Origin of the sequence: Streptococcus sp. ST14 (genome assembly GCF_046098195.1) — a bacterium.
GTDB lineage: Bacteria > Bacillota > Bacilli > Lactobacillales > Streptococcaceae > Streptococcus.
The window spans coordinates 57,672-106,995 of the sequence record NZ_JBJUSF010000005.1 but is presented as its reverse complement, the minus strand read 5'-3'; the positions used below and the strand labels follow the sequence as shown (position 1 = coordinate 106,995).

Genomic DNA, 49,324 nt, shown 5'->3' with positions numbered 1-49,324 from the left:
ATCTCATTCAACGTCAATTTGAAGGCTCTAAAACAATGGAAAAGTGCTACACAGATGTGACAGAATTTGCCATTCCAGCAAGTACTCAAAAGCTTTACTTATCACCAGTTTTAGATGGCTTTAATAGCGAAATTATCGCCTATAATCTTTCAACTTCACCCAACTTAGAACAAGTAAAAACAATGTTGGAACAGGCATTCACAGAGAAACGCTACGAGAATACGATTCTCCATAGTGACCAAGGTTGGCAATACCAACACGATTCTTATCATCAGTTTCTTGAGGGTAAGGGAATTCAAGCATCCATGTCACGTAAGGGTAACAGCCCAGACAATGGTATGATGGAGTCCTTCTTTGGGATTTTGAAATCGGAAATGTTTTACGGTTATGAGAAGTCATTTCAGTCGCTTAAGCAATTGGAACAAGCCATTGTAGACTATATTGATTACTACAACAATAAACGAATTAAGGTAAAACTAAAAGGACTCAGTCCTGTGCAATACAGAACTAAATCCTTCGGATAAATTAATTGTCTAACTTTTTGGGGTCAGTACATTTCAAACTGGCGTTTTATTTTTTTGGATTTTGATGGGTTAGGTTCAATCCCCAAGGAACGAGATTTTCAGATTTATTTTTGATACGTGTGATATTATCCTTGTGACGAATGATAATCAAGCTAGCAAGTGCTAGGATAATCAAAATGAAGAGAGGGTCATAGCTGTTTAGGATAAAACCAAATAGTGGAAATAGGAGAACTCCGATAACGGCTGCGATAGAAGCAGTAACACTAGACAGTGAAATCATACTGCCTAGATAGAGGGTTCCAAAGAATACGATTGCTAGATAGAGACAGAAGACAGGCGCAAATCCGAAAATAACTCCAGCGCTTGTTGCGACAGCCTTGCCCCCTTTAAACCCTGCAAAGATAGGAAAGGTATGTCCAATTACGGCCAAAAGTCCAAAGACGAGAGGTGATACACCTTGTTGGTGGAAAAGAATAGGAAGTAGAGTAGCCAAGGTCCCTTTAAAGAAGTCAATCACAAAGGTTGCCATACCCGCTTTTTTACCTAAAATTCGGAAAGTATTGGTTGTTCCGGTGTTTCCAGAACCATGTTCACGCAGATTTGTTTGAAAGAAAACTTGTCCAATCCATAGACCAGACGGAATCGAACCTAGCAGATAAGCTAAAATTAATAATACAAATGTCATCATGTACCTATTATACCATGAAATGATATAGAAAGTCAGAGAATATCCTGTGAAATTGTGACAGCTGAATGGGAAAAACTTTGCAAAATCGCTAGAAAACCTGTAAAATAGAAAAGATGAACAAATAGGAGGTTCCTTGTGTCAAAAAAGGAAATCAATATTAATAACTACAATGATGACGCCATTCAGGTGCTAGAAGGGTTGGATGCGGTCCGTAAACGTCCAGGGATGTATATCGGATCGACCGACGGTGCTGGTCTCCATCACCTAGTCTGGGAAATTGTGGACAATGCTGTCGATGAAGCCTTGTCTGGATTTGGTGACCGCATTGATGTGACCATCAATAAAGACGGCAGTCTAACGGTTCAAGACCATGGTCGAGGGATGCCGACCGGGATGCACGCCATGGGAATTCCAACCGTTGAGGTTATCTTTACCATTCTCCATGCCGGAGGGAAATTCGGTCAAGGTGGCTATAAGACATCTGGAGGTCTCCACGGGGTGGGTTCTTCAGTCGTTAATGCCCTATCAAGCTGGTTAGAAGTTGAAATTACTCGTGACGGTACAGTCTACAAGCAACGTTTTGAAAATGGCGGGAAACCCGTCACAACCTTGAAGAAAATTGGTACAGCACCCAAGTCTAAGACAGGTACTAAAGTCACTTTCATGCCTGACGCGACGATTTTCTCTACGACTGACTTCAAATACAATACCATTTCAGAACGACTCAATGAGTCAGCCTTTCTCTTAAAAAATGTGACCTTGTCTCTGACAGACAAACGAACAGATGAAGCAATCGAATTTCATTATGAGAACGGGGTACAAGACTTTGTTTCTTACCTCAATGAAGACAAGGAAACCTTGACACCGGTTCTATACTTTGAAGGGGAAGAAAATGGTTTCCAAATAGAAGTAGCCCTCCAGTACAATGATGGATTTTCAGATAACATCTTGTCCTTTGTTAATAACGTTCGTACCAAGGATGGTGGAACGCACGAGACAGGACTCAAGTCCGCCATTACCAAGGTTATGAATGACTATGCGCGTAAGACGGGACTTCTCAAGGAAAAAGATAAAAACCTTGAAGGGTCGGACTACCGTGAGGGACTAGCAGCCGTTCTTTCTATTCTGGTTCCTGAAGAGCACCTTCAGTTTGAAGGACAGACTAAGGACAAACTAGGCAGTCCACTAGCTCGCCCGATTGTTGATAGCATTGTCGCAGAAAAATTAACTTTCTTCCTCATGGAAAATGGAGAACTAGCTTCCAATCTCATCCGCAAGGCTATCAAGGCTCGTGACGCTCGTGAAGCAGCACGTAAAGCGCGTGATGAGAGCCGAAATGGCAAAAAAAATAAAAAAGACAAGGGCTTGTTATCTGGAAAATTGACTCCAGCCCAGTCTAAAAACCCTGCCAAGAATGAACTCTACCTAGTTGAGGGGGACTCTGCGGGTGGTTCTGCCAAGCAAGGCCGTGACCGTAAGTTCCAGGCTATCTTGTCCCTTCGAGGTAAGGTTATTAATACAGCCAAGGCTAAGATGGCAGATATCCTCAAAAATGAAGAAATCAACACCATGATTTATACCATCGGTGCGGGAGTGGGTGCAGACTTCTCCCTTGAAGATGCCAACTATGACAAGATCATTATCATGACCGATGCCGATACCGACGGTGCCCATATTCAGACTCTTCTTTTAACATTCTTCTACCGTTACATGCGTCCGCTAGTTGAGGCAGGACATGTCTATATCGCCCTTCCGCCTCTTTACAAGATGTCCAAAGGCAAAGGCAAGAAAGAAGAAGTGGCCTACGCTTGGACGGACGGAGAGCTAGAAGAACTCCGTAAGCAGTTCGGTAAAGGGGCTACCCTCCAACGCTACAAAGGTCTTGGTGAGATGAATGCGGACCAACTTTGGGAAACAACTATGAATCCGGAAACTCGTACACTCATCCGTGTTACGATTGAAGACCTAGCCCGCGCAGAACGTCGCGTCAATGTCCTCATGGGTGACAAGGTTGAACCACGCCGTAAGTGGATTGAAGACAATGTCAAGTTTACGCTGGAGGAGAGTGGGGAGATGGTGTTTTAGGGGGAAGAATGTATGGATAAACAAAAATTGATATCTTTTTTCTTTGATTTTACTGGGATGGATTTGGACAAGCTTTTAGAGGGGCTGGGAATAGATGAAAAACTTGAAACCCAAAAAATTCAAAATGCAGTAAACGATTTTGAAAAATATATATTCAAGAGACATGCCGAAAATCCGAGTTATGATGGTATGGCCAAAGTCTGGAAGGAAAATCAAGTTTTTGAAGAGCTTATAAAAATTCGGTATACATTGAACAGTGAATATAAAGGTTATGAAGATTTCAAAAATCATCTCAAATCAATGTTTAGTAGTCAAGACTTTAATTCTGTTCTATTTTTTGAAGTGATGGATGAATTGAATAAACTCTTGATTGAAGAAGTTAAAAAAGCATCTAATTTTACAATAGCTGACATTGCTACTATGAATCATCTGATAGAAGCTAATCAAGTTGAGAATTCGAACTCTCAAAATAAAGAAGTAAGTGGAGGAGGAGAAAATCAAAATTTTGACAGTAAACAAGTAGAAGTTAATTCTAAAGATAAACCAATCCCCCATTTAGCTTCCTCAATTTTCTTTGAGAATAGATTTTATGAATCTTTTCCAGATTGTGATAATAAGAACTTTAAAGTATATAATGACCAAAAAGTAATAATTAATCGTTTAACCAATTTCTTTGAAGATTTCAATTATTTAGAAGTTTCACCTATCCGGAAGGTCAGAGGATCCTCTTATGAAGGTATATCTAGATTACAATTTGAAGACGGAAAAATACTTATGAGAATAGCTAATTCAACGTTATATTATGAAATAAAAATCAACAGATTGGTGGCTTTTAATTCTCCAGGGTATTGGAATAAGTTTATTATGATTGAGGTTGATGGAGATGTTCCAGCAAAGATAAGAGGGGATGCAGATGATTGCGAATCGAATAGTATTACTAAAGACTACGCTTATTCTGATGGTGATTATTATCCTATAACAAGTTATAATACTAAAAGATTTACTGAAAACGGTATGTTACAAACAATCGATGGAGAATTAAATGTAAGAACAAGATTTTTGAAGAAGCATAATTTTTTCATAGTGCCACGATTTCACCCATTAGCTTGTGACCAAGATTGTTATTATAAAGCTGAAGAAATTCTTGATGAGTTGCTTTCGTGTTGCGATGAAATGGCAGAACTGATTTTCTTAAAAGTTTCTAATTTATTGAAAACAACGAAAAGAACCAATAATGATTTCAGGGAAGATAGGTATGTATATTGTTATAGATAATGTCGTATAATGTGTTATCTTCTTCATGTGATTTTATTGTTCCTAATTTTTCTCATGTTTTTAATGACTAACAAGTTATTGTATCGAGAGAAAATATTTCTTTATGATTACTAACTTAGTAAATCAACTAATTGTTAGTGATTATTTAATATTTAGATCGGTTTATAGTACAAGGTGAAAAATTTTAATAGCTAGGTGAAAGAAAGTTATAAAGCTCATATCAAAAATAGGTTTAGAATTTGATAATGAAAGAACCTAGTAGATAGCCTACTTTATAGACATGTTTTTTCACAACACTCAAAAAAATAATAACTAATAAGGTATTAAAATGAGAACAGAAACAGAAATGCTCGATGTGATTTTACAGACTGCAAAAACTTTACAAGTTGAGGCTGTCGCCATGTCTGGTTCACGAACTGATACAAAAGCACCAAAAGATGAATTTCAGGATTACGACGTGGTTTATGTTGTGGATGACTTAGATACTCTAACAAGCAATCTTGCTTGGTTGGACCAGTTTGGCGCTCGTATCATTGAGCAGCATAATATCCTAGGCAACCGTCGTCTCTATCTCATGCTCTTTGAAGATGGCAACCGTATTGATTTGACTCTATGTCCTAAAGAGTATATCAAGGAGTGGGTAGAAAGCGAAGCGGATTTCACGGTGCTAGAGGACCCTAAGGGCTTATTTTCGCCTTATTCTCCAAATACTCAGCGTTACTGGACGAATCCAGCTAGTCAGACAGATTTCGAAAAAGCCTGCAATGAATTTTGGTGGGTATCAGCCTATGTGGTCAAGGGAATCTGTCGCGAGCAAGTCATTTATGCAACGGACCATCTTTACGGTATTTGCCAGCAAGAACTCTTGAAGGTCTTGGCTTGGCAGGTAGCAAGTGCTAGAGGAACTGTTGATATCGGCAAGAACTATAAATATCTCTTTAACTATCTACCTGCTGAGAAAGAGAAAGAATTCTCTGTTGTGCTTGATTTTTCAAGTATAGATAAAATCACTCAGTCTTTGTTTGCTACGATGCAACTTTTCCACCAAGAAGCTCATACTTTCTCTGTCAAGACTGGTTTTCCTTATGATAAAGAAACTGCAGAAAAAATGATTCGGTACGCTAAAGAGAGACTTAGACTCTAAATTTCGCTATGCAACTTTAGGTTCGCTGGTCTCATACACTATTTCAGCTAGCTATTACAAAAGAGAAAGGCAATCAGTCATGAAGCATAACAAACAGTCTATTACACTTCGTGAAGCACGCGAAAATGATAAAGAAATTTTTGTCGAACTGACATCTGCACTAAGCCGATTCAATAGGCAACACCATGATGAAAAATCAACATACGATGATTATTCGCAGGTTCTTGAAGCTATTAAAAGCCAGGCACTAAAAACATTTGAAAATAGAGATGATGGACGAACATACATTATTTTAGCTGAATATCATCAAGATATTGTAGGTTATGGCTTGGCAAGGGTATATGATGAAGACGCAACTGCGGATAATGGAACAGGTCAAATAGGACTGATTGATGAACTGTTTGTCAGCGCCTCTGTTAGAGGGAAAGGAATTGGGCATATGTTGTTGGACGACTGTATGGAGTGGCTGAAGAGAACTAATATCCAGCGTGTTAAACTTCATGCTTACTCGTGGAATGATAGTGCAAAGTGGATTTATGAGCGCAAGGGATTTAAAGCCTACGCTATTTCCTATGAAAAATGGCTAGAATAATAGATACAGTTAGTTATGAGAAACTAAAATCCCTAGACCTTTCATCTTTTCTCTATTTAAAACCTACTCTATATTCTTTGAAAGGAGTTGAACATGCTCTAGATACTGTGTAAAAAAATAAATTCTTTTGAGAGCTTACTTCAAGAATTTATCTTTACACTTGGTATTTTACGGGCTCTGTATCATATATGAGTAACATTCAAAACATGTCCCTTGAGGACATCATGGGAGAGCGATTTGGTCGCTACTCCAAGTACATTATTCAAGACCGGGCTTTGCCAGATATTCGTGATGGGTTGAAGCCGGTTCAGCGCCGTATTCTTTATTCTATGAATAAGGATAGCAATACTTTTGACAAGAGCTACCGTAAGTCGGCCAAGTCAGTCGGGAACATCATGGGGAATTTCCACCCACACGGGGATTTTTCTATCTATGATGCCATGGTTCGTATGTCACAGAACTGGAAAAATCGTGAGATTCTAGTTGAAATGCACGGTAATAACGGTTCTATGGACGGAGATCCTCCTGCGGCTATGCGTTATACTGAGGCACGTTTGTCTGAAATTGCAGGTTACCTTCTTCAGGATATCGAGAAAAATACAGTTCCTTTTGCATGGAACTTTGACGATACGGAGAAAGAACCAACGGTCTTGCCAGCAGCCTTTCCAAACCTCTTGGTCAATGGTTCGACTGGGATTTCGGCTGGTTATGCCACAGACATTCCTCCCCATAATTTAGCTGAGGTCATAGATGCTGCAGTTTACATGATTGACCACCCAACAGCCAAGGTGGACAAGCTCATGGAATTCTTGCCTGGACCAGATTTCCCGACAGGAGGGATTATTCAGGGTCGTGATGAAATTAAGAAGGCCTATGAAACTGGGAAAGGGCGTGTGGTCGTTCGATCTAAGACGAAGATTGAAAAGCTAAAAGGTGGTAAGGAACAAATCGTTATCACTGAAATTCCTTATGAAATCAATAAGGCTAATCTGGTCAAGAAAATCGATGATGTTCGTGTCAATAACAAGGTGGCTGGTATTGCTGAGGTTCGTGATGAGTCTGACCGTGACGGTCTTCGTATCGCTATTGAACTTAAGAAAGATGCAAATACCGAGCTCGTTCTTAACTATCTCTTCAAATACACCGACTTACAAATCAACTACAACTTTAACATGGTGGCGATTGACAATTTCACGCCTCGTCAGGTCGGGATTGTCCCAATCTTGTCTAGCTATATCGCCCACCGTCGTGAAGTGATTTTGGCGCGTTCTCGCTTTGACAAGGAAAAGGCTGAAAAACGTCTCCATATCGTGGAAGGTTTGATTCGCGTCATCTCTATTTTAGATGAAGTCATTGCCCTTATCCGTGCTTCTGAGAATAAGGCTGATGCCAAGGAAAACCTCAAAGTCAGCTATGAGTTTACAGAAGAGCAGGCTGAGGCCATCGTTACCTTGCAACTGTATCGCTTGACCAATACAGACGTGGTTGTCTTGCAAGAAGAAGAAGCAGAGCTTCGTGAAAAGATTGCCATGCTGGCGGCGATTATCGGTGATGAGCGGACTATGTACAATCTCATGAAGAAAGAGCTTCGTGAGGTTAAGAAGAAATTTGCGACTCCACGTTTGAGTTCTTTAGAAGATACGGTTAAAGTTATCGAGATTGATACAGCTAGTTTGATTGCCGAGGAAGATACTTATGTTAGCGTAACCAAGGCTGGTTACATCAAGCGTACTAGCCCACGTTCTTTTGTGGCATCCACTCTGGAAGAAATTGGCAAACGTGATGATGACCGTCTGATCTTTGTTCAATCTGCCAAGACAACCCAGCATCTCTTGATGTTCACGACTCTTGGGAATGTCATCTATCGACCAATCCACGAATTGGCAGATATTCGTTGGAAGGATATCGGAGAGCATCTGAGCCAGACCATTACCAACTTTGAAACTAATGAAGAAATCCTTTATGTAGAAATCGTGGATCAGTTTGATGATTCGACAACCTACTTTGCTGCAACTCGTCTTGGTCAAATCAAACGCGTAGAACGCAAAGAATTCTCTCCATGGCGAACCTACAAGTCTAAGTCAGTCAAGTATGCTAAGCTCAAAGACGAGACAGACCAGATTGTAGCAGTAGCTCCGATCAAACTGGATGATGTTCTCTTGATTAGTCAAAATGGTTACGCCCTTCGTTTCAATATCGAAGAGGTTCCGGTTGTCGGAGCCAAGGCTGCGGGTGTCAAGGCCATGAATTTGAAAGCTGACGATGTTTTACAAGCTGCCTTTATCTGTAACACTTCATCCTTCTACCTCTTGACCCAACGTGGTAGCTTGAAACGTGTCTCTTGTGAGGAAATTCCAGCGACTAGCCGTGCCAAACGAGGTCTACAAGTCTTGCGTGAGTTGAAAAACAAACCGCACCGTGTCTTCTTGGCTGGAGCAGTTGCAGAACAAGGATTCGTTGGTGATCTTTTTAGTACAGAAGTGGAAGAGAACGACCAAACACTGCTTGTTCAATCTAACAAGGGAACAATCTATGAAAGCCGATTGCAAGATTTGAACTTGTCAGAACGCACTAGCAACGGAAGCTTTATATCAGACACCATTTCAGATGAAGAAGTTTTTCATGCTTATCTCAAAGAAGTCTTTAAAGAGGACAAAACAAATTCGTAAAAAGAATCAGTCCAGAGGGCTGATTTCTTTATGTTGAAAAAATTTTCAGAAAATTACAAATAATACTTGAAATTTTACTAGAAAAGTGTAGAATAGAACACATAGTTTGAATAGTATAAAGGAGAAATACATGACAGTTGCAATTGATTGGGAAAACCTTGGATTTTCTTATATGAAATTACCTTATCGCTATATCGCTCATTACAAGAATGGTCAATGGGATCAAGGAGAATTGACAGAGGATGCGACCTTGCATATTTCAGAGTCTTCTCCAAGTCTCCACTATGGACAGCAAGCATTCGAGGGCTTGAAAGCCTATCGTACTAAGGATGGTAGTATTCAACTGTTCCGTCCTGATGAAAATGCCAAGCGTCTGCAACGTACCTGCGACCGTCTCTTGATGCCACAAGTTCCGACAGAAATGTTTGTAGAAGCTTGTAAAGCGGTTGTTCGTGCCAATGAAGATTATGTACCACCATACGGAACAGGTGGAACCCTCTATCTCCGTCCACTTTTGATTGGCGTTGGAGATATTATTGGGGTTAAACCAGCAGAAGAGTATATTTTCACTATCTTTGCCATGCCAGTTGGCAACTACTTTAAAGGTGGCTTGGTTCCAACTAATTTCTTGATTCAAGATGAATTTGACCGAGCAGCCCCACATGGTACAGGAGCTGCCAAGGTAGGCGGTAACTACGCTGCCAGTCTTCTACCAGGTAAAATGGCAAAATCACGTAATTTTTCAGATGTTATCTACCTAGATCCAGCTACCCATACCAAGATTGAGGAAGTCGGATCAGCCAACTTCTTTGGAATTACAGCGAACAGCGAATTTGTTACGCCATTGAGTCCATCCATCTTGCCATCTATTACCAAGTACTCTTTGCTTTATTTGGCAGAACACCGCTTGGGCTTGACTCCGATTGAAGGCGATGTCCCAATTGATAATTTGGAGCGTTTTGTAGAGGCAGGTGCCTGCGGTACAGCAGCGGTTATTTCGCCAATTGGAGGTATCCAACACGGCGATGATTTCCATGTTTTCTATAGTGAAACAGAAGTAGGTCCTGTAACACGTAAACTCTATGATGAATTGACTGGTATCCAATTTGGTGATGTAGAAGCGCCTGAAGGATGGATTGTCAAAGTGGACTAAATGACAGGAAATAAAGAAGAACTCCGTAGCAGTTGTAAGGACTGAAATGGAGTTTTTTCTTGCTAGTTTGAGCATTTTCTTGTACAATAGAAAAAGTGAAAAGAGGTAAAGTATGAGTAAAAAAGATAAGAAAATTGAAATCCAATTAACCGATGCAAAAGTGACTGTTGGAAAAGACAGCTATGAAGGTTACGTTTTGACGATTGGGAAAAAGGTTATTGGTGAAATTGCCGAATTAGATAACCAATTTGCCATCATAAAGAATGGAAATGTCGATAGTTTTTATAAAAAACTTGAAAAAGCTGTGGAAATTTTGATTGAAAACTATAATTTGACAAAATAATACTTGTTTTATTGAAAATTTCATGTTATAATAGTTCTCGTTAAACATTGGAGAGATAGCGAAGAGGCTAAACGTGGCGGACTGTAAATCCGCTCCTTCGGGTTCGGGGGTTCGAATCCCTCTCTCTCCATTTATCAATGGGGTATAGCCAAGCGGTAAGGCAAGGGACTTTGACTCCCTCATGCGTTGGTTCGAATCCAGCTACCCCAGTTCTTAGGTAATAAATTCAAGATAAAAAGAAAATATCTTAGGGTATTTTATTTTTATAATTGATAGACGTGAACGATATGAACATGTCCTTGCGGGTGCTTAGGAAAAAAATTATAAGTATGTCAAGTTTAGAAAAAACTTGATTGTTGGAGGATTTTTTAGATGAACGAATTTGAAGATTTGCTAAATAGCGTTAGCCAAGTTGAGCCTGGTGATGTTGTTAGTGCTGAAGTATTGACAGTTGATGCGACTCAAGCTAACGTTGCAATCTCTGGGACTGGTGTTGAAGGTGTCTTGACTCTTCGCGAATTGACAAACGATCGCGATGCAGATATCAATGACTTTGTGAAAGTAGGAGAAGTATTGGATGTTCTTGTACTTCGTCAAGTAGTTGGTAAAGATACTGATACAGTTACATACCTTGTATCTAAAAAACGCCTTGAAGCTCGCAAAGCATGGGACAAACTTGTAGGACGAGAAGAAGAAGTTGTTACTGTTAAAGGAACTCGTGCCGTTAAAGGTGGACTTTCAGTAGAATTTGAAGGCGTACGTGGATTTATCCCAGCTTCAATGTTGGACACTCGTTTCGTACGTAACACTGAGCGTTTCGTAGGTCAAGAATTTGATGCTAAAATCAAAGAAGTTGACGCTAAAGAGAACCGCTTCATCCTTTCACGTCGCGAAGTTGTTGAAGCAGCTACTGCAGCAGCTCGTGCTGAAGTATTCGGTAAATTGGCTGTTGGTGATGTCGTAACTGGTAAAGTTGCTCGTATCACAAGCTTTGGTGCTTTCATCGACCTTGGTGGTGTTGACGGATTGGTTCACTTGACTGAGTTGTCACACGAACGTAACGTTTCACCTAAATCAGTAGTAACTGTTGGTGAAGAAATCGAAGTGAAAATTCTTGATCTTAATGAAGAAGAAGGACGTGTATCACTTTCACTTAAAGCAACAACACCTGGACCATGGGATGGCGTTGAGCAAAAATTGGCTAAAGGTGATGTAGTAGAAGGAACAGTTAAACGTTTGACTGACTTCGGTGCATTTGTAGAAGTATTGCCAGGTATCGATGGACTTGTTCACGTATCACAAATTTCTCACAAACGTATCGAAAATCCAAAAGAAGCTCTTACTGTTGGTCAAGAAGTTACTGTTAAAGTCCTTGATGTTAACGCTGACGCAGAACGTGTATCACTTTCTATCAAAGCTCTTGAAGAACGTCCAGCTCAAGAAGAAGGACAAAAAGAAGAGAAACGCGCTGCTCGTCCACGTCGTCCAAAACGTCAAGAAAAACGTGATTTCGAACTTCCAGAAACACAAACAGGATTCTCAATGGCTGACTTGTTCGGTGATATCGAACTTTAATCAAATTGATAATCGCAAAATCCTTTGTTTAAAACAAGGGATTTTTCTTTTGTCTCTTTCTCATTTTTGATATAATAGTTCTATGTTAGATTCAGAAAAACAATCACAATATCAATTGTTAAATGAGGAACTTTCTTATTTACTTGAAGGTGAGACCAATGTTCTTGCCAATCTTTCAAATGCTAGTGCCCTCCTAAAATCTCGCTTTCCCAATACTGTATTTGCAGGTTTTTATCTGTTTGATGGAAGTGAGTTGGTTTTAGGTCCTTTTCAGGGTGGTGTTTCTTGTATTCGCATCCCGCTTGGAAAAGGCGTGTGTGGAGAAGCTGCTGAGTTTCAGGAGACTGTTTTAGTTGGCGATGTGAGCACCTATCCAAACTACATTTCTTGTGATAGTATGGCAAAGAGTGAAATCGTAGTTCCCATGCTTAAGAATGGTCGATTGCTGGGTGTTTTAGACCTAGATTCTTCACTTATTGATGATTACAATGCCATTGACCGTGATTACTTGGAACAATTTGTTGCTATTTTGCTTGAGAAGACAGAATGGGACTTTACAATGTTTGAGGAGAAAGCCTAATGTATCAAGCACTTTATCGAAAATATAGAAGCCAGACTTTTTCACAACTGGTAGGACAAGAGGTTGTGGCAAAAACTCTAAGACAAGCGGTTGAGCAGGAAAAAATTAGTCACGCTTATCTTTTCTCAGGTCCTCGTGGAACTGGTAAAACCAGTGTAGCTAAGATTTTTGCCAAAGCAATGAACTGTCCGAACCAAGTGGACGGTGAACCATGTAATAACTGTTATATCTGTCAGGCAGTGACAGAAGGTAGCCTAGAAGATGTTATCGAAATGGATGCGGCTTCGAATAATGGAGTTGATGAAATCCGAGAAATTCGGGATAAATCTACCTATGCTCCTAGTTTGGCACGTTATAAGGTCTATATCATAGACGAGGTTCATATGTTGTCTACTGGAGCTTTTAATGCGCTTTTGAAGACACTAGAAGAACCAACTCAAAACGTTGTCTTTATCTTGGCGACCACCGAATTGCACAAGATTCCAGCAACTATTTTATCGCGTGTCCAACGTTTTGAGTTTAAATCGATTCGAACGCAAGATATCACGGCACACATTCATCATATTTTAGAAAAAGAAAATATCAGTTCTGAGCCAGAGGCTGTGGAAATCATTGCTAGACGGGCTGAAGGTGGAATGCGGGATGCCTTGTCTATTCTGGATCAAGCCTTGAGTTTGACGCAAGGAAATGCTTTAACGACAGCTATTTCTGAGGAGATTACAGGCACTATTAGTCTATCAGCTCTAGATGACTATGTGGCTGCCTTGGCCCAACAGGAGGTCCCCAAAGCACTCGATTCTTTGAATCTTTTGTTTGAAAATGGCAAGAGCATGACTCGTTTTGTGACGGACCTCTTGCAGTATTTGCGGGATCTATTAGTTGTTCAGACAGGTGGCGAAAATACTCATCATAGTCCAGTTTTTATGGACAATCTAGCTCTTTCTCAGGAAAGTCTCTTTGAAATGATTCGAATAGCGACTGTGAGCTTGGCGGATATGAAAGCTAGCCTGCAACCTAAGATTTATGCTGAGATGATGACCATTCGTTTAGCTGAGATTAAGGCTGAACCAGTGCTTTCAGAAGCTGTCGAGAGTGAAATTTCTACACTAAGACAGGAGGTCGCTCGTCTCAAACAAGAACTTGCTAATGTTGGAACAGCTCCTAAACAAGTGGCGCCAGTCCCTAGCCGTCCAGCCACTTCCAAGACAGTCTATCGAGTAGACCGTAATAAGGTTCAGGCTATCCTACAAGAAGCTGTTGAAAATCCTGAATTGGCACGGCAAAACTTGATTCGCCTCCAGAATGCATGGGGAGAAGTGATCGAAAGCTTAGCTGGTCCTGATAAGGCTCTGCTTGTTGGTTCTCAACCAGTTGCGGCCAACGAACACCATGCTATTTTAGCTTTTGAATCTAATTTCAATGCAGGGCAAACCATGAAACGGGATAACCTCAATACCATGTTTGGCAATATTCTCAGTCAAGCGGCTGGATTTTCACCTGAAATCCTGGCAATTTCCCTAGAGGAATGGAAAGAGGTTCGTGCAGCATTTTCAGCTAGAAACAAGTCTTCTCAAGCAGATCAAGAGGCGGAAGAAGAGAGCCTGATTCCAGAGGGCTTTGAATTTCTGGCTGATAAAGTCATGGTCGAAGAAGACTAAAAGTGGATTTCATGGTACAATAATCCTATGACTAGACAACAATTTATCGTGATAGCACTATTTACTGCTGCTGAGACTTATTTTTTCAATGAAGCTTGGATGACGGGTCGCTATTTTATGGCAGCCTTTTGGGCCATTCTACTTTTTCGAAATTTTAGGTTAAGTTATGTAATGGGTAAAATAGTAGACGCCATTGATCAGCACCTAAACCGCAAGGATTAGTCACTAGCTTCTAAACAAAATCAAAGCCTTTTAGGCTTTTTTTTGTTATACTAGTAGAGTATATTTATGGACCTTTTCTTGTATTTTTTGAGAAATGTAAGTGATTTCTCTAAGGATAAAGGAAGTAGGCCAGAAAAAGAAAGGAACTATCATGTCAGTATTAGAGATCAAAGATCTTCACGTTGAGATTGAAGGAAAAGAAATTTTGAAGGGGGTCAATCTGACTCTGAAAACAGGAGAAATCGCAGCTATCATGGGACCAAATGGTACTGGTAAATCGACTCTTTCTGCCGCTATCATGGGGAACCCTAACTATGAAGTTACCAAAGGTGAGGTCTTGTTTGATGGCGTAAATATTCTTGAGTTGGAAGTGGACGAGCGTGCGCGTATGGGACTTTTCCTGGCTATGCAATACCCATCTGAAATTCCAGGAATTACCAACGCTGAATTTCTTCGTGCAGCTATGAATGCTGGTAAAGAAGATGATGAAAAGATTTCAGTTCGTGAGTTTATCACTAAACTAGACGAGAAAATGGAATTGCTCAACATGAAAGAAGAAATGGCAGAGCGTTACCTCAACGAAGGTTTCTCAGGTGGTGAGAAAAAACGTAATGAAATTCTTCAACTCTTGATGTTGGAACCAACTTTTGCCCTTTTGGATGAGATTGACTCAGGTCTTGATATTGATGCCCTTAAAGTTGTTTCTAAAGGTGTTAATGCCATGCGTGGTGAAGGCTTTGGTGCCATGATTATCACTCACTACCAACGTCTCTTGAACTACATCACACCAGACGTGGTACACGTGATGATGGAAGGTCGTGTGGTTCTTTCTGGTGGTCCAGAATTGGCTGCCCGTTTGGAACGTGAAGGATACGCAAAACTAGCTGAAGAACTTGGCTATGACTACAAGGAAGAATTGTAATTCCCTCGTATCTTTTAGGAGAAGTAAATGACTAAAGAGAATATTAAACTTTTTTCAGAAATGCACGCTGAACCAAGCTGGTTGGCTGACCTCCGTCAAAAAGCTTTTGATAAGATTGAGAGTTTGGAATTACCAGTTATTGAGCGTGTCAAATTTCACCGTTGGAATCTGGGAGATGGAACCATCACAGAAAGTGAACCTTCAGCAAATGTTCCTGACTTCACGGCTCTAGATAATCACTTGAAGTTGGTGCAAGTAGGAACGCAGACTGTTTTTGAACAAACTCCAGTTGAATTGGCTGAACAAGGAGTAGTCTTTACAGACTTTCACTCAGCTTTAGAAGAAATTCCAGAACTTATCGAGGAATTCTTCATGTCATCTGTTAAGTATGACGATGACAAGTTGGCAGCTTACCATACAGCTTACTTTAACAGTGGTGCTGTTCTCTACATTCCTGATAACGTTGAGATTACAGAGCCAATTGAAGGAATTTTCTACCAAGACAGTGATAGCGATGTGCCATTTAACAAGCATATTATGATTATCGCTGGTAAAAATTCTAAGATTAGTTATCTTGAACGTCTAGAGTCACGAGGTGAAGGTAGTGCCAAGGCAACTGCTAATATCACGGTTGAAGTGATTGCTCGTTCAGGTGCGCAAGTGAAATTTGCAGCGATTGACCGTTTAGGTGAAAATGTCACTGCCTATATTAGCCGTCGTGGTAAACTAGGCAACGATGCAAGCATTGACTGGGCAATCGGTGTCATGAACGAAGGAAATGTCGTTGCGGACTTTGATAGCGACTTGATTGGAAATGGTAGCCATGCTGACCTTAAAGTCGTAGCTCTTTCAAGTGGCCGTCAGGTGCAAGGGATTGACACTCGTGTGACTAACTACGGTTGCAACTCAATCGGAAATATCCTCCAACATGGGGTTATCCTTGAAAAAGCGACCTTGACTTTCAATGGTATTGGCCACATTATCAAGGGCGCCAAGGGAGCAGATGCGCAACAAGAAAGCCGTGTTCTCATGCTTTCAGACCAAGCGCGTTCAGATGCCAACCCAATTCTTTTGATTGATGAAAATGACGTAACTGCAGGTCACGCGGCTTCTATCGGTCAGGTGGATCCAGAAGATATGTACTACCTCATGAGCCGTGGTTTGGATAAGGCGACTGCTGAGCGTTTGGTTGTTCGCGGTTTCCTTGGCTCCGTAATTGTTGAGATTCCAGTCAAAGAAGTTCGTGAAGAAATGATTGCAACGATCGAAGAAAAATTGTCAAAACGCTAAGGGGAAGCCTATGTTAGATGTAGAAGCGATTCGCAAGGATTTTCCAATTTTAGACCAGATTGTCAACGATGAACCTCTGGTCTATCTGGACAATGCCGCGACGACACAAAAACCACTAGCAGTTCTGGAAACGATTAACCGCTATTATGAGCAGGACAATGCAAATGTTCATCGTGGTGTCCATACTTTGGCTGAGCGAGCAACAGCTTCTTATGAAGCTGCTCGTGAAACCATTCGTAAGTTTATCCATGCAGGCTCTACAAAGGAAGTTCTCTTTACCAGAGGAACGACAACCAGCCTTAACTGGGTGGCACGCTTCGCTGAGGAAATCCTGACTGAGGGAGACCAGGTCTTGATTTCTGTCATGGAACACCATTCCAATATCATTCCTTGGCAGGAGGTCTGTCGCAAGACTGGGGCAGAGCTTGTCTATGTTTATCTCAAGGACGGAGCTCTGGATATGGATGACTTGCGAGCTAAATTGACTGATAAAGTCAAGTTTGTCTCCCTAGCTCACGCCTCAAATGTTCTTGGTGTGGTCAATTCAATCAAGGAAATCACGCAATTGGCCCACCAAGTTGGAGCTATCATGGTGGTGGATGGCGCTCAGTCTACGCCCCATATGAAGATTGATGTCCAGGACTTGGATGTGGACTTCTTTGCTTTTTCAGGTCACAAGATGGCTGGACCAACTGGTATTGGTGTTCTTTACGGTAAAGAAAAGTATCTGGAACAAATGTCACCAGTTGAGTTTGGTGGCGAGATGATTGATTTCGTCTATGAGCAATCTGCTAGTTGGAAGGAATTGCCTTGGAAATTTGAGGCTGGAACGCCAAATATGGCAGGTGCTATCGGACTTGCTGCAGCAGTGGATTATCTGGAAAAGATTGGTATGGATGCCATTGAATCTCATGAACAGGAATTGATTGCATACGTCTTTCCAAAATTGCAGGAAATTGAAGGGTTAACCATTTATGGTTCGCAAGACCTGGCTCAACGTTCAGGTGTCATTGCCTTTAACCTAGGGGATCTTCATCCCCATGACCTAGCTACAGCACTTGATTATGAAGGGGTGGCTGTTCGCGCTGGTCACCATTGCGCCCAACCTTTGCTTCAGTATTTGGAAGTCCCAGCAACAGCTCGTGTAAGTTTTTATATCTACAATACCAAGGCAGATTGTGACAAACTAGTCGATGCCCTACAAAAGACAAAGGAGTTTTTCAATGGCACTTTCTAAACTAGATAGCCTTTATATGGCAGTGGTGGCAGACCATTCGAAAAATCCACATCACCAAGGAAAGTTAGAAGATGCTGAACAAATCAGTCTCAACAATCCAACCTGTGGGGATGTCATCAACCTCTCTGTTAAGTTTGATGCAGATGATCGTTTAGAAGATATCGCTTTTCTAAATTCAGGTTGTACCATTTCAACCGCCTCTGCTAGTATGATGACAGATGCAGTCTTAGGAAAGACCAAGCAAGAAATCCTAGAACTTGCGACCATTTTTTCAGAAATGGTTCAAGGTCAAAAAGATGAGCGTCAAGGCCAACTTGGAGACGCGGCTTTCTTATCAGGTGTTGCCAAATTCCCACAACGGATTAAGTGTGCGACTCTAGCTTGGAACGCCCTCAAGAAAACAATTGAAAATCAAGAAAAACAGTAAGACAAGTTTCTTTTGTCTTACGAATCAGTAGAAATGAAGAATGAAAGAAAGGATATTATGGCTGAAGAAAGAGTAGAACCAAAACCAATTGATCTTGGTGAATATAAATTTGGTTTCCATGATGATGTAGAGCCTGTCCTATCGACAGGAAAAGGATTGAACGAAGATGTCATTCGTGAACTATCAGCTGCTAAGGGAGAACCTGAGTGGATGTTAGAATTCCGTTTGAAGTCTTATGAAACCTTTAAAAAAATGCCCATGCAAACTTGGGGAGCGGACTTGTCAGAGATTGACTTTGATGACTTGATTTACTATCAAAAACCATCTGATAAACCAGCCCGTTCATGGGATGAAGTTCCTGAAAAAATCAAAGAAACCTTTGAGCGTATCGGGATTCCAGAAGCTGAACGTGCTTATCTAGCAGGTGCCTCTGCCCAGTATGAGTCAGAAGTGGTTTATCACAACATGAAGGAAGAGTTCCAAAAATTGGGTATTATCTTTACAGATACGGATTCTGCCCTCAAAGAATACCCAGACTTGTTTAAACAATACTTTGCGAAGTTGGTACCGCCGACAGATAACAAGTTGGCTGCCCTCAACTCAGCTGTATGGTCAGGTGGAACCTTTATCTACGTACCAAAAGGTGTTAAGGTAGATATCCCACTTCAAACTTACTTCCGTATCAACAACGAAAATACAGGTCAGTTTGAACGTACCTTGATTATCGTTGATGAGGGAGCAAGTGTCCACTATGTAGAAGGATGTACAGCACCAACATATTCAAGTAATAGCCTGCATGCGGCCATTGTAGAAATCTTTGCCTTGGACGGAGCTTACATGCGTTATACAACCATCCAAAACTGGTCTGATAATGTCTATAACTTGGTAACGAAACGTGCTAAAGCCTTGAAAGATGCGACAGTTGAGTGGATTGATGGAAACTTAGGTGCCAAAACAACCATGAAATACCCATCTGTTTACCTAGATGGAGAAGGGGCGCGTGGTACTATGCTCTCTATCGCCTTTGCCAATGCAGGGCAACACCAAGACACGGGTGCCAAGATGATCCACAACGCTCCACACACAAGCTCCTCTATCGTGTCCAAATCCATCGCGAAAGGCGGAGGAAAGGTGGACTACCGTGGACAAGTAACCTTTAACAAGAACTCTAAGAAATCTGTTTCTCATATCGAGTGTGATACCATTATCATGGATGACTTATCAGCGTCAGATACCATTCCTTTTAATGAAATTCACAACTCGCAAGTTGCTTTGGAGCACGAAGCCAAAGTATCTAAGATTTCAGAGGAACAACTCTATTACCTCATGAGTCGTGGATTGTCAGAATCTGAGGCAACAGAGATGATCGTTATGGGGTTTGTCGAACCCTTCACAAAAGAACTTCCAATGGAATACGCAGTTGAGCTGAACCGCTTGATTAGTTATGAAATGGAAGGTTCAGTCGGATAAGGCCAAAAAGGAGAAGCAAATGGGATTTTTAAAAAAATTATTCGGTAATGTCGAAAAAGCGAATAAAGGCGAAATTCCTGTCGAGGAAATTGTCCCACCTTTTACAAATGATTTAGCAGAAGAAGCAGATGATTATTGGCGACAAATGGAACAAAACCTCTTGATAAACGCTGTAAAAGCTGCTGGTGGTCCTGAGGCAGTAGAACGTGCTTTTGTTCTTACTAATTTCAAAGAAAATCAAGAAACCTTTGAGCTCTTTTATCAGGTAAATGGTCAACTTCTTTCATGGAGAGAGATGGATGCGACTGTTGTTGATAAAATCAGCAATCAACTCCTTCCGCAAGCGGCAGAAGTAGCGCGTGCAGTAAATGAAAATTATGAAGAGGCAAATGTACCAGTAATCCAGTACGCTATGCTTCAGTTTGAAACTGCAACCATGGCTTGGTTTGGTCGGAAGCTGACAACAGCTTCTCCAGAAGCTCAATTGACTTTTGAAGAATTGGTATCAGGTTGGCGCGCTATTTTGGAACAAGAAGTTCCAAATCGTCCTTTAGATAGTGACCGTCCGTTCCCTTACTTTGAAGTTTAAAAAATCCCAAATCCTTAAAAAACTTTCAATGGAGTATACTGTTGAGCTTACTCGCTTGATAAGTAACAAATTGAAAGAATCAGTGGGTAAAAATGCAAATTCTGAACAGGAATCCCTTCTGTTCAGAATTTTTTTCAAAAAAGGACCTAATAAATATTCACAAAACTGCTTTTATATGGTAAAATAAAACAATTACATTTAGTGGAGATGAAGTATGAATATTTTTAGAACCAAGGATGTTAGTCTGAGACAGACAGAGATGCACTGCCATTTGAAGTTGTGGGATTTGATTCTTTTAGGAATAGGTGCCATGGTGGGGACGGGGATTTTCACCATTACAGGAACAGCAGCGGCTACCCTAGCTGGTCCATCACTAGTGATTTCCATTGTGATTTCTGCCCTGTGTGTTTCTCTATCAGCCCTCTTTTTTGCAGAATTTGCCTCTCGTGTTCCTGCAACTGGTGGTGCTTATAGTTACCTCTATGCGATTCTAGGAGAATTGCCAGCCTGGATTGCTGGCTGGCTGACCATCATGGAATTCATGACGGCTGTTTCAGGTGTGGCGTCTGGCTGGGCAGCTTACTTTAAGGGATTGCTTAGTAATTATGGTATCTCCATGCCGCAAGCCTTGAATGGAACCTTTAACCCTGAACAAGGAACCTATATCGATCTTCTGCCTATTTTAGTACTTACCTTGGTAACGGGATTGGTTTTATTAAATTCTAAGGCAGCTTTGAGATTTAATTCGCTTTTAGTGGTCTTGAAATTCTCAGCTCTCGCCTTATTTATCCTAGTTGGTATTTGGTACATCAAGCCTGAAAATTGGACGAATTTTGCTCCATTTGGTTTTGGTCAACTATATGGTGCAAGTACTGGGATTATGGCGGGTGCATCTTTGATGTTCTTTGGATTTCTCGGATTTGAGTCTATTTCCATGGCAGTTGATGAAATTCAAAGTCCGCAAAAAAATATTCCCCGCGGAATTGTGCTTTCTCTGACAATTGTCACCATTCTCTATGCCTTGGTAACCTTAGTATTGACAGGGATTGTTCACTACAGTAAGCTCAATGTGGACGATGCAGTAGCATTTTCATTACGGAGTATTGGTATCGGCTGGGTAGCAAATTATGTTTCGCTTGTAGCAATTCTAACCCTGATAACCGTATGTATCTCCATGACTTATGCTTTGTCTCGGATGATTTATAGCTTAGCACGTGATGGACTTTTACCTCAAAGTTTCAAACAATTAAGCAAGACTAGTCGCGTTCCTAAAAATGCAACCCTCTTGACAGGAGTTGCTTCAGCCATTGCTGCAGGAGTCTTTCCTCTAGCCAGTATTGCTGCCTTCTTAAATATCTGTACCTTAGCTTATCTCATTTTGCTAGCCTATGGAATAATAAAACTCAGAAAGGATAAGGGTATGCCAAAAGAGGGAGAGTTTAAAACTCCCTTGGTACCACTCTTGCCAATTCTTTCCATCCTTATCTGTGTTTCCTTTATGCTTCAATATAGCCTAGATACCTGGATTGCCTTTGGCATCGCTCTTCTAGTTGGTCTAGTCATTTACTTTACTTACGGGTTCCGCCATTCAACCCTCGCAGAAGAAGAATAAAAGCTGGGAATTCCCAGCTTTTTTAATCTTTCACATAAGTAAATCCTTCACCCAGAATTTCATGAGCCTCAGTGATGGTGATAAAGGCTTGAGGGTCGATTTTGTGAATCATATCTTTCATTTTTACGATTTCGTTTCGACCGACGATACAGTAGATAATTTTTAAATCCTTTTTGCTGTAGTAGCCTTGACCAGATATAAAGGTAACGCCACGTCCGAGTTCATCGTTTATCTCTTTGGCCAATTGATCAGGATATTGGGTAATAATCATAAATCCTTTACCAGCATAACCTCCTTCGCCGATCAAGTCGATAACACGAGCGATGATAAAGTCAAATAAGAGGGTATAGGTAACTAGACGAAGATCCTGGAAGATAATCAAAATCAACATTAGGATAAAAAAGTCAATCCCAAAGAGCAATTTTCCAATCGAAATATTAGTGTATTTGTTGAGGATACGGGCAACGATATCAGAGCCACCAGTGGTTCCACCAGCATTAAAGATAATTCCTAAACCAACCCCCAGTAAGACTCCTGAGACTAAAGCGACAATGATGAGATCCCCTTGCAAGTCGATGTGCAAAGGAATGCGCTCAAAGATTGCTAGCCAAACGGAAAGTGAAATAGATCCTAGAAGGCTGGAGTAGAGGGTCTTAGGTCCAAATATCTTCCAAGCCAGGATAAATAAAGGGATATTAATCAAGAGGTTCATCAATGAGACAGGAATCTTAAAAAGATAGTAGGTAATCAAGGTAATACCTGTCGCCCCTCCCTCAAATAAATGATAAGGAACAACAAAGTAAGTAAGACCGAAGGCATAGATAGCAGCTCCAAAAATAATAGTGATAATCGGTTGAAGTTTTCGAATCATGGCTGTTCCTCACTTTTCTATAGATAGATTATACCAAAAATTCAGTTCTTTTCATCGGATCACTTATGATTTTTTATCATTTTTTTGATATAATAAAGGAGAAAATCCCAATCCTATCGAGAAGAATAGAAAGATTGAATTATGACACAAGTAAAAATTGTAACGGACTCTTCTGTTACTATCGAACCAGAAGTAGTTAAAGAATTAAATATCACTGTTGTCCCTCTATCAGTTATGATTGATAGTGTGCTTTATTCGGATGCAGATTTTAAAGAGGGAGAATTCCTTCATCTTATGCAACAAAGTAAGAATCTGCCTAAAACAAGTCAGCCACCTGTAGGAGTGTTTGCTGAGGTCTTTGAAGAACTAGGTAAAGACGGCAGTCAAATTATCGCCATTCACATGTCCCATGCCTTGTCTGGAACTGTGGAAGCTGCTCGCCAAGGGGCCAGTCTCTCAACTGCTGATGTAACAGTTATTGATAGTTCCTTTACAGATCAAGCGATGAAGTTCCAAGTTGTTGAAGCCGCAAAACTTGCTAAAGAAGGTAAAGACTTAGAAACGATCTTAGCTCATGTAGAGGACGTCAAAAATCATACAGAACTCTATCTCGGTGTTTCGACGCTAGAAAACTTAGTTAAGGGTGGTCGTATTGGACGTGTGACAGGATTACTAAGCTCACTCTTGAATATTCGTGTAGTAATGCAGATGAAAAACCACGAACTCCAACCAATCGCCAAAGGACGTGGAGCGAAAACTTTCAAAAAGTGGCTTGAGGAATTAACCAATACTCTTTCCCAAAAATCAGTTGCAGAAATTGGAATTTCCTATGCTGGAACGAACGAATTGGCGAATGAGATGAAGGCATTATTGCAACCTTATGTCGAGAAGCCAATCTCTGTATTGGAAACTGGCTCTATTATTCAAACTCATACTGGAGAGAATGCTTGGGCAATTCTAATTCGCTACAATTCCTAAAAAAATAGAGAAAAAATAGTCAAAATAGTGTTTTTGACTTGACCTATAGCCGATTTTAGGATATGATTATATTTGTTAATTAGAAATTATTTGGAGGATTTGTTAACATGGCAAACAAACAAGATTTGATCGCTAAAGTAGCAGAAGCTACAGAATTGACTAAGAAAGATTCAGCAGCAGCAGTTGACGCTGTATTTGCAGCAGTAACTGAATACCTTGCAGCTGGTGAAAAAGTTCAATTGATCGGTTTCGGTAACTTTGAAGTTCGTGAGCGTGCTGCACGTAAAGGTCGCAACCCACAAACTGGTAAAGAAATCAAAATCGCAGCTTCTAAAGTTCCAGCATTCAAAGCTGGTAAAGCTCTTAAAGACGCTGTTAAATAATGAATTTTCAAAAAGCCTATTGTATCAAGCTTCATTGCTTGGTCGATAGGCTTTTTTTGTTTATTTGAAGAGTTGAGTTATGATTCTGTGCAAAAAGAAAAAGGTTCCCATGTTTGAGAACCTTCTTTTCATTAGTTTTTAGAAGCTGCTTGGAATTCAGGGTTTTTCCATGCTTCATCAATGATAGCTTGCAATTCTTTAGCAGATGCTTGCATTTTTTGAGTTTCAGCATCGTTCAATGGGATGTTTACTGGACGAACGATACCGTGTGCACCAACAACAGCTGGTTGACCGATAAAGACGTTTTTAACACCGTATTGACCTTCTTGGAAGACTGAAAGTGGAAGTACTGCATTTTCGTCATCAAGGATTGCTTTTGTGATACGAGCAAGTGCTACAGCGATACCGTAGTAGGTAGCTCCTTTTTTGTTGATGATTGTGTAGGCAGCGTCACGAACACCTTCGAACAATTCAATCAATTCAGCTTCTTGAACGTTTTGAGTGTCTTTAAGGAATTCTTCAAGGTTTACACCAGCGATGTTAGCGTGTGACCAAACCGCAAATTCAGAATCTCCGTGTTCACCCATGATGTAGGCGTGAACTGAACGAGCATCAACATCCAATTTTTCAGCAAGTGCTTGACGGAAACGTGCTGAGTCAAGTGAAGTACCTGAACCGATAACACGTTCTTTAGGGAATCCAGAGAATTTCCAAGTTGAGTAAGTCAAAACATCAACTGGGTTAGCCGCAACAAGGAAGATACCATCAAAACCTGATTCAACAACTTGTGTTACAATTGATTTGTTGATAGCCAAGTTTTTACCTACAAGGTCAAGGCGAGTTTCACCTGGTTTTTGAGGAGCACCTGCAGTGATAACAACAAGGTCAGCGTCTGCACAGTCAGAGTATTGAGCAGCGTAGATTTTTTTAGGTGAAGTGAAGGCAAGGGCGTGGCTAAGGTCAAGCGCATCACCAACAGCTTTTTCGTGTAATTGTGGAATTTCGATAATTCCAAGCTCTTGTGCAATTCCTTGGTTAACAAGTGCGAAAGCATAAGATGAACCTACGGCACCGTCACCAACAAGGATCACTTTTTTGTGTTGTTTAGTTGAAGTCATTATCTAAACATCTCCTTCATTTTTTTTAGGGGAATCCCCAGACAATTTCATTCTATCACTTTTGAAAAGCTTTGTCACGAATATTCTATTCGGTTATTGATGTAAACGTTTTAGTGGTTTTCAAAGACTGAAATGAAGGACAAATTATGGTATAATATATCTAATTACTAATAGTGAAATGAGGCATTTATGAATGCAGGATAGAAATTTAGTGAATGTCAATCTGACAAAGGAGATGAAGACCAGCTTTATCGACTACGCCATGAGCGTTATCGTCGCGCGGGCCCTTCCTGATGTTCGAGATGGCTTAAAACCTGTTCACCGTCGTATTCTTTACGGAATGAATGAGCTAGGTGTTACACCAGACAAACCTCATAAAAAATCAGCTCGTATTACAGGGGATGTTATGGGTAAATACCACCCACACGGAGATTTCTCTATTTACGAAGCCATGGTTCGTATGGCCCAGTGGTGGAGCTACCGTTACATGCTCGTTGATGGGCATGGAAACTTTGGTTCTATGGACGGGGACGGTGCTGCCGCGCAGCGGTACACTGAGGCACGTATGAGCAAGATTGCTCTTGAAATGCTTCGTGACATCAACAAAAACACAGTTGATTTCGTAGACAACTACGATGCTAACGAACGTGAACCCTTGGTTTTGCCTGCTCGTTTTCCAAACCTTTTGGTCAATGGAGCAACGGGTATCGCTGTTGGGATGGCAACCAATATTCCACCTCACAACTTGGGTGAAACCATTGATGCAGTGAAGTTGGTTATGGATAATCCTGAAGTGACGACTAAGGACTTGATGGAAGTCTTGCCTGGTCCAGATTTTCCAACCGGTGCTCTTGTTATGGGGAAATCAGGTATCCATAAGGCCTATGAGACTGGTAAAGGTTCCATTGTCCTTCGTTCTCGTACAGAGATTGAAACCACTAAGACAGGTCGTGAGCGCATCGTTGTAACGGAATTCCCTTATATGGTTAATAAAACCAAGGTACATGAGCATATTGTTCGCTTGGTTCAGGAAAAACGAATTGAGGGCATTACAGCCGTACGTGATGAGTCCAACCGCGAAGGCGTTCGCTTTGTAATCGAGGTTAAACGCGACGCGTCTGCCAACGTTATCCTTAACAACCTCTTCAAGATGACCCAGATGCAAACCAACTTTGGTTTCAACATGTTGGCGATTCAAAATGGTGTGCCAAAAATCTTGTCCCTTCGTCAAATTTTGGATGCTTATATCGAACACCAAAAAGAAGTGGTTGTTCGCCGTACTCGTTTTGACAAGGAAAAAGCAGAAGCGCGTGCGCACATCTTAGAAGGTCTTTTAATTGCACTTGATCATATCGACGAAGTGATTCGTATTATCCGTGCAAGTGAAACAGATGCCGAAGCACAAGCTGAGTTGATGAGCAAGTTTAAGCTTTCAGAGCGTCAAAGTCAGGCAATCCTTGATATGCGTCTTCGTCGTTTGACAGGATTGGAACGTGATAAGATTCAGTCTGAATATGATGAATTGATCGCCTTAATTGCAGATTTGGCAGATATCCTTGCCAAGCCTGAGCGCGTGGCTCAAATCATCAAAGAGGAATTGGACGAAGTCAAACGCAAGTTTGGTGACAAACGTCGTACGGAGTTGATGGTCGGAGAAGTCTTGACACTTGAGGACGAAGACTTGATTGAGGAGACGGATGTTTTGATTACCCTATCTAACAAGGGCTATATCAAACGTTTGGACCAAGGTGAGTTTACTGCCCAAAAACGTGGAGGCCGTGGAGTTCAAGGTACCGGGGTTAAGGATGATGACTTTGTGCGTGAGTTGGTTTCAACTAGCACCCATGATCATCTGCTCTTCTTTACCAATAAAGGACGCGTATACCGACTAAAAGGTTATGAAATCCCAGAATATGGTCGTACAGCCAAGGGCTTGCCAGTTGTCAATCTATTGAAGTTGGACGAAGGTGAGAGCATTCAGACCATCATCAACGTTGAGTCTGAACGTAGTGATGACGCCTATCTCTTCTTTACAACTCGTCACGGTGTCGTGAAGAGAACCAGTGTCAAAGAATTTGCAAATATTCGTCAAAATGGACTTAAAGCCTTGAATCTCAAGGATGAGGATGAATTAATCAATGTCTTGCTGACAGAAGAAGATACGGATATTATCATTGGTACCAAGTATGGTTATGCTGTTCGCTTTAATCAATCAGCTGTTCGTGGCATGAGTCGTATCGCGACAGGTGTTCGAGGGGTCAATCTTCGTGATGGAGACACAGTAGTTGGTGCTAGCGTGATTACAAATCAAGACGAAGTTCTTATCATTACTGAAAAAGGATACGGTAAACGTACACTTGCTACGGAATATCCTACCAAAGGCCGTGGTGGTAAAGGGATGAAGACAGCCAATGTTGCTGAGAAGAATGGTCCTCTGGCAGGTCTCCTCACTGTTAAGGGGGATGAAGACCTGATGATTATCACAGATACAGGTGTCATGATCCGTACAAATGTTGCCAATATTTCACAAACGGGACGCTCAACTATGGGAGTTAAGGTGATGCGTCTAGATCAGGATGCTAAGATTGTAACCTTTACAACGGTTGCTGCGGCAGAAAAAGAAGAAGTTGGGACTGAAATTGAAACAGAAGGTGAAGCATAATGTCTCATAAAAAAACGAAAAATAAAAAGAGTAAGAAAAATAAGCGCAGAAATCTATTTATCAATATTTTAGCGGGTTTCTTAATTCTTCTTTCCTTAGCCTTGATTTTTAATTCAAAGATTCGCGATATCTTTTTGGTATGGAATACCAATAAATACCAAGTCAATCAAGTCACTAAGGAAAATATAGATGAAAACCTAAAATCCGAGGGAAATTTTGATTTTGACTCTGTTAAGTCTATTTCATCTGAAGCTGTATTGGCTTCACAATGGGATGCTCAGAAACTTCCTGTTATTGGAGGTATCGCTATTCCTGAGGTGGAGATTAACCTCCCTATTTTCAAAGGGTTGGATAATGTAAACTTGTTCTACGGAGCAGGGACCATGAAACCAGATCAAAAAATGGGAGAAGGGAACTATTCTCTAGCCAGTCACCATATCTTTACTGCTGAAAATGCCAGTCAAATGCTCTTCTCACCTTTGGTCAATGCCAAAGCGGGTATGAAAATTTACCTGACGGATAAGGATAAAGTTTATACTTATGAGATTACAGAAGTAAAACGTGTTACACCAGACCGTGTAGATGAAATCGAAGATCGTGATGGCGTAAAAGAGATTACTTTGGTTACCTGTGTTGATTATAATGCGACCGAGCGTATAATCGTCAAAGGAATCTTTAAAGAATCAAAAGCTTATTCTGAGACTTCTGAGGATATTTTGAAGGCCTTTAATCAACCGTATAGACAACGTTATTAAGAATGAATGAACCAGTGAAGTGCTATTTCACTGGTTTTTATGTTAACAAAATAGAATCAAAATAGTTCTTATGAAAAAGGATAAGAAGGCTTAGGATAAAGATTTTTAAGATAAATATTTTAGAAATTTACGGAAAACGCTTTCTAGAAAACAAGAATTATGTTATAATTATCACAAATAAAAGTTTAGGAGTTTTTTTATGGTCTCTTCAGAATTTATTTCAAAGATTGAATTTGCTTGCAAGAAGAAAGAAAGTCTTTATAGCCAAAGCAAGTTTAAGTATGCGATTCGTTCCATGTTTGCAGGTGCTTTTATGACATTTAGTACGGCTGCAGGTGCAGTTGGTGCTGACTTGATAAATAAAATCGCACCAGGCAGTGGTCGCTTCCTCTTCCCATTCGTTTTTGCTTGGGGATTGGCCTACATTGTTTTCTTGAATGCTGAGCTGGTAACTTCAAATATGATGTTTTTGACAGCTGGTAGTTTCTTGAAAAAAATCTCTTGGAGAAAAACAGCTGAGATTTTGCTTTACTGTACCTTCTTCAATCTCATCGGAGCTTTGATAGCAGGTTGGGGCTTTGCTCATTCGGCAGCCTATGCAAATCTAACACATGATAGCTTCATTTCAGGGGTTGTAGAGATGAAGTTAGGCCGTTCCAATGAGCTAGTCTTGCTTGAAGGTATTTTAGCCAATATCTTTGTAAACATTGCTATTCTTTCATTTGTTTTGGTGAAAGACGGTGGAGCCAAACTTTGGCTTGTTTTGTCAGCAATTTACATGTTTGTATTCTTAACAAACGAACACATTGCTGCGAACTTTGCTTCTTTTGCGATTGTTAAGTTTAGTGTTGCAGCAGATTCAATTGCTAACTTTGACATACCTAATATTCTTCGTCACTGGGGTGTAACCTTTATCGGGAACTTTATCGGAGGAGGTCTCTTGATGGGCTTACCATACGCCTTCCTCAATAAAAACGAAGATACTTATGTCGATTAAAGAAATGAGCACGAGTGAATCGTGCTTTTTTGTTTGAGACGTAAGACTAGTCATAGTTGTTCCTTATATCAAAATATAGAAAAACGGTATTGGAAAAGACTAGCCCAAGATGATACAATATCCCTAATGAAGCTATTTGGAGGTCGTCTTATGACTCGTGATTTTAAATTTGAAACTCTACAATTACATGCTGGGCAAGTAGTTGATCCAGCAACTAAGTCTCGTGCAGTACCGATTTATCAAACAACATCCTTCGTTTTTGATGACACGCAAGAAGGTGCCGATTTGTTTGCCTTGAGAAAACCAGGGAACATTTATACTCGTATTACCAACCCTACAACAGCGGCATTTGAAGAAAGAATAGCTGCTCTTGAAGGTGGTGTTGGGGCACTAGCGACAGCATCAGGTATGGCTGCTGTAACCTACACTATTTTGGCGCTTGCTCACGCAGGTGACCATGTGGTGGCTGCGTCAACTATTTACGGTGGGACCTTCAACCTCTTGAAGGAAACCCTTCCTCGTTATGGGATCACAACTACCTTTGTGGATGTGGATAATTTGGAAGAAGTGGAAGCAGCTATCAATGACAATACCAAGCTTGTCTTGATTGAAACCTTGGGGAATCCCTTGATTAACATTCCTGACTTAGAAAAATTGGCTGAGATTGCGCATAAACACCAGATTCCTCTCGTTTCGGACAACACTTTTGCCGCACCATATTTGATTAACGTCTTCTCTCACGGTGTAGATATTGCCATTCACTCAGCAACTAAGTTTATCGGTGGACATGGTACGACTATTGGAGGAGTGATTGTCGATAGTGGTCGTTTTGACTGGAAGGCTTCAGGGAACTTCCCTCAATTTGTTGAGGAAGACCCAAGTTACCATAACTTGAGCTATACTCGTGATGTGGGTGCAGCAGCCTTTATTATCGCTGTTCGTGTTCAATTGCTCCGTGATACAGGTGCTGCCTTGTCACCATTTAATGCCTTTCTCTTGCTCCAAGGGCTTGAAACGCTATCTCTTCGTGTCGAACGCCATGTGCAAAATGCTGAGAAAATTGTTGATTTCCTTGTCAACCATCCTAAGGTAGAGAAGGTAAATTATCCAAAACTTGCTGACAGTCCTTACCATGACTTGGCTGAGAAATATTTGCCAAAAGGTGTTGGTTCAATCTTTACCTTCCATGTTAAAGGCGGAGAGGCAGAAGCTCGCAAGGTTATTGATAATTTGGAAATCTTCTCTGACCTTGCAAACGTGGCAGATGCAAAATCTCTTGTTGTCCATCCTGCGACAACCACTCACGGTCAGTTGTCAGAAAAAGATCTAGAAGCAGCAGGTGTAACACCAAACCAAATCCGCTTGTCGATCGGTCTTGAAAATGTAGAGGATTTGATTGAAGATTTGCGTTTGGCCTTGGAAAAAATTTAAAGTAACAGATATAAACAGTGGGTTTCGACTCACTGTTTTTGATTTTCCCTCAAGCATGATATAATGGTTACAGAAGTCTAGAAAGAGGAAAGTTATGAACGAAATCAAATGCCCCAACTGTGGGGAAGTCTTTACAGTAAATGAGAGTCAGTATGCTGAACTTTTATCCCAAGTGAGAACGGCTGAGTTTGATAAGGAATTGCACGATCGAATGAAGCAGGAGCTGGCCTTAGCTGAGCAGAAGGCTATGAATGAGCAACAGTCTAAACTAGCTCAAAAAGACCAAGAAATTGCGCAATTGCAGAGTCAAATCCAAAACTTTGATACAGAGAAAGAGTTGGCCAAGAAAGAAGTTGAACAGACAAGCCATGAGGCTTTATTAGCTAAGGACAAGGAAGTGCAGGCCTTGGAAAACCAACTGGCTACCTTGCGTTTGGAGCATGAAAATCAACTGCAAAAGACCCTTTCTGACCTAGAAAAAGAACGGGATCAAGTTAAAAATCAGCTCCTTTTGCAAGAAAAGGAAAATGAGTTGTCTCTGGCCTCAGTCAAGCAAAATTACGAAGCCCAGCTCAAGGCTGCTAGTGAACAAGTCGAATTTTACAAGAATTTCAAAGCCCAACAATCCACAAAAGCTATCGGGGAAAGTCTGGAACAGTATGCGGAGAGTGAGTTCAATAAGGTTCGCAGTTTTGCCTTTCCAAATGCCTACTTTGAGAAGGATAACAAGGTCTCTGCGCGAGGATCTAAGGGGGACTTTATCTTCCGTGATTTTGATGAAAATGGTCTAGAATTCATTTCCATCATGTTTGAAATGAAAAACGAAGCGGATGGGACGGAGAAGAAGCATAAGAATGCAGATTTTTACAAGGAATTGGACAAGGACCGTCGGGAAAAGAACTGCGAGTATGCGGTTTTAGTGACTATGCTTGAGGCGGATAATGACTACTTCAACACCGGTATCGTGGATGTCAGCCACGAATATGAAAAGATGTATGTCGTCCGTCCCCAGTTCTTCATCCAGTTGATTGGTCTCCTGCGAAATGCGGCTCTTAATTCTTTGAAATACAAGCAAGAGTTGACCTTAGTCCGGGAGCAAAATATTGATATTACGCATTTTGAGGAAGATTTGGATGCCTTCAAAGTAGCTTTTGCCAAAAATTACAACTCTGCTTCAACCAACTTTGGAAAAGCTATCGATGAAATCGATAAGGCCATCAAGCGGATGGAAGAGGTTAAGAAATTCCTGACCACATCAGAAAATCAACTCCGCCTTGCAAACAACAAGCTAGAAGATGTTTCCGTTAAAAAATTGACCCGCAAAAATCCAACAATGAAAGCAAAGTTTGAAGCGCTGAAGGGGGAGTAGAAAGCAAAACATGAACGGTATTATCAACTTAAGAAAAGAAGCGGGCATGACCTCGCATGATGCGGTCTTTAAACTGCGTAAGATTTTGGGAACTAAGAAAATCGGTCATGGTGGGACGCTGGATCCGGATGTGGTGGGTGTTTTACCTATTGCAGTTGGCAAGGCGACTCGCATGGTCGAGTTTATGCAGGATGAGGGCAAGGTCTACGAGGGGGAGATTACTATCGGCTATTCAACGACGACCGAGGATGCCAGTGGGGAAGTGGTCGCTGAGACACCCGTTTTGTCGCCATTGGATGAAAAGCTTGTCGATGAAGCAATTGCTAATCTGACTGGGCCTATTAGTCAGATTCCGCCTATGTATTCGGCTGTCAAGGTTAATGGTCGCAAGCTCTATGAGTATGCGCGTGCTGGTCAGGAAGTGGAGCGTCCAGAACGTCAGGTGACCATTTATCAATTTGAACGAACAAGTCCGATTTCTTATGAGGGGCATCTTGCAAGCTTTACTTTTCGTGTAAAATGCAGTAAGGGAACCTATATCCGTACCTTATCGGTTGACTTGGGTGAGAAGCTGGGTTATGCGGCCCATATGTCCCATTTGACTCGGACTAGTGCAGCCGGTTTACATCTAGAAGATGCTTTTACCTTGGACGAAATTGCTGCAAAAGTGGAGGCAGAGCAACTGGACTTTCTTTATCCGTTAGAGATTGGAACAGGGGACCTTGTCAAAGTTTTTCTAACTCCAGAACAGGCTACAGAAGTCCGCTTTGGTCGTTTTATCGAGCTAGAACAGTCGGATAAGGAGATAGCTGCCTTTGAAGGAAATACATTGCTAGCCATTCTAGAAAAAAGGGGCAATCTCTACAAGCCAAGAAAGGTTTTTAGCTAGTCTAACTGGGGTGTATGGATTGGAAATGTTTCACCCCATACTGTCCAAATCAGACTATAAATTTTGTAAAAAATGTGATAGAATAGACGACGGATAAAAAACGGAGGATAGCATGCAAAATAGACCAATCATTATCGGAGTGACAGGTGGTTCTGGTGGTGGTAAGACCAGTGTTTCAAGAGCCATTTTATCGCATTTCCCTGATGAAAAGATTTCCATGATTGAGCATGATTCATACTACAAGGATCAGTCTCACTTGACTTTTGAAGAGCGTGTCAAAACCAACTATGACCACCCTTTTGCCTTTGATACAGATTTGATGATCGAGCAGATTAAGGAATTGTTGGCGGGGCGTCCAGTGGACATTCCAACTTATGACTATACAGCGCATACGCGGAGTAGAAAGACCTATCGTCAGGAGCCTCAGGATGTCTTTATCGTTGAGGGGATTTTGGTTTTGGAGGACAAGCGTCTGCGCGATTTGATGGATATCAAGATTTTTGTGGATACAGATGATGATGTGCGCATTATTCGTCGTATCAAGCGTGATATGGAGGAGCGTGGCCGTAGTCTAGATAGCGTTATTGATCAGTATTTGGGTGTGGTCAAACCCATGTACCACCAGTTTATCGAGCCGACCAAGCGGTATGCGGATATCGTCATTCCTGAAGGGGTCAGCAATACAGTTGCTATTGACCTTTTGACCACCAAGATTGCAAAGATTTTGGAAGAAGCACGAAACAGCAAATAATCAGATGAGGAGGCCATGCCTCCTTTTTCTATTTTTCCTTGAGTTTCAGTAGGAAAAAGGTGATTTTTAAGCATGTTTTTGGTATAATAATACCCATGGAAAAGCAAGAAAATGAATAGTAGGTGGAGATGGAAAAGTATTTATCGGTAACAACTTTGACCAAGTATCTGAAAATGAAATTCGATAAAGACCCTTACTTGGAACGGGTCTATTTAACTGGTCAAGTTTCCAATTTTCGTAAACGACCTACTCATCAATATTTCTCCTTAAAAGATGACCATGCGGTTATTCAAGCAACCATCTGGTCAGGGATCTATCAGAAAATAGGTTTCGACCTGGAAGAAGGGATGAAAATCAATGTGATTGGGCGTGTTCAGGTTTATGAACCGAGCGGGAGCTACTCTATCATCATTGAAAAGGCTGAACCTGATGGAGTTGGTGCGCTTGCGATTCAGTTTGAACAACTCAAGAAAAAACTAACGGAAGAAGGTCTCTTTCAAGAACGGTTCAAGCAGCCTCTGCCCCAGTTTGCTAAGAGAATCGGTGTGGTAACCAGTCGCAGTGGAGCTGTTATTCGAGATATCATCACGACTGTCAGCAGGCGCTTTCCAGGTGTTGATATCCTTCTCTATCCAACTAAGGTGCAAGGTGATGGAGCTGCGGAGGAAATTGCTCGAAATATTGCTCGTGCTAATCAGCGTGAGGACCTAGATGTCCTCATCATTGGTCGTGGAGGTGGTTCCATCGAGGATCTCTGGGCCTTTAACGAAGAGATTGTGGTACGGGCTATTTTTGAATCTCGCTTGCCAATCATTTCTAGTGTTGGGCATGAGACGGATGTGACCTTGGCAGATTTTGTAGCGGATCGTCGGGCGGCGACGCCAACCGCTGCTGCAGAACTGGCAACGCCTGTAACTAAGTTGGATCTCTTGACCCATTTGCAAAATCAAGAAAAACGAATGGCAACAGCGGTTCAGAATGTCCTGTCAAGGAAAAAAGAGGTTTTGAAAAAATGCAGTCAGTCTGTGATTTTTAGACAACCAGAGCGCTTGTATGATGGTTATTTGCAACGCTTGGACCAACTGCAACTGCGCTTAAAACAAAGTTTGCGAACACGGATTTCTGATAATAAACAGCTAGTCCAAGCAAGGACGCATCAACTGCTACAATTATCACCTATTACCAAAATCCAGCGTTATCAAGACCGTCTAGGTCAGTTGGACAAGCTCCTACGTAGCCAAATGGCGCTGGTTTATGATGCCAAGGTTGCTGAGGTGAAGCGACTTTCAGAAGCTCTACTGATGTTGGATACCAGTCGAATCGTGGCGCGTGGTTATGCAATTGTCAAAAAAGAAGAGTCCGTAGTCGATTCTGTTGAGATGTTGAAGAAAAAAGACCAAGTGACGCTTTTGATGCGAGATGGTCAAGTAGAATTAGAGGTTAAAGATGTCAAAACAAAAGAAATTTGAGGAAAATCTAGCAGAATTGGAGACCATTGTCCAAAGTTTGGAAAATGGTGAAATCGCTCTGGAAGATGCGATTGCTGCCTTTCAAAAGGGCATGGTCTTGTCAAAAGAGCTCCAAGCGACGCTGGACAAGGCTGAAAAGACCTTGGTTAAGGTCATGCAAGAAGACGGAACAGAAAGTGATTTTGAATGAAGAAGCAAGAAAAATTAGCTCTTGTGGAGTCGGCTTTGGAAGACTTTTATGGAGACCAGCAGTTTGCTTCTAGTTTACGGGAGTCTGTTCTCTATTCCATTCATGCTGGTGGCAAGCGTATTCGTCCTTTTCTCTTGCTAGAAGTTCTGGAATCCCTGCAAGTCGTTATCCAATCAGCACATGCTCAAGTGGCAGCGGCCTTGGAAATGATTCATACTGGAAGTTTGATTCACGATGACCTTCCAGCTATGGATGACGACGATTATCGTCGGGGACGCTTGACCAATCATAAGAAATTCGGCGAAGCAATGGCAATTTTGGCAGGAGATGCTTTGTTCTTAGATCCCTATGCCTTGATAGCGCAGGCAGATTTGCCAAGTCAGATCAAGGTGGACTTGATAGCCAACTTATCCCTTGCGTCAGGTAGTTTGGGCATGGTGGCAGGGCAGGTTCTGGACATGGAGGGTGAACGTCAGCACTTGTCTTTGGAAGAACTTCAGACCATTCATGCTAATAAAACAGGGAAATTACTAGCCTATCCTTTCCAAGCAGCAGCTATTATAGCTGAATTGGCACCTGAAATACAGGCAAAGCTAAAAACTGTGGGTGAATTGATCGGACTTGCTTTTCAAGTCAGGGATGATGTGTTAGATGTTACCGCTAGTTTCGAGGAAATAGGCAAGACACCACAAAAGGATTTACAAGCTGAAAAATCAACCTATCCTGCCTTGCTGGGCTTGGAAGAGGCTATTGCCTTTTGTAACCAAACTCTGGATCAAGCCAATGCGAAATTAGAAGAAATTGCTGAGCAGGTTAGTTTTGAAACAGAACCGATTGTGAAAGTAGTAGAAAGTTTGAGAATCAATGGCTAAGGAAAGAGTGGATGTACTAGCTTATAAACAGGGCTTGTTTGAAACGAGAGAGCAGGCCAAGCGTGGTGTCATGGCTGGCCTAGTCGTAGCAGTCCTTAATGGAGAACGGTTTGACAAGCCAGGAGAGAAAATTCCAGATGACACCGAGCTAAAACTCAAGGGGGAGAAACTCAAGTATGTCAGCCGTGGTGGCTTGAAACTGGAAAAGGCCTTGCAGGTCTTTGATTTGTCAGTGGATGGGGCGACCACGATTGATATTGGGGCTTCTACTGGTGGCTTTACCGATGTCATGTTGCAGAATGGTGCTGAGCTTGTTTACGCGGTGGATGTTGGGACTAATCAGTTAGCCTGGAAACTGCGCCAAGATTCTCGGGTTGTCAGCATGGAGCAGTTTAATTTCCGCTATGCAGAAAAGACTGACTTTGAGCAGGAACCAAGTTTTGCCAGTATTGATGTGAGTTTCATTTCCCTTAGTCTGATCTTACCAGCCCTACATCGAGTTTTGGCTGATCAAGGTCAGGTGGTAGCTCTTATCAAACCGCAGTTTGAGGCAGGCCGTGAGCAAATTGGAAAAAATGGAATTATTCATGATGCTAAGGTTCACCAACATGTCCTTGAATCAGTCACTGATATGGCGGTTGAGCAAGGCTTTTCTGTGCTTGGATTAGACTATTCACCAATCCAAGGTGGACATGGAAACATCGAATTTCTGGCATATTTGAAAAAGGAAAATGGAGCAAGTAACCAAGTTGCCCCTGAAATAGAAAAAGTTGTAGAGAGAGCACATAGAGAATTTAAAGATGAATAAAAAAGAAAGACTTGAAAAAATTAGAAGATTTGTAACAGATTACCAAATCGGAACACAGGAAGAAATCGTTGAGCACTTAAAGGAAGCAGGTATCTCTGCCACTCAAGCTACTGTATCAAGAGACATCAAAGAGCTTGGTATTGTTAAAATTCCTTTGAAAAACAACACTTATATCTATGAATTGCCAAAATCAATTGTGAAGAGTTTGCAGTTGGCTGAGAATAACATCGAAGGTTCTCAAGTAATGGGTAACATGCTTAACCTCAATGTCATTCCGGGAAATACAGTATTTGTGAAAGGTCAGCTGGTTGCAGCATTTTCTGATAAGATTTTTAGCTGCATTGCGGATGACAATTCAATTTTGATTGTGGCAAAAACAGAGGAAGCAGCTAAGGAAATATCTGAACAAGTTAAAAAATGGTAGGTCGATATGTTACTTGAAATTTCGATTAAAAATTTTGCCATTATAGAGGCGATTTCGCTCAATTTTGAAAAAGGCATGACAGTCTTAACTGGTGAAACAGGTGCTGGTAAATCAATTATTATCGATGCCATGAACATGATGCTAGGAGCTAGAGCGGCTACGGATGTCATTCGTCATGGTGCTCCCAAGGCTGAGATTGAAGGGCTTTTCTCTGTTGAGAATAGTCGTTCTTTACAAGAACTCTTTGACGAGCAAGGTTTGGAATTGGGGGATGAGATTATCATCCGTCGTGAAATTCTTCAAAATGGGCGAAGTGTTAGTCGAGTGAATGGCCAGATGGTCAATCTTTCTGTCTTGCGTGCTATTGGGCAACACCTTGTGGATATCCATGGTCAACATGACCAAGAAGAGTTAATGCGTCCGCAACTTCATATCCAAATGTTGGATGAATTTGGTGATGCAGCATTTTTTGAGTTGAAACAAGCCTATCAGACAAGTTTTGATGCCTATCGCAAAATGCGTAAACAAGTTCTTGAAGTCAAGAAAAATCAGCAGGAACACAAGTCTCGCATTGAGATGTTGGAATTTCAAATGGCAGAGATTGAGGCGGTAAATTTGCAAGCTGGGGAAGATGTTAGTCTCAATAAAGAACGAGACAAACTCCTCAACCATAAAAATATAGCAGATACCTTGACAAATGCCTACACTATGTTGGATAATGAGGAATTCTCCAGCCTAGCAAATGTCCGTTCCGCTATGAATGACATGGAAAGTATCGAAGAATACGATCCTGAATACCGTGAAATTTCAAGTTCTCTATCAGAAACCTACTATGTTCTAGAAGATATTACCAAGCGTTTGGAAGATATCATAGAAGATCTAGATTTTGATGGCAATCGCCTGATGCAGGTTGAAAATCGCTTAGATTTGCTCAATACAATCACACGTAAGTATGGGGGGACTGTAGACGAGGTCTTGCTTTACTTTGCTAAGATTACGGAAGAGTACAATCTCTTGACAGGAAATAACCTTTCCTCCGAAGACATGGAAGTAGAGCTTAAGAAATTGGAAGTCAATCTTGTTGCGTTGGCAAATCAGCTAGCTTCAGCCCGCCATGACTTGGCCCAGCAGCTAGAAGCAGAGATAAAACAAGAACTGCAAGATCTTTATATGGAGAAGGCTCAATTTCAAGTTCGCTTTAGCAAGGGCAAATTTAGTCGTGAGGGGAATGAAACGGTCGAGTTTTACATTTCTACCAACCCAGGTGAAGACTTTAAACCTTTGGTTAAGGTGGCATCTGGTGGGGAATTGTCTCGTCTCATGCTAGCCATCAAGTCTGCCTTTTCTCGTAAGGAAGGTAAGACCAGTATTGTCTTTGATGAGGTGGATACGGGAGTTTCAGGTCGTGTTGCTCAAGCTATTGCTCAGAAGATTCACAAGATTGGCCAACATGGTCAGGTTTTAGCTATTTCTCACCTACCACAAGTAATTGCGATTGCGGATTATCAATTCTTTATTGAAAAGATTAGTGACGAACATTCAACTGTTTCGACAGTTCGTCTCTTGACTTTAGAAGAACGAGTAGAGGAAGTTGCTAAGATGTTAGCAGGAGAGAATGTAACAGAAGCAGCCCTTACCCAAGCGAAAGAATTATTGCAAACGAGGGAGAAATAAATGACAGACTATTATGTAATTGGAGATGTCCATGGAAAAGCAGGTATGCTGGAAGACTTGCTCAAAACATGGGATGGTCGCACCCAGTTGCTTTTTCTAGGGGATTTGATTGACCGAGGTGAAGATAGTCGCCGTGTTCTAGAAATGGTCAAGGACCTGGTGGACAATCAAGGGGCTATCTGTCTATCAGGAAACCATGAGTATATGTTTTTGACTTGGTTGGACAATCCTGAAGAAAGCTATGACCACTATCGTCGAAATGGTGGTGATACAACTATTAACTCTATCCTAGGTCGTCCCTTGGATGCACCTGTGGATGCAGTTGAAGACGCTAAACGCGTCGAGACGGAAGCAGCAGATTTAGTCGAATTTATTCGTCAGATGCCTTTTGTTGTTGAGACAGACAAGTATATCTTTGTACATGCTGGTATTGATTTGACCTTGGATGATTGGCATGAAACGACTGATTACAAGAAAGTCTGGCTCAGAAAACCATTCCACGAAGCCGAAAATCATACTGGGAAAATGATTGTCTTTGGGCATACACCAGTCTATGGTCTACTAGATCAGAAACCAGGTACTGCTGACCTTTGGGTGACAGAGGATGGTAAGATTGGCATGGATGGAGGAGCTGTCTATGGTGGTGTCCTTCATGGAATCATCTTTACAGACCAAGGAATGACCGAACACCACTTTATCGAAAATGATGGCTTTATTGCCGAAGATTAGTACTCCTAGCAGGGTATGGTCTTGTCAAAATGTTAAAAACAATTTATAATAAATAGATACCCTGAAAGGAAGAGAATCATGAATTTAGAAGAATTGAAAAAACGACAGGAGAAGATCCGGAACTTCTCTATTATCGCCCATATTGACCACGGGAAGTCTACTTTGGCAGACCGCATTTTGGAAAAGACGGAGACGGTTTCTAGTCGTGAAATGCAAGCCCAGCTTCTGGATAGTATGGATCTTGAGCGTGAACGTGGGATTACCATCAAACTCAATGCCATTGAGCTCAATTACACTGCAAAAGATGGAGAGACCTATATTTTTCACTTGATAGACACACCTGGGCATGTGGACTTTACCTATGAAGTGTCGCGTTCGCTAGCAGCCTGTGAGGGAGCTATTCTGGTGGTCGATGCAGCCCAAGGGATTGAGGCTCAAACTCTTGCCAACGTTTATCTAGCCTTGGACAATGATTTGGAAATTCTTCCTGTTATTAACAAGATTGACCTACCAGCAGCTGATCCTGAGCGCGTTCGTACGGAGATTGAAGATGTCATTGGACTGGATGCCAGTGAAGCAGTCTTAGCTTCTGCCAAAGCTGGTATTGGTATCGAAGAGATTCTTGAGCAAATCGTGGAAAAAGTGCCAGCACCAACAGGTGATGTAACGGCGCCACTTAAGGCATTGATTTTCGACTCTGTTTACGATGCCTACCGCGGGGTTATCCTCCAGGTTCGTGTCATGGATGGAGTAGTCAAACCTGGCGATAAGATTCAGCTTATGAGTAATGGCAAGACCTTTGATGTGACGGAAGTCGGAATTTTCACACCGAAAGCTGTAGGGCGTGATTTCCTAGCCACAGGTGACGTTGGTTATATTGCGGCTTCTATCAAGACGGTTCAAAATACTCGTGTCGGTGATACAGTGACCCTAGCAAGCAATCCTGCCACAGAGCCTCTAGATGGCTACAAGCAAATGAACCCTATGGTCTTTGCAGGACTTTACCCAATCGAGTCAAACAAGTACAATGACCTTCGTGAAGCCCTTGAGAAACTGCAGCTCAACGATGCTAGCTTGCAGTTTGAACCAGAAACATCTCAGGCTCTTGGATTTGGTTTCCGTTGTGGATTCCTTGGACTCCTCCATATGGATGTTATCCAAGAGCGTTTAGAGCGTGAGTTTAACATTGACCTCATTATGACAGCTCCTTCTGTTATCTACAAGGTTAACCAAACTGACGGTGAGTCTATGGATGTGTCAAATCCATCAGAATTCCCAGACCCAACTAAGATTGCGACCATTGAAGAACCGTATGTCAAGGCTCAGATTATGGTGCCGCAGGAGTTCGTTGGAGCAGTGATGGAACTGGCTCAACGCAAGCGTGGGGACTTTGTGACTATGGATTATATTGATGACAATCGTGTCAATGTCATCTATCAAATTCCACTTGCTGAAATTGTATTTGACTTTTTTGATAAGCTCAAGTCTTCGACACGTGGTTATGCAAGCTTTGACTACGAATTGTCAGAGTACCGTCCATCTAAGCTGGTCAAAATGGACATCCTTCTCAATGGTGATAAGGTCGATGCCCTCAGCTTTATCGTTCACAAGGATTTTGCTTACGAACGTGGGAAACTCATCGTTGATAAGCTCAAGAAAATCATCCCTCGTCAACAGTTTGAGGTGCCAATTCAGGCAGCTATTGGACACAAAATTGTGGCTCGTACGGATATCAAGGCCCTTCGTAAAAACGTACTTGCCAAGTGTTATGGTGGTGACGTTTCGCGTAAACGTAAACTCCTTGAAAAACAAAAAGCTGGTAAGAAGCGTATGAAAGCTATCGGATCAGTGGAAGTTCCACAAGAGGCTTTCCTTAGCGTCTTGAGCATGGATGAAGAATAGAAATAGAAAACTCTTGAATTTTTCTCAAGGGTTTTTTCTATTTTTGCTAAACGAAAGCTATCAAATACGAAAGTTGACTAAAATCAAAATTCAGATTATCATGTCTTCTTTTTATGATTTTTACGAATAGATAGATGAGTAGAAAAAGAAATGGAGTTGTATATGAAAATCACAAACTATGAGATTTACAAATTAAGAAAAGCAGGCTTGACCAATCAACAGATTTTAACTGTCCTTGAATATGACGAGACTGTGGAGCAGGAACTTTTGTTAGGAGATATTGCTGAAATCTCTGGTTGCCGCAATCCTGCTGTCTTTATGGAACGCTATTTCCAGATTGATGATGCGCAGTTGGAGAAGGAGTTCCAAAAAATCCCATCCTTCTCGATTCTAGACGACTGTTATCCTTGGGATCTGAGTGAGATTTATGATGCTCCAGCTCTTTTGTTTTACAAAGGGAATCTGGATTTACTGAAGTTTCCAAAGGTTGCTCTTGTGGGGAGTCGTTCTTGTTCCAGCCAAGGTGCTAAGTCGGTCCAGAAAATTATCCAAGGTTTGGAAAACGAGTTAATCGTGGTCAGTGGCTTGGCCAAAGGAATCGATACCGCTGCCCATATGGCTGCGCTCCAGAATGGAGGACGAACGATTGCTGTCATTGGAACTGGATTGGATGTCTTTTATCCACGTGCTAATAAACGCTTGCAGGACTACATTGGAAATCATCATCTAGTGCTAAGTGAGTACGGTCCAGGTGAAGAACCCTTGAAATTTCACTTTCCAGCTCGTAATCGCATCATTGCTGGCCTTTGCCGTGGTGTGATCGTTGCAGAGGCAAGGATGCGCTCTGGGAGTCTCATTACCTGTGAACGCGCCATGGAGGAAGGACGCGATGTCTTTGCTATTCCAGGGAACATTCTTGATGGCCATTCAGATGGTTGCCACCATTTGATCCAAGAAGGAGCAAAACTGGTCACAAGTGGTCAAGATGTGTTGGCAGAGTTTGAATTTTAAGGAGAAATTGTTCATTCAGATAAACTTTTCTTCTATATATAGGAGTTAAGTCTTGACAGCTATAGAAAAATGGTTTACACTTTATAAAGTTTATTACTTTGAAAAGGTGTGATAGTGTGGCTACGGCAACAAAGAAGAAAAAATCAACAGTTAAAAAAAATCTAGTCATCGTGGAGTCGCCTGCTAAGGCGAAAACGATTGAGAAATATCTAGGACGAAATTACAAGGTTCTAGCCAGTGTTGGACATATCCGAGATTTGAAAAAATCCAGTATGTCTGTTGATATTGAAAACAATTATGAACCACAGTATATCAATATCCGTGGAAAAGGCCCTCTCATTAATGACTTGAAAAAAGAAGCTAAAAAGGCCAATAAAGTCTTTCTGGCGAGTGACCCGGACCGTGAAGGAGAAGCAATTTCCTGGCATTTGGCTCATATCCTTGATTTGGATGAGAATGATGCCAATCGTGTGGTCTTTAATGAAATCACCAAAGACGCAGTAAAAAATGCTTTTAAAGAACCTCGCAAGATTGATATGGACTTGGTCGATGCCCAACAAGCTCGTCGTGTCTTGGACCGCTTGGTAGGCTATTCGATTTCGCCAATTTTGTGGAAAAAGGTCAAGAAGGGCTTATCAGCAGGACGCGTGCAGTCTGTTGCCCTTAAGCTCATCATTGACCGTGAAAATGAAATCAATGCCTTCCAACCAGAAGAATACTGGACAATTGATGGTGTCTTTAAGAAGGGAACCAAGCAATTTCAAGCTTCTTTCTATGGTATGAATGGCAAAAAGATGAAATTGACCACCAATGAAGAGGTCAAAGAAGTCTTGTCCCATCTAACGAGTAAAGATTTTACAGTGGATCAGGTAGATAAGAAGGAGCGCAAACGTAATGCGCCCCTACCTTATACGACCTCAACCATGCAGATGGATGCTGCCAACAAAATCAATTTCCGTACTCGTAAGACCATGATGGTTGCCCAACAGCTCTATGAAGGAATCAATATCGGATCAGGTGTGCAAGGTTTGATTACCTATATGCGTACAGACTCGACTCGTATCAGTCCTGTGGCTCAGAATGAAGCGGCAAGCTACATTAACGACCGTTTTGGTAGCAAGTATTCCAAGCATGGTAGCAAGGTCAAGAATGCCTCAGGAGCTCAAGATGCTCACGAAGCCATTCGTCCATCTAGTGTCTTTAACACACCTGAAAGCATCGCTAAGTACTTGGACAAAGACCAGCTCAAACTTTATACCCTTATCTGGAACCGTTTTGTGGCAAGCCAGATGACAGGAGCTATCTTTGATACCATGGCTGTTAAGCTTTCTCAAAATGGGGTTCAGTTTGCGGCAAATGGAAGTCAAGTTAAGTTTGATGGGTATCTTGCTATCTACAATGACTCTGACAAAAATAAGATGTTGCCAGATATGGCAGTTGGAGATGTGGTAAAGCAAGTTAATAGCAAGCCAGAACAGCATTTCACCCAACCGCCTGCTCGCTATTCGGAAGCGACACTGATCAAGACCTTGGAAGAAAATGGTGTTGGACGTCCTTCAACCTACGCTCCAACCATTGAAACCATCCAGAAACGCTATTATGTTCGTCTGGCAGCCAAACGCTTTGAACCGACAGAATTAGGAGAAATTGTCAATAAACTTATTGTTGAATATTTTCCTGACATCGTAAACGTGACCTTCACAGCTGAGATGGAAGGCAAACTGGATGATGTTGAAGTTGGAAAAGAACAGTGGCAACGTGTTATTGACGAATTTTACAAGCCATTCTCCAAAGATGTAGCCAAGGCTGAAGCTGAAATGGAAAAAATTCAGATCAAGGATGAGCCAGCTGGATTTGACTGTGAGGTTTGTGGCAGTCCAATGGTGATTAAGCTAGGCCGTTTTGGTAAATTCTATGCTTGTAGCAATTTCCCAGACTGTCGTCATACACAAGCGATTGTTAAGGAGATTGGAGTCGAGTGTCCAAGCTGTCATCAAGGACAAATCATCGAACGCAAAACCAAACGCAATCGTATCTTCTATGGTTGCAATCGCTACCCAGAATGTGAATTTACTTCCTGGGATAAACCAGTTGGACGTGATTGTCCAAAATGTGGTCACTTCCTTATGGAGAAGAAAGTCCGTGGTGGTGGTAAACAGATTGTGTGTAGTAATGGCGACTACGAAGAAGAGAAAATTAAATAAAACGAAGTGTCCTGAAAATAAATTTCAGGCTCTTTTTACTTGAAGCTTGACAAATTTCCTCACTTTGTGGGAAACTAGTAGAAGATTATTTCAATTAGGAGAAGACATGCGTATTATTTACCTAAGTATTGGTTTTATTTCTTTAGCCTTGGCTCTTGTTGGGGTTGTCTTGCCCCTCTTGCCAACAACGCCCTTTCTTTTGTTAGCTATCGCTTGCTTTTCAAAATCTTCTAAGCGTTTTGAAGACTGGCTTTATCATACAAAGCTTTATCAGACCTATGTAGCTGACTTTCGGGAAACCAAGTCAATAGCGCGTGAACGCAAGAAAAAAATCATCGTATCCATCTATATCTTGATGGGGATTTCTATTTATTTTGCCCCTCTTTTGCCAGTCAAAATTGGTCTGGGAGCCTTGACTATCTTTATCACCTACTATCTCTTTAAAGTCATTCCTGACAAAGAATAGATAAAAATAGTAGTTATTTGCCTTGATAAAAATGAAAGCATATTTAAATAATATGATATAATAAATTAAAAGTAATCTTCAAGGAGAATCAAATGATTTACGAATTTTGTGCTGAAAATGTGACCTTGCTTGAAAAAGCTATGCAAGCTGGAGCTCGTCGAATCGAACTCTGTGATAATTTAGCCGTTGGCGGGACAACAACAAGCTATGGAGTAACCAAGGCAGCTGTTGAATTAGCAGCTAACTACGATACGACCATTATGACCATGATTCGTCCACGTGGTGGCGATTTTGTCTATACTGATCTTGAAATTGCCATCATGCTAGAAGACATTCGTTTAACTGCTCAAGCAGGTAGCCAAGGGGTCGTTTTTGGTGCTTTAACTGCTGATAAGAAGTTGGACAAGGTTAATCTAGAGAAGTTAATTGCCGCATCAAAAGGAATGGAAATTGTCTTCCACATGGCCTTTGATGAATTGAGCGAAGAAGACCAGTTGGAAGCTATTGACTGGCTCAGCCAAGCTGGTGTCACTCGTATCTTGACTCGTGCTGGTGTGTCTGGTGACTCGCTAGAAAAACGTTTTGCCCACTATCACAGAATTTTGGAACATGCAAAAGGTAAAATTGAAATCTTACCAGGTGGGGGGATTGACTTGGACAACCGTCAAACCTTTATCGACCAACTGGGCGTGACACAATTGCATGGTACTAAGGTTGTCTTTTAAAAAATAGAAAGGAACTGCTAGCTTTGGGTAGCAGTTTTCACTTATGTTTGAAATTTTTAAATCCTATCAGTTTAATCAAGAAAAAGCCAGTGCCTACGGTTTTATAGAAAATGAGGGAGTCTGGACCTACAGTTTCCAGATCTTGGATGGCGACTTTGTCATGACTGTGTCCATCACAACGGATAATGTGAGCTTTCAAGTTTTTGATCAGGAGACTGGTGACCTTTATCCTCAAGTCCATATGGAAAGCATGAGTGGAACTTTTGTTGGAAGTGTCCGTGAGGCTTGTTTGGAGATTCTCTATCAGATTCGGAAGGCTTGTTTTGACGTGCAGGATTTTATCTGTCCTCAGACTAAGCGCATCATGGCTCAAGTTCAAGAAAAGTATGGTGATCAGTTGGAATATCTGTGGGAGAAATCTCCTGATACAGCGGTATTACGTCATGAAGACAGTCAAAAGTGGTATGCTGTTTTAATGAGAATTCCTTGGGATAGGCTAGATAAGGGGAGAGAAGGGCTAGTGGAAGCAGTCAACCTCAAACATGACCAAGTAGCTGACTTGCTTTCACAAAAGGGTATTTACCCTGCCTTTCATATGAACAAACGCTACTGGATTAGTCTTGCTCTTGATGATAGTTTATCGGATAACGAAGTTCTAGATTTGCTAGAAATCAGTTGGAATTTGACATTGAAAAAGTAAGGAAATTCCCTTGTGTTTTTAAATACTTTCAATTAGCAAAATATTCTTTACTGAAGAAATTTTCAGAAAATATTGGATTTTTTCTTGACAAGAGATTTTTCCTATGCTAAAATACTAAACAAGATATCAAACGAAGGAGAAAGTCAAACATGAAAACAGCTAAGTTTAATCAATTTGCTTTGTTGTTGAGGTACTCGGGCTAGTGCAAAAGCATTAGTCCTGTTTGGCTTACCAAGCGGGAGTAAATCAACATCTCGCTTGGGTTTCCGAGCGAGATGTTTTTTCTATACTGAAATTTTGAAGGGGGAATTCTCATGCGTATAGTTGAGTTTTTAGATACCAGTCTCCGTGATGGTGAGCAGACACCAGGCGTTAACTTTTCAATCAAGGAAAAGGTCGCCATTGCAAGACAGCTGGAGAAATGGGGGATTTCGGCTATCGAAGCTGGTTTTCCAGCGGCGAGTCCAGATTCATTTAAAGCAGTTCAGGAGATTGCCAAGGTCTTGAAGAAAACAGCGGTGACAGGTTTGGCACGTTCGGTCAAGTCTGATATAGATGCTTGTTATGAGGCGCTCAAGGATGCCAAGTATCCTCAGGTTCACGTCTTTATCGCGACTAGTCCGATTCACCGTAAGTATAAGCTCAATAAGAGCAAGGAAGAGATTTTGGAAGCAATCAGTGAACATGTTTCTTATGCTCGTTCTAAGTTTGAAATTGTCGAATTTTCTCCAGAGGATGCAACCAGAACAGAATTGGATTTCCTCTTGCAAGTTGTTCAGACAGCTGTGGATGCAGGTGCGACCTACATCAATATCCCTGACACGGTTGGATTTACGACGCCAGAGGAATATGGTGCCATTTTCAAATACTTAATTGAGAATGTCAAGACCGATCGTCAGATTATCTATTCGCCTCACTGTCATGATGACCTCGGTATGGCTGTAGCTAATAGCCTTGCTGCTGTTAAGAATGGAGCAGGACGAGTCGAAGGAACCATCAATGGTATCGGGGAACGGGCAGGCAATGCAGCCCTTGAAGAAATAGCAGTGGCGCTTAATATTCGCCAAGATTACTACCAAGCAGAAACCAGTATTGTCCTAAACGAAACCATCAATACGTCAGAAATGGTTTCTCGCTTCTCAGGTATTCCAGTTCCTAAAAACAAGGCGGTTGTTGGAGGAAATGCCTTTTCTCACGAGTCTGGTATTCACCAAGATGGAGTTCTTAAAAATCCTCTTACCTATGAAATCATTACACCTGAATTGGTTGGTGTCAAGTGTAACAGTCTTCCACTTGGTAAATTGTCAGGTCGCCACGCTTTTGTAGAAAAACTAAGAGATTTGGCCCTAGACTTTACTGAAGAAGACATCAAACCACTCTTTGCTAAGTTCAAGGCACTAGCGGACAAAAAGCAAGAAATCACAGATGCAGATATTCGTGCTCTGGTAGCTGGAATCATGGTTGAAAACCCAGAAGGATTCCACTTTGATGATTTACAACTTCAAACCCATGCGGATAATGACATCGAAGCGCTCGTTAGTCTAGCCAACATGGATGGTGAGAAGGTTGAGTTTAATGCGACAGGACAAGGTTCTGTTGAGGCTATCTTCAACGCTATCGATAAGTTCTTCAATCAATCCGTTCGCTTGGTGTCTTACACAATTGATGCGGTGACAGATGGGATCGATGCCCAGGCTCGGGTCTTGGTCACTGTTGAAAATAGAGATACAGAAACCATCTTTAATGCAGCAGGGCTTGATTTCGATGTACTGAAAGCTTCGGCTATTGCCTATATCAATGCCAATACCTTTGTTCAAAAAGAGAATGCTGGTGAAATGGGGCGCAGCGTTTCCTACCGAGACATGCCTAGTGTGTAAAGGAGAAGGCTATG

The 49,324-nt window shown here is 41.4% G+C and carries 46 protein-coding genes and 2 tRNA genes (1 of these 48 running past the window's edge); 45 read left to right on the top strand and 3 right to left on the bottom strand.

Features of this window, described 5'->3' with window-relative positions:
- On the top strand, positions 1-524 hold a 524-nt coding region (locus ACIY19_RS03015), incomplete at its 5' end, for an IS3 family transposase (RefSeq protein WP_409002663.1).
- A gap of 46 nt (positions 525-570) precedes the next feature.
- Here ACIY19_RS03015 and plsY read toward each other — a convergent pair.
- Positions 571-1,212 (bottom strand): glycerol-3-phosphate 1-O-acyltransferase PlsY, encoded by a 642-nt coding sequence (plsY, locus tag ACIY19_RS03010; protein ID WP_409002662.1) that lies wholly within the window; start codon positions 1,210-1,212, stop codon positions 571-573.
- Between the two features lie 135 nt (positions 1,213-1,347).
- Here plsY and parE point away from each other — a divergent pair, with 135 nt between their 5' ends.
- The 20 genes from parE to ACIY19_RS02910 all read left to right on the top strand — a co-directional run bounded on the left by parE (position 1,348) and on the right by ACIY19_RS02910 (position 22,055).
- A complete protein-coding gene (gene parE, locus ACIY19_RS03005; RefSeq protein WP_409002661.1) occupies positions 1,348-3,297 on the top strand; it encodes a DNA topoisomerase IV subunit B in 1,950 nt (649 codons plus the stop codon).
- A 12-nt stretch (positions 3,298-3,309) separates the two neighbouring features.
- On the top strand, positions 3,310-4,572 hold the full coding sequence (locus tag ACIY19_RS03000) for a hypothetical protein (protein WP_049479700.1): 1,263 nt from the start codon (positions 3,310-3,312) through the stop codon (positions 4,570-4,572).
- A 328-nt stretch (positions 4,573-4,900) separates the two neighbouring features.
- Positions 4,901-5,716 carry an aminoglycoside 6-adenylyltransferase gene (locus ACIY19_RS02995; protein WP_049520709.1) on the top strand — a complete coding sequence of 272 codons (816 nt, stop codon included), beginning with the start codon at positions 4,901-4,903 and terminating at the stop codon, positions 5,714-5,716.
- A gap of 79 nt (positions 5,717-5,795) precedes the next feature.
- A complete protein-coding gene (locus tag ACIY19_RS02990; protein WP_049479702.1) occupies positions 5,796-6,308 on the top strand; it encodes a GNAT family N-acetyltransferase in 513 nt (170 codons plus the stop codon).
- A gap of 188 nt (positions 6,309-6,496) precedes the next feature.
- Positions 6,497-8,977: a DNA topoisomerase IV subunit A gene (gene parC / locus ACIY19_RS02985; protein ID WP_409002660.1), complete on the top strand. Its 2,481-nt coding sequence runs from the start codon at positions 6,497-6,499 to the stop codon at positions 8,975-8,977.
- 115 nt (positions 8,978-9,092) lie between these two features.
- Complete coding sequence (locus ACIY19_RS02980) at positions 9,093-10,130, top strand: branched-chain amino acid aminotransferase (protein ID WP_409002666.1); 1,038 nt, start codon at positions 9,093-9,095, stop codon at positions 10,128-10,130.
- Between the two features lie 112 nt (positions 10,131-10,242).
- Positions 10,243-10,473: a DUF2969 domain-containing protein gene (locus tag ACIY19_RS02975; protein ID WP_000037105.1), complete on the top strand. Its 231-nt coding sequence runs from the start codon at positions 10,243-10,245 to the stop codon at positions 10,471-10,473.
- A gap of 49 nt (positions 10,474-10,522) precedes the next feature.
- Positions 10,523-10,603: transfer RNA gene (locus tag ACIY19_RS02970), tRNA-Tyr, on the top strand.
- An 8-nt stretch (positions 10,604-10,611) separates the two neighbouring features.
- Positions 10,612-10,683 (top strand) — tRNA-Gln (locus ACIY19_RS02965).
- A 162-nt stretch (positions 10,684-10,845) separates the two neighbouring features.
- Entirely contained in the window at positions 10,846-12,048 is a 1,203-nt protein-coding gene (gene rpsA, locus ACIY19_RS02960; protein ID WP_001001616.1) for a 30S ribosomal protein S1, read from the top strand.
- Between the two features lie 82 nt (positions 12,049-12,130).
- On the top strand, positions 12,131-12,628 hold the full coding sequence (locus ACIY19_RS02955) for a GAF domain-containing protein (protein WP_049478146.1): 498 nt from the start codon (positions 12,131-12,133) through the stop codon (positions 12,626-12,628).
- Positions 12,628-14,286 (top strand): DNA polymerase III subunit gamma/tau, encoded by a 1,659-nt coding sequence (dnaX, locus tag ACIY19_RS02950; RefSeq protein WP_409002659.1) that lies wholly within the window; start codon positions 12,628-12,630, stop codon positions 14,284-14,286. Before ACIY19_RS02955 ends, dnaX begins: the two co-directional genes overlap by 1 nt.
- Positions 14,287-14,313: 27 nt before the next feature.
- The gene (locus ACIY19_RS02945) at positions 14,314-14,508 is read left to right on the top strand and encodes a DUF3272 family protein (protein WP_000198269.1); all 195 of its coding nucleotides are present in this window, start codon (positions 14,314-14,316) and stop codon (positions 14,506-14,508) included.
- 151 nt (positions 14,509-14,659) lie between these two features.
- Positions 14,660-15,430, top strand: coding sequence for a Fe-S cluster assembly ATPase SufC (gene sufC, locus ACIY19_RS02940; protein ID WP_000114489.1), 771 nt, complete (start codon positions 14,660-14,662; stop codon positions 15,428-15,430).
- Positions 15,431-15,457: 27 nt separating this feature from the next.
- A complete protein-coding gene (gene sufD / locus ACIY19_RS02935) occupies positions 15,458-16,720 on the top strand; it encodes a Fe-S cluster assembly protein SufD (RefSeq protein WP_409002658.1) in 1,263 nt (420 codons plus the stop codon).
- 10 nt (positions 16,721-16,730) lie between these two features.
- Complete coding sequence (locus tag ACIY19_RS02930) at positions 16,731-17,957, top strand: cysteine desulfurase (RefSeq protein WP_409002657.1); 1,227 nt, start codon at positions 16,731-16,733, stop codon at positions 17,955-17,957.
- Positions 17,944-18,384, top strand: coding sequence for a Fe-S cluster assembly sulfur transfer protein SufU (gene sufU, locus ACIY19_RS02925; RefSeq protein ID WP_001218468.1), 441 nt, complete (start codon positions 17,944-17,946; stop codon positions 18,382-18,384). The genes ACIY19_RS02930 and sufU overlap by 14 nt, the downstream gene beginning before the upstream one ends.
- A gap of 57 nt (positions 18,385-18,441) precedes the next feature.
- Positions 18,442-19,854 (top strand): Fe-S cluster assembly protein SufB, encoded by a 1,413-nt coding sequence (gene sufB / locus ACIY19_RS02920; protein WP_000797053.1) that lies wholly within the window; start codon positions 18,442-18,444, stop codon positions 19,852-19,854.
- 19 nt (positions 19,855-19,873) lie between these two features.
- Positions 19,874-20,443, top strand: a complete 570-nt coding sequence (locus ACIY19_RS02915) for a hypothetical protein (RefSeq protein ID WP_000506264.1) — start codon at positions 19,874-19,876, stop codon at positions 20,441-20,443.
- 214 nt (positions 20,444-20,657) lie between these two features.
- Positions 20,658-22,055, top strand: coding sequence for an APC family permease (locus ACIY19_RS02910; protein WP_409002656.1), 1,398 nt, complete (start codon positions 20,658-20,660; stop codon positions 22,053-22,055).
- Between the two features lie 22 nt (positions 22,056-22,077).
- Here the strand turns inward: ACIY19_RS02910 and ACIY19_RS02905 are convergent, their stop codons facing one another.
- Entirely contained in the window at positions 22,078-22,926 is an 849-nt protein-coding gene (locus tag ACIY19_RS02905) for a YitT family protein (protein WP_044020617.1), read from the bottom strand.
- Between the two features lie 141 nt (positions 22,927-23,067).
- Here ACIY19_RS02905 and ACIY19_RS02900 point away from each other — a divergent pair, with 141 nt between their 5' ends.
- Positions 23,068-23,904: a DegV family protein gene (locus tag ACIY19_RS02900; protein ID WP_409002655.1), complete on the top strand. Its 837-nt coding sequence runs from the start codon at positions 23,068-23,070 to the stop codon at positions 23,902-23,904.
- 107 nt (positions 23,905-24,011) lie between these two features.
- The gene (locus ACIY19_RS02895) at positions 24,012-24,287 is read left to right on the top strand and encodes an HU family DNA-binding protein (RefSeq protein WP_001284636.1); all 276 of its coding nucleotides are present in this window, start codon (positions 24,012-24,014) and stop codon (positions 24,285-24,287) included.
- Between the two features lie 131 nt (positions 24,288-24,418).
- Here the strand turns inward: ACIY19_RS02895 and ACIY19_RS02890 are convergent, their stop codons facing one another.
- Positions 24,419-25,405, bottom strand: a complete 987-nt coding sequence (locus ACIY19_RS02890) for an L-lactate dehydrogenase (RefSeq protein WP_000204722.1) — start codon at positions 25,403-25,405, stop codon at positions 24,419-24,421.
- A gap of 193 nt (positions 25,406-25,598) precedes the next feature.
- Between ACIY19_RS02890 and gyrA the strand changes: the two genes are divergently transcribed.
- The 22 genes from gyrA to leuB form a co-directional block, all read left to right on the top strand.
- On the top strand, positions 25,599-28,067 hold the full coding sequence (gyrA, locus tag ACIY19_RS02885) for a DNA gyrase subunit A (RefSeq protein WP_409002654.1): 2,469 nt from the start codon (positions 25,599-25,601) through the stop codon (positions 28,065-28,067).
- Positions 28,067-28,822 (top strand): class A sortase, encoded by a 756-nt coding sequence (locus ACIY19_RS02880; RefSeq protein ID WP_000018508.1) that lies wholly within the window; start codon positions 28,067-28,069, stop codon positions 28,820-28,822. The genes gyrA and ACIY19_RS02880 overlap by 1 nt, the downstream gene beginning before the upstream one ends.
- 199 nt (positions 28,823-29,021) lie before the next feature.
- The gene (locus tag ACIY19_RS02875) at positions 29,022-29,819 is read left to right on the top strand and encodes a formate/nitrite transporter family protein (RefSeq protein ID WP_000254790.1); all 798 of its coding nucleotides are present in this window, start codon (positions 29,022-29,024) and stop codon (positions 29,817-29,819) included.
- A 150-nt stretch (positions 29,820-29,969) separates the two neighbouring features.
- Positions 29,970-31,250 carry an O-acetylhomoserine aminocarboxypropyltransferase/cysteine synthase family protein gene (locus ACIY19_RS02870; RefSeq protein WP_409002665.1) on the top strand — a complete coding sequence of 427 codons (1,281 nt, stop codon included), beginning with the start codon at positions 29,970-29,972 and terminating at the stop codon, positions 31,248-31,250.
- 94 nt (positions 31,251-31,344) lie between these two features.
- On the top strand, positions 31,345-32,619 hold the full coding sequence (locus ACIY19_RS02865) for a DUF2130 domain-containing protein (RefSeq protein WP_409002653.1): 1,275 nt from the start codon (positions 31,345-31,347) through the stop codon (positions 32,617-32,619).
- A gap of 10 nt (positions 32,620-32,629) precedes the next feature.
- Entirely contained in the window at positions 32,630-33,508 is an 879-nt protein-coding gene (gene truB, locus ACIY19_RS02860) for a tRNA pseudouridine(55) synthase TruB (protein WP_409002652.1), read from the top strand.
- A 112-nt stretch (positions 33,509-33,620) separates the two neighbouring features.
- Positions 33,621-34,259, top strand: a complete 639-nt coding sequence (gene udk, locus ACIY19_RS02855) for a uridine kinase (RefSeq protein ID WP_409002651.1) — start codon at positions 33,621-33,623, stop codon at positions 34,257-34,259.
- Positions 34,260-34,387: 128 nt separating this feature from the next.
- Positions 34,388-35,728, top strand: coding sequence for an exodeoxyribonuclease VII large subunit (xseA, locus tag ACIY19_RS02850; RefSeq protein ID WP_409002650.1), 1,341 nt, complete (start codon positions 34,388-34,390; stop codon positions 35,726-35,728).
- Positions 35,706-35,918, top strand: a complete 213-nt coding sequence (locus tag ACIY19_RS02845; RefSeq protein ID WP_000043226.1) for an exodeoxyribonuclease VII small subunit — start codon at positions 35,706-35,708, stop codon at positions 35,916-35,918. Before xseA ends, ACIY19_RS02845 begins: the two co-directional genes overlap by 23 nt.
- Positions 35,915-36,790: a polyprenyl synthetase family protein gene (locus tag ACIY19_RS02840; protein WP_409002649.1), complete on the top strand. Its 876-nt coding sequence runs from the start codon at positions 35,915-35,917 to the stop codon at positions 36,788-36,790. Before ACIY19_RS02845 ends, ACIY19_RS02840 begins: the two co-directional genes overlap by 4 nt.
- The gene (locus ACIY19_RS02835; RefSeq protein WP_409002648.1) at positions 36,783-37,598 is read left to right on the top strand and encodes a TlyA family RNA methyltransferase; all 816 of its coding nucleotides are present in this window, start codon (positions 36,783-36,785) and stop codon (positions 37,596-37,598) included. Before ACIY19_RS02840 ends, ACIY19_RS02835 begins: the two co-directional genes overlap by 8 nt.
- The gene (locus ACIY19_RS02830) at positions 37,591-38,022 is read left to right on the top strand and encodes an arginine repressor (RefSeq protein ID WP_001034393.1); all 432 of its coding nucleotides are present in this window, start codon (positions 37,591-37,593) and stop codon (positions 38,020-38,022) included. The genes ACIY19_RS02835 and ACIY19_RS02830 overlap by 8 nt, the downstream gene beginning before the upstream one ends.
- Positions 38,023-38,028: 6 nt before the next feature.
- Positions 38,029-39,696 carry a DNA repair protein RecN gene (recN, locus tag ACIY19_RS02825; RefSeq protein WP_409002647.1) on the top strand — a complete coding sequence of 556 codons (1,668 nt, stop codon included), beginning with the start codon at positions 38,029-38,031 and terminating at the stop codon, positions 39,694-39,696.
- Positions 39,697-40,425: a metallophosphoesterase family protein gene (locus tag ACIY19_RS02820; protein ID WP_409002646.1), complete on the top strand. Its 729-nt coding sequence runs from the start codon at positions 39,697-39,699 to the stop codon at positions 40,423-40,425.
- 78 nt (positions 40,426-40,503) lie between these two features.
- The gene (gene lepA, locus ACIY19_RS02815; protein WP_409002645.1) at positions 40,504-42,327 is read left to right on the top strand and encodes a translation elongation factor 4; all 1,824 of its coding nucleotides are present in this window, start codon (positions 40,504-40,506) and stop codon (positions 42,325-42,327) included.
- Positions 42,328-42,489: 162 nt separating this feature from the next.
- On the top strand, positions 42,490-43,338 hold the full coding sequence (dprA, locus tag ACIY19_RS02810; protein ID WP_409002644.1) for a DNA-processing protein DprA: 849 nt from the start codon (positions 42,490-42,492) through the stop codon (positions 43,336-43,338).
- Positions 43,339-43,454: 116 nt separating this feature from the next.
- Positions 43,455-45,542, top strand: coding sequence for a type I DNA topoisomerase (gene topA / locus ACIY19_RS02805; protein ID WP_409002643.1), 2,088 nt, complete (start codon positions 43,455-43,457; stop codon positions 45,540-45,542).
- A 106-nt stretch (positions 45,543-45,648) separates the two neighbouring features.
- Positions 45,649-46,008 carry a YbaN family protein gene (locus tag ACIY19_RS02800; RefSeq protein ID WP_001220358.1) on the top strand — a complete coding sequence of 120 codons (360 nt, stop codon included), beginning with the start codon at positions 45,649-45,651 and terminating at the stop codon, positions 46,006-46,008.
- Between the two features lie 92 nt (positions 46,009-46,100).
- Complete coding sequence (locus tag ACIY19_RS02795; RefSeq protein WP_409002642.1) at positions 46,101-46,733, top strand: copper homeostasis protein CutC; 633 nt, start codon at positions 46,101-46,103, stop codon at positions 46,731-46,733.
- Between the two features lie 43 nt (positions 46,734-46,776).
- A complete protein-coding gene (locus tag ACIY19_RS02790) occupies positions 46,777-47,433 on the top strand; it encodes an MmcQ/YjbR family DNA-binding protein (protein WP_409002641.1) in 657 nt (218 codons plus the stop codon).
- 314 nt (positions 47,434-47,747) lie between these two features.
- Positions 47,748-49,310 (top strand): 2-isopropylmalate synthase, encoded by a 1,563-nt coding sequence (locus ACIY19_RS02785; protein WP_409002640.1) that lies wholly within the window; start codon positions 47,748-47,750, stop codon positions 49,308-49,310.
- Between the two features lie 11 nt (positions 49,311-49,321).
- Positions 49,322-49,324, top strand: partial view of a 3-isopropylmalate dehydrogenase gene (gene leuB, locus ACIY19_RS02780; protein ID WP_045594891.1) — the 5' portion only. Its footprint extends 1,035 nt past the window's final position; 3 of the gene's 1,038 nt are visible here — the first part of the coding sequence; it begins with the start codon at positions 49,322-49,324; its stop codon lies beyond the right edge, outside the window.

Bases quoted from the DNA above. Each gene is read 5' to 3' on its own strand.
- ACIY19_RS02915 (WP_000506264.1), top strand. From the start codon at position 19,874: ATGGGATTTTTAAAAAAATTATTCGGTAATGTCGAAAAAGCGAATAAA.
- ACIY19_RS02900 (WP_409002655.1), top strand. From the start codon at position 23,068: ATGACACAAGTAAAAATTGTAACGGACTCTTCTGTTACTATCGAACCA.
- ACIY19_RS02945 (WP_000198269.1), top strand. From the start codon at position 14,314: ATGACTAGACAACAATTTATCGTGATAGCACTATTTACTGCTGCTGAG.
- ACIY19_RS02975 (WP_000037105.1), top strand. From the start codon at position 10,243: ATGAGTAAAAAAGATAAGAAAATTGAAATCCAATTAACCGATGCAAAA.
- ACIY19_RS02845 (WP_000043226.1), top strand. From the start codon at position 35,706: ATGTCAAAACAAAAGAAATTTGAGGAAAATCTAGCAGAATTGGAGACC.
- ACIY19_RS02995 (WP_049520709.1), top strand. From the start codon at position 4,901: ATGAGAACAGAAACAGAAATGCTCGATGTGATTTTACAGACTGCAAAA.
- ACIY19_RS02905 (WP_044020617.1), bottom strand. From the start codon at position 22,926: ATGATTCGAAAACTTCAACCGATTATCACTATTATTTTTGGAGCTGCT.
- ACIY19_RS02835 (WP_409002648.1), top strand. From the start codon at position 36,783: ATGGCTAAGGAAAGAGTGGATGTACTAGCTTATAAACAGGGCTTGTTT.
- ACIY19_RS02890 (WP_000204722.1), bottom strand. From the start codon at position 25,405: ATGACTTCAACTAAACAACACAAAAAAGTGATCCTTGTTGGTGACGGT.
- xseA (WP_409002650.1), top strand. From the start codon at position 34,388: ATGGAAAAGTATTTATCGGTAACAACTTTGACCAAGTATCTGAAAATG.
- ACIY19_RS02870 (WP_409002665.1), top strand. From the start codon at position 29,970: ATGACTCGTGATTTTAAATTTGAAACTCTACAATTACATGCTGGGCAA.
- sufC (WP_000114489.1), top strand. From the start codon at position 14,660: ATGTCAGTATTAGAGATCAAAGATCTTCACGTTGAGATTGAAGGAAAA.
- lepA (WP_409002645.1), top strand. From the start codon at position 40,504: ATGAATTTAGAAGAATTGAAAAAACGACAGGAGAAGATCCGGAACTTC.
- ACIY19_RS02790 (WP_409002641.1), top strand. From the start codon at position 46,777: ATGTTTGAAATTTTTAAATCCTATCAGTTTAATCAAGAAAAAGCCAGT.
- plsY (WP_409002662.1), bottom strand. From the start codon at position 1,212: ATGATGACATTTGTATTATTAATTTTAGCTTATCTGCTAGGTTCGATT.
- ACIY19_RS02865 (WP_409002653.1), top strand. From the start codon at position 31,345: ATGAACGAAATCAAATGCCCCAACTGTGGGGAAGTCTTTACAGTAAAT.
- ACIY19_RS02990 (WP_049479702.1), top strand. From the start codon at position 5,796: ATGAAGCATAACAAACAGTCTATTACACTTCGTGAAGCACGCGAAAAT.
- ACIY19_RS02820 (WP_409002646.1), top strand. From the start codon at position 39,697: ATGACAGACTATTATGTAATTGGAGATGTCCATGGAAAAGCAGGTATG.
- ACIY19_RS02795 (WP_409002642.1), top strand. From the start codon at position 46,101: ATGATTTACGAATTTTGTGCTGAAAATGTGACCTTGCTTGAAAAAGCT.
- parC (WP_409002660.1), top strand. From the start codon at position 6,497: ATGAGTAACATTCAAAACATGTCCCTTGAGGACATCATGGGAGAGCGA.
- ACIY19_RS02910 (WP_409002656.1), top strand. From the start codon at position 20,658: ATGAATATTTTTAGAACCAAGGATGTTAGTCTGAGACAGACAGAGATG.
- recN (WP_409002647.1), top strand. From the start codon at position 38,029: ATGTTACTTGAAATTTCGATTAAAAATTTTGCCATTATAGAGGCGATT.
- ACIY19_RS02800 (WP_001220358.1), top strand. From the start codon at position 45,649: ATGCGTATTATTTACCTAAGTATTGGTTTTATTTCTTTAGCCTTGGCT.
- gyrA (WP_409002654.1), top strand. From the start codon at position 25,599: ATGCAGGATAGAAATTTAGTGAATGTCAATCTGACAAAGGAGATGAAG.
- ACIY19_RS02880 (WP_000018508.1), top strand. From the start codon at position 28,067: ATGTCTCATAAAAAAACGAAAAATAAAAAGAGTAAGAAAAATAAGCGC.
- rpsA (WP_001001616.1), top strand. From the start codon at position 10,846: ATGAACGAATTTGAAGATTTGCTAAATAGCGTTAGCCAAGTTGAGCCT.
- ACIY19_RS02840 (WP_409002649.1), top strand. From the start codon at position 35,915: ATGAAGAAGCAAGAAAAATTAGCTCTTGTGGAGTCGGCTTTGGAAGAC.
- ACIY19_RS02875 (WP_000254790.1), top strand. From the start codon at position 29,022: ATGGTCTCTTCAGAATTTATTTCAAAGATTGAATTTGCTTGCAAGAAG.
- udk (WP_409002651.1), top strand. From the start codon at position 33,621: ATGCAAAATAGACCAATCATTATCGGAGTGACAGGTGGTTCTGGTGGT.
- ACIY19_RS02930 (WP_409002657.1), top strand. From the start codon at position 16,731: ATGTTAGATGTAGAAGCGATTCGCAAGGATTTTCCAATTTTAGACCAG.
- sufD (WP_409002658.1), top strand. From the start codon at position 15,458: ATGACTAAAGAGAATATTAAACTTTTTTCAGAAATGCACGCTGAACCA.
- sufB (WP_000797053.1), top strand. From the start codon at position 18,442: ATGGCTGAAGAAAGAGTAGAACCAAAACCAATTGATCTTGGTGAATAT.
- ACIY19_RS02955 (WP_049478146.1), top strand. From the start codon at position 12,131: ATGTTAGATTCAGAAAAACAATCACAATATCAATTGTTAAATGAGGAA.
- dprA (WP_409002644.1), top strand. From the start codon at position 42,490: ATGAAAATCACAAACTATGAGATTTACAAATTAAGAAAAGCAGGCTTG.
- ACIY19_RS02830 (WP_001034393.1), top strand. From the start codon at position 37,591: ATGAATAAAAAAGAAAGACTTGAAAAAATTAGAAGATTTGTAACAGAT.
- ACIY19_RS03000 (WP_049479700.1), top strand. From the start codon at position 3,310: ATGGATAAACAAAAATTGATATCTTTTTTCTTTGATTTTACTGGGATG.
- sufU (WP_001218468.1), top strand. From the start codon at position 17,944: ATGGCACTTTCTAAACTAGATAGCCTTTATATGGCAGTGGTGGCAGAC.
- truB (WP_409002652.1), top strand. From the start codon at position 32,630: ATGAACGGTATTATCAACTTAAGAAAAGAAGCGGGCATGACCTCGCAT.
- ACIY19_RS02895 (WP_001284636.1), top strand. From the start codon at position 24,012: ATGGCAAACAAACAAGATTTGATCGCTAAAGTAGCAGAAGCTACAGAA.
- dnaX (WP_409002659.1), top strand. From the start codon at position 12,628: ATGTATCAAGCACTTTATCGAAAATATAGAAGCCAGACTTTTTCACAA.
- ACIY19_RS02785 (WP_409002640.1), top strand. From the start codon at position 47,748: ATGCGTATAGTTGAGTTTTTAGATACCAGTCTCCGTGATGGTGAGCAG.